The sequence below is a fragment of the Brevibacillus massiliensis genome (assembly GCF_000311785.1).
GTDB classification, from domain to species: domain Bacteria; phylum Bacillota; class Bacilli; order Brevibacillales; family Brevibacillaceae; genus Brevibacillus_C; species Brevibacillus_C massiliensis.
In genome coordinates this window covers 57672-115342 of the sequence record NZ_HE978546.1, presented here as the reverse complement: position 1 = coordinate 115342, position 57671 = coordinate 57672, and the positions used below count along the sequence as shown (strand labels likewise).

Here is a 57671-nt window from a genome sequence, read left to right as displayed (position 1 = left end):
TTCAGGTCGCGTTTGCCCCGATCGGGGTGGTCGTCGCCTTGACCTTTATCGGCATCCCGTTCGTCGTCAGGACTGTCCAACCGGTGCTGTTGGACCTGGAGAAGCAGGTCGAGGAAGTCTCCGCCACGCTTGGTGCCAACCGTTGGCAGACGTTTCGGCGGGTCATCTTTCCGCAGCTGCTGCCGGCGCTGATCACCGGCTTTGCGCTCGCTTTTGCCCGCGGCCTGGGGGAGTACGGCTCGGTGGTCTTCATCTCCGGAAATATGCCGATGAGCACGGAAATCGTGCCGCTTTTGATCATGACCAAGCTGGAACAGTACGACTACGCCGGGGCGACCGCGATCGCGGCGGTCATGCTGATCGCGTCGTTTCTCATGCTGCTGGTGATCAATTTCTTGCAGTGGCGAAGCAATAAATTACACAGGTTGGGCTAAAAGGAGGTGCCTCTTGTCATGTCGGATGATTACGCTGTCGTCCCGATCAGGCGGACTGCTTCCGCCATCGCCGAGCCTGCCGCGGTAAGATGGCTCCTGATCGGCGCTGCCATCGCGTTTCTCGCCCTGTTTTTATTCGTCCCGCTCATCGCCGTCTTCGCCGAAGCCTTCCAAAAAGGCTGGACTGCCTACGTATCCGCCCTGCGGGAGCCGGATGCCTGGGCCGCGATCAAGCTGACGCTGCTCACTGCCGGGATCGCCGTTCCGCTGAATACCGCATTCGGAGTGGCCGCGGCCTGGCTGATCGCAAAGTACCGGTTTCGCGGCAAGAATCTGCTGATTACGCTGATCGACCTGCCGTTTGCCGTCTCTCCGGTGATTTCGGGACTTGTCTTCGTGCTGCTGTTTGGCTCCCAGGGGGTGCTCGGACCCTGGCTTGCGCAGTACGATTTCAAAATCATCTTTGCAGTGCCGGGGATCGTGCTCGCCACCCTGTTCGTGACCTTTCCGTTTGTTGCCCGCGAGCTCATCCCGGTGATGCAGGCGCTGGGCAGCGAGGAGGAAGAAGCGGCCATGTCGCTGGGTGCAAGGGGCTGGCAGACTTTTTTCCGGGTGACCCTGCCGAATGTCAAATGGGGCCTGCTCTACGGGATCATCTTGTGCAACGCCCGGGCGATGGGCGAGTTTGGCGCGGTGTCGGTCGTGTCCGGCCACATTCGCGGGCTGACGAATACGGTGCCGCTGTACGTGGAAATTCTCTACAACGAGTACAATTTTACCGCCGCCTTCGCCGCGGCGTCACTGCTGGCCGTGCTGGCGCTGGTCACCCTGGCCGCGAAAAGCTTGGTGGAGTGGAAAGCAGCCAGAAACGAATCAACATACAATCTGGCGGGAGGAGAGTAACAGACGATGAGTATTCAGGTTTTCAACATCAGCAAGTCGTTCGCCAAAAACGCCATCCTGCACGACCTCACTTTGGAGATTCCGACCGGTGAGCTGGTCGCCCTGCTCGGGCCGTCCGGTTCCGGCAAAACTACGCTGCTGCGGCTGATCGCCGGCCTGGAAGCGGCGGACGCCGGGCGCATTGTGCTGGACGGACAGGATGTGACCGGGCTTGGTGTCCGCGAACGGCAGATCGGTTTTGTGTTTCAACACTACGCGTTGTTTCGCCATATGAACGTCTACAACAACATCGCCTTTGGCCTGCAGGTCCGCCCGCGAAGGCAGCGCCTTGGCAAACGGGAAATCGGGCAAAGAGTAGAGGAGCTGCTCAGCCTTGTGCAGTTGGAGGGGCTGGCGGAGCGGTATCCGGCCCAGCTCTCGGGCGGACAGCGCCAGCGGGTCGCATTGGCGAGGGCGCTGGCGATCCAGCCGAAATTTTTGCTGCTGGACGAACCGTTCGGGGCGCTGGATGCCAAAGTCAGACAGGAGCTGCGCCGCTGGTTGAGGCAGCTGCACCACAACCTGGAGATCACCAGTCTGTTCGTAACCCACGACCAGGAGGAGGCGCTGGAGGTGGCAGACCGGATTGTGATCGTCAATGAGGGGCGGATCGAGCAAATCGGCACGCCCCGCGAAGTCTACCATTCTCCCGCCAATTCGTTTGTCTACCGCTTTCTCGGCCGGGCCAACCGCTTCGATGAACCGCTTGGCGGAGCGGGGCTGATCGATCCCGCAGAGCCAGGGGTCAGCTACATCCGGCCCCATGAACTGGAAGTGTCCCGGCAGCGAATCGGGGTGAACTGCCTGCAGGCGACTGTCCAGCACGTGTACGCAGTGGGGCCGATCGTCCGGCTCGACCTGAAAAAAACGGGTACAGATCTGTTTTTTGAAGTGGAATTGACGGACGAACGCTACCGGGAGCTGCAGGTACAGACGAATGAGACTGTATACGTCCGACCGCGGGAGGCGAAGGGATTCCCTGCGGAAAAAGCGCTGGTCAGCGCTGGTTCCCATATATCGGGATAATAGGTTTCGCGGCAGAGCCCTACGACGCAGAACGGAAATCGGGAGGGCGGCCGCAAAACGGATATTAAATTCAGACTATTGTAAATTATCTCTCCAAAATATACACTTTCATTAGGCAAAGGTCACGGTACCTGGCGAGAGCGGGTTGTTGCTGCCGCTTTAGCCATCGGGCTAAGTTGACAGGTGAAAGTGGGGATAGACTATGGAGATTCAAGCTGGGGACATATCTCTTGGGCTGCAAGGCCGCAGAGCTTTAGTCGTGGGGGCTGGGGGGATCGGCGAGGTTTGTGCCCGGGAATTGCTGCGCCAAGGAGCAAAGCTGGCCATCGCAGATATCAATCAAGACAGGTTGGATTCGCTTCCATTCAAGGAAGAAACATTTGCGTTGCAATGCGATATAACTGATCCCGCTGAATGTCGCCATCTGGTGGAAAAGGCGTACCACAAACTTGGAGGTCTCGATATCCTGATCCATCTGGCAGGCGCAAGCCGATCAGTGAATTTAGCGATGCCGAGTGGCAGGACATTATTGACGTCAATTTGTCCAGCGCATTTGCCCTTGGGCAAGCAGCCGGTGCATGGATGGGGAAACAAGGCTATGGCCGAATCGTTTTCTTTTCATCCGTCTCCGGAAATCTGGCCCACAAGCATCATGGACCATACGCAGCAAGCAAGGGGGGAATCAATCAGTTGATGAGAGTCATGGCGCATGAATGGGCCGACAGGGGGATTACCGTCAATGCCATCGCTCCTGGATATATCGAAACTCCTTTGACAAAGGATTACCTGGATCAGGCAAATACCCGCGAGAAGTTAAGTAAACTGGTTCCTTACGGCAGACTCGGGTCAGTTGAAGAGGTAGTCGGGCCTACCTTGTTCCTTTGTTCAGACTTGGCCAAATTTATTACCGGACATGTCCTTTATGTTGACGGAGGGAGAACGCTGGTATGAAAATCGCCTGCATTCACGCGACGACAACGGCGGTTGCGCCGATTGAGAATGCCTTCCGCGAAGCAGCGGCTGACGTCGAACTGCTTCATTTGATGGACACGGGATTGCTTGCTTTGATGGAGGAAAAGGGAGAGCTTACGCCGGATATCATTCGCCGGTTTTCCTTGCTGCTTAACTTGGCTGCAGAGTCGCGGGTGGATTGCATTCAGCTTACTTGTTCAGCTTTCAACAATGTGACGGCTGTCCTGCAACCACTTTACAGCGCGAAAATATTTCGTTCAGACGAGGCGATGCTCGATGAGGCGCTGTCTTATGAACGGATTGGTTTGGTCTCTACTGTGAGAGAAACTCCAATTGCCTTACTCAGCTACTTAAAAGAAAAGAAACCTGATGTTCAGGTTGAATCGCTGGTGGAGCCGGGGCTGATTTACCTGCTCTTTCAGGGCAAGAAAGAAGAACATGACGAGCGGGTTCGCAAAATGGTTCATCAATTAGACGGGAAAGTGGATGTCATCGTCCTTTCTCAGTACAGTATGGAGCATCTCGCAGAGCAGCTTCAACCTTCTGTTCCCCTCTTAGCGGCACCGAAAGCTTCAGTGAGAAGGTGCATGGCTTACTTGCAGCAACTGTCTAAATGAAATCTTGCATTTTTTAAAGGCAAGAGATATAATAATTTAATTGACTTAGCAAAATCTGTCCTTTTCACATATAAGCAATTCGTTTTTCATAGTTTTTGAGCCCAATTCACACTGGCGCGGTCTTCGGAGCCGCAAGGATGAAAGAGAGGCAGGGCTTTCATTGTTTTCGGTTTTCAAGAGCTTTATCGATTGTTTTAAAAGGCAATTTTGATTTTGTGCTAGATAGGTCATGCCAAAAGCGGGAGGAGCTGATCCTTCTGCTTTTTTAGTTGGTTGAAAAATCCCAATTACGTTCTCCACTTCCGTAGACCCAAGTGATATGATAGATGCATAAATTGAGAAAATTACGAAAACAAACGAGAGAGGTATGCAGACAGATGGGGTACTTATTGGGGATTGACGTCGGAACCTCCGGCGTGAAAACGTGTTTATTTCATCTCGACGGTCTGCTGGCTGCTGCAGCAAGTGCAGATTATCCACTGATGCAGCCGAAGCCGGGATGGGCGGAACAGCATCCGGATGACTGGTGGCAGGCAGTAAAGATTACCATCCAGGAGATCATGGGGAGAACGGGAATCCAGGCGACAGAAATTGCGGGAATCGGCCTCTCTGGTCAAATGCACGGTCTGGTGCTGCTTGATCAAGCGGGAAAAGTGCTGCGCCCTGCCATCATTTGGTGCGATCAGCGGACCCAACCGGAAGCAGAGTGGATGCGAAAAAAGCTGGGGCAAGAAGAGATCATTCGCTTGACAGCAAATCCGCCCCTGCCCAATTTTACGGCAACGAAATTGCTTTGGGTGAGGAAGCATGAGCCCCATCTCTATGAGAAGGTGGCAAAAGTACTGCTGCCCAAGGATTATATCCGCTACAAACTGACCGGAGAATTTGCCACCGAAGTCTCGGACGCTTCGGGAACGCTGTTGTTGGACGTTGCCGCCCGAAGGTGGTCCCGGGAAATGGCTCAATCCTTGGAGATCCGTCTGGAGTGGCTGCCCCGCGTTTACGAGTCGTATGAGATATCGGGCCGTATCAGCGGTATAGCGGCACAGGAGACAGGTTTGGCTGCAGGAATACCGGTTGCCGGCGGGGGCGGAGATCAGGCGGCGGGCGCCGTTGGCAATGGAATTGTCAAGAGCGGTATTGTCTCCGGTTCACTTGGCACATCAGGGGTGGTCTTCGCTTATACGGACGAGATTGTCACTGATGCGCAAGGGAGATTGCACAGTTTCTGCCATGCCGTTCCGGGCAAGTGGCATGTGATGGGGGTAACGCAAGCAGCGGGCGGCTCGCTTCAGTGGTTCCGCAACCAATTTGGCGCTTTGGAAACAAGCGTTGCGCCTTTTCTGCAGAAGGATCCCTACGAGTTCTTCTCCGAAGAGGCAAACCTTGCGCCGGCAGGAAGCGAAGGATTGCTGTTCCTTCCTTATTTAATGGGGGAACGTACGCCGCATTTGGATCCGGCTGCCAAAGGAGCCTTTGTCGGTATTACCGCACGCCATCAAAGGCAGCATTTTATTCGGGCGGTAATGGAAGGCGTAGCCTACAGTTTGCTGGACAGCATGGGATTGATGCGGGAACTCGGCATCGAGATTTCGCATCTGCGGGCGTCCGGGGGCGGTGCGCGCAGCCGGGTATGGCGACAAATTATGGCTGATATCTTTAACTGTGAAGTCCGAACGGTCGAAGCCAATGAAGGCCCCGCGTTCGGAGCGGCTCTGCTTGCAGGGGTCGGAACAGGTGTCTTCAACAGCGTAGAAGAAGCTTGCGCGGCTGCAATCCGCACGGCAGATCAACTGCACCCGGTCCCCGCCCACGTATCGGTCTACCAAAACTACTACCCGGTCTACCGCAAGCTGTACGGCGATTTGAAAGAGAGTTTTGGACTTTTGCACGCACTTGTGGGGAAAGGCGAATAAACAAAACAGGGCCGATGCATTCACCGCATCTGCCCTGTTTTTTGCTGGCAGCTTACTGCTTCTCCCGCACGCTTCCGTCCGGCTCGATGCGGACGTTCGTCGATATCGATTCGATGCGCTGCAGCAGCGCGGCCCCATCCTGCTCGTTCATCGGCACCGCCCGGCCGAGCTCAGCGTAGTAGGGCAGCATCTTCAGCTCGCATGCTCCCGCATTCGTGCACTTCGCTTGCAGCACCATCGTCTCCCACGTCTTTGGCACCGTGGCGCGGGTGAAAATAAAATTGCCCAAACTGTACGCAATCCATTTATTCTTGTAAGATTCAAATCCTTGCAGTACATGCGGGTGTCCGCCGACGATGAGATCGGCGCCGGCATCGATATAGGCGCGGGCCAACTCCTTCTGATAATCGACCGGAAAATCGACCCGTTCCTTGCCCCAGTGCGCGATGACGATGACGAGGTCCGCCTGTTCTTTGGCCCCGCGAATCGCTTGTACGGCGCGCGCCGGGTCGTAAGTGGCAGCAACGCCGGGCTTGTTTTTGCCTGCGTACCAGCTGACCTCCGGAACGATGCGGCTGAACCCGAGGAAAGCCAGCTTGATGCCGCCTCGTTCCACGTATACGGGTGCGTACGCCCGGTCGATATCGGCACCGGCGCCGACGTATTCGATCTCGTTCTCTTGAAGCACGGCAAACGTGTCCAGCAAGCCTTCCACACCTTGGTCCATGGAGTGGTTGTTCGCCAGGTTGACGAGATCGACGCCCGCCGCTTTCAGGGCCGGGATCGCTTCCGGCGGCGATTTGTACACGAAATCCTTGTCTTGGGCGGGCACCCCGCGTTTGGTCACAGGTGTTTCCAGGTTGGCGACCGTATAGTCATCCTGCCCGAGCAGCGAGCTCACATGGGTATATGGATAGTCGTAGCCGTTTTCTTTCAGCATCCGTTCTACATGTCCGGAAAAGATCACGTCCCCGACGAAGGTCAAGTTGACTGCAGGATCTTCGCTGTCCGGTTCAGCTGTATGCTTTGCGGGCTGCCCGCTATCGTCCGGCTGAAATAGACGAGCAATGGCGGTAAACGCATCCTGAGCTTGGAGCAAAAAGCCCGCGGTCAAGAGAACCGCACCCAGCAGCATAATTTGTGGCAGCAGGTACGAACTCCGTATGCGCCGCCTCCGTTTCCGCTCCAGTTTTACCCGTTCCGTTCTGGTCTGATTCATGGCTCTCCCCCATTTTGCTCTTGCTTCCATTTTACCAGAAAAGACGTCTGCCGGTTACCCGTTCATTCGGTTGAGGCGGGTACTATCGTCGGGACACTTGTTCATAAAATGTACGACAGGGCAGATGCCAAACGAGGCACCTGCCCTTTTAAAAGGTCAGCTGGTTGAGAAAAGCCTTTGGCGTGCAGCCGACGATCCGCTTAAAGTGGCGGGAAAAGTGGCTCTGGTCGGCAAACCCTGTCAGGGCCGCGATCTCGCTGAGCGAATGCTTGCCGCGGATCAGGTAATCCTTGGCCCGCTGGACTCTGAGGTGAATCAGATACTGGTGCGGGGAAAAACCCGTTGACCGCTTGAACAAACGAACGAGATGGGGCGGCGATACATTGGCGGCCTGCGCCAGCTCCGAGAGGGAGATATCCCGGTCCAGATGGGCGTTCATGTAGTCGAATACATCGGCAAACTGGAAATGGGTCAGATGCTCCGGCGCCAAAACCTGTTTGGGACTATTCTCCGCATAATGGCGCAGCAAATGAATCGCCAGGATGTTTGCAAGCGAATCTGCGAACTGTGCACCGCCCGGATTTCCGTGAAGTTCGTCTGCCAACCAGGAGCCTATCTGCAGCAGTTTGGGGTCGCGAAACCGGATTTCCTGGGAAAGCTTCTCGGAGCCGGCAGGAAAACTCCCGGATTGAGCGGCTGTCTGTCGCAAAAAATCAGGGGTGAGTTCCAACCACATAAAGGAAAAGGTGTCCTCCGGGCAAAAGGTAAACGCTGTTCCGGCTGGAAGCAGGTAGGTGTCCCCGGACTTGACCCAGCCCGTGCAGCGCTGACTGCCGTCCTGTTCCGTCACTCGCACCGGAGCGGGGCTTTTATGGATCAGAATGCGGTGCTTGCCGGCGGCCGGGCAGCAGAGCTTTTGCGGGGGGACGCCGTTGTATACGGAGAAATCGAGGTGGCTCCAGCCGAGATGTTTGCTGTTCATCACCATTTCTGCCTGACTGACCATCAAATCGCCCATCGTCTCTGCCTCCCTTGCGCTTTTATTTCCCATATCCGGCCAAAAAAGAGGCGCATTTTGTTCAAAAGGAAGCGCCGTTCGTTCAATCGATTGCTCCTCTCTGCATTATATACTCAAACATGAAAGTGATGAAATACAAGAGGTGACCTATGCGATGGCAGAACGAACCATCCGTCAGCTGGGAGACCCGGTTCTCCGAAGGGTTTGCAAACCGATTTCCGAAATCACGCCCAACGTGAATAAATTGCTTGACGATCTGGTCGACACGCTGTATGCGGCACCGGATCGGGCCGGATTGGCAGCGCCGCAGGTGGGCATCCCCAAAAGGATAGCGGTGCTGGACGTGGGAGACGGGCTGATCGAGTTGATCAATCCGGTCATTGTGAAGCAGAAAGGCTCCCAAACCGGAGCGGAGGCCTGTCTCTCGATCCCCGGAGCTGCCGGGATCGTCAAAAGGGCAGAGTACGTTGCGGTCAAAACGCTGAACCGGGCAGGCGAGGAAATCATGATCGAAGGAAAAGGGTCTCTTGCCGTATGCCTGCAGCACGAGATCGACCATCTGGACGGGATTTTGTATATTGACCACGTCAAACCAGGAGATCTCTTCCATCAGCAGACAAGGCAGCCGATCGATGTCTTGAAGATGATCCAAATCTCCAGGTCTGGCCGGAATCCCTGACTCTGGCGAAAATCTGCCGTGCGGAAAAGGATTTTCCCGAAATACGTGGAAGTGTGATGCATGACAGAATTTTCAAAAACGGGGAGGGTGTGGAGCCGTGGAGCAGGCAAGCTTTGGCATCGCGGAAGAAACCTGTCGTGCACATCGAATTGTGGTCAGTGGCGAAGGGGAGGGAGCCGTACTGGCGACCACCGTGCCGCTAAGCTTTTGGGGAGGACTTAACCCGCATACAGGCGAGATCGTCGACGGCCACCACCCGCTATGCGGCTCCCATGTGTCCGGACGAGTGCTGGTCATGCCGTTCGGGCGCGGCTCCAGCAGTGCGAGCGGGGTTTTGCTGGAGGCGATTGTCAATGAGCGGGCTCCCAGTGCCATTCTGCTGTCGAAGGTGGATGAAATCATTGCCCTGGGAGCGATCGCAGCCCAAGAGATTTTTGCCAGGCACATCCCGCTGCTGGTCCTCGATGCCGATACCTTCGAAAAAGCTCTAAGGGCCGTGTATGCCAAGGTAAAAGCCGATGGCAGCGTGATCCTGCAGCAGCAATCCCTGTCTTCAGCGGATATGATGGGCGACTTGCAGCTGTCAGAGCGCGATCGAAGCTTGCTGGCCGGAGCTGAAGGCCCGGCGCGGCAAACAGCAATGCGAATCCTCGTCAGAATGGCCGAACTGCAAGGGGCGCCGTGTTTCCTTGACATCCAAAAGGCACATATCGACGGCTGCATCTACACCGGGGAAGCAAGCCTGCGCTTTGCGGAATTACTGGCCGATCTTGGGGGGCAGGTATGCGTGCCGACGACGATGAATGCGATTTCCATCGATCAAAGGCGCTGGAGAGAGCTTGGCGTCGACCCGGACTGGGCGGCGATGGCCGATCGGCTGGCCCAGGCGTACGTCCGGATGGGGGCAAAACCGACATTTACCTGCGCTCCCTACCAACTGCCAGGCAGCCCCGTTTTTGGCGAACAGATCGCCTGGGCGGAATACAATGCCGTGGTATTCGCCAACAGCGTTTTGGGTGCCAGAACCAATCGCTACGGGGATTTGATGGATATCTGCGCGGCACTGACCGGCCGGGTACCGTACGCCGGATACCATTTGGATGAAAATCGCCGGGGAACCGTCCTGGTAGAACTGCCCGACCTCGGCCCGGTCGATTCATCGTTTTATCCTGTACTCGGCTATCTCATCGGGGGCCGGGTCGATACGGGTGTGCCGGTCATCGCCGGGCTGACCGGCAAGCCTACCCCGGACGATCTGAAAATGCTCGGCGCGGCGGCCGCCACATCCGGGGCCGTCGCTCTGTTTCACGTCGTCGGAGTAACGCCAGAGGCTGCTTCGCTGGAAGAGGCGTTTGGCGGAGCTGAGCCGCAAGAGGTGTGGAAGGTCACCCGTGACGAGCTTGCCGATGCTTGGCGGCGATTATCGACCGCCCGCTCCGGGCAGATTGAGCTGGTCGCCCTGGGCAATCCGCATTTTTCCTCGGACGAGTTTCGCCAGTTGGCCGAACTGACGAAAAACAAGCGAAAACACAGCGATGTCGAAGTCCTGATCACGACGAGCCGACACGTCCATGAGGAAGCGATGAGGTCCGGTGCGGCAGAGGAGATTGAGCGCTTTGGCGCACGGGTGATTACCGACACCTGCTTCTGCATGCTTCAAGCGCCGGTCATTCCTGAACAGGCCCGGACGTTGATGACCAACTCCGCCAAATACGCCCATTATGCGCCGGGACTGGTAGGCCGCGATATTTACTTCGCAAGTTTGGCTGATTGCGTCCAGTCAGCCGTCGCCGGACAAGCTGTCATCTCGCAGCCTTCCTGGCTTGCGTGACATTGACAAACGGCAAAGCTCCCTGTCGCTGGTGACAGGGAGCTTTGCCTGCTTCCTGCTCGGTCCGGTTTCATAGGATCCCCGAATCTGTTTCTTTTTTCGCCAGTGGTGACCGCACTCCGTCAAAATCTTTCTCGCTGCAAATACGGCGATATGCGCATCATCCAATTTGGGAGCTACTTCGACGACATCAAAGCCGATGACCGGAAGTTCAAACAACCCGTAGAGCAAATCCAGCAATTCCCGGCTGTCCAAGCCGCCAAATTGAGGCGTGCCTGTACCCGGGGCGTAAGCGGGGTCGATCGAGTCGATGTCAACCGTAATGTAGATGTGATCAAACTAGTCCATTTTTTCCTTGATGGCAGCCAGGGTTTTGGCGACGCCATTGCGGCGGACGTCCATAGCCCCGATGATGTTATGCTGGCGGATAAACTCCAGCTCTTCCAATTCGTCCGAGCGGATGCCGACAAAAAAGATGCTTTCCGTGTCGCTGACGTGTTTGAGTTCCAGCGCCCTTCTTTCGGTAGAGCCGTGGGAGAGAGGATCGCCGCCCATCTCGTCACACAAATCGAAGCGGGCGTCGATGTGGATAATCCCGAACGGTTTTTCGACAGCCCGGTCGATCCCTTTTATATTTTCCCATCTTTCCGTCGTCGGGTGGATGGTATAGGTTATCTGGCGGATGGCCCGCGGTCCCTGCGCGGCTCCGGAGCGAAAGCTTACGCCTCCATCGTAAGGAATTCCGAATACAGCGACATCGGCATCTTCAAGCGTAATGCCGGGACGATTCAGGCCTGCCCAGATCGAACTCTCGCGGATCATATCTTCTACCCGTTTCACGTAAGCATCCCTCAGGTGAATGAATATTTCCTATTTACAGGCAGCTTCTGTCCGTGCTGCGTAAAACCCTTTTTTTGCGGGAGGATATGCATGCTTGCGGGATCCCGTTTTGCTTATTTTATATTTTTAAATACGCTGCGGATCACCTCAAGGGAGTCTTCAGCCCTGGTAAGCCGATAGGCCTTGCGTATCGCTTGATGGGCGGCTTGCAGCGTTTTTTCGCTTTTGCTTTTGCGATATTCCGTCACATAACCCTTGAAGCGCGGATCCTCGATCACATCTTCTTTCCAATTGTAGAGCCGGGGTTTCAGGAGCTCTGTTCTGACTTCACTGATCAGCGACAGTACATTCTTTTGCAAGAAAGCGATCAGTTCTTTTTCGGCCTTGTCTTTCGCCTGCAAAAATGCCTTGTCGCCAGTGTTAATGGAGGGGGAGTTGACCATTTTATAGTAAGGCTGACCGTTGATGCGCAGGAACCAGTTTACATCGGACTGGCTGTAGTCCGGCTTTTCGTGTAAATCAAACTGATAATATTGCCATCCTTCCCCGGTCCAGCGGCTGGGGAAGAAGAGGTAGAGGAAATCGAAGAGACTTGCTCTCTCCAGATCGGCAAAGTTTTCGCCATCGGATAATACCCTCCCCTTTTCGTCCAACTGATACCCGGGCAGGCCTACCTCGACAGCCCAGCGCAAAGCGATATCATCCGTATTGGCAACCGCCTTTCGCTTCTGGTAAGGAACCTCGTTTTGAAACATGCGATAAAGGACATGAGCGACCAGCGTCTTGGTCAGCTCCGCTTCCGGATCTTCCGCCTCCTCTTTTAAAACAAACCCCTGATCGATGAGTGCCTGGATCCGCGCTTCGGCTTCAATATCGATGCGCTTTCTCATCGCTTCTCTTTTCTTCCCTTCGTCGGCAATCGAAGCGATCTGTTCTTCGAGTCCTTTTGGATCATACCCATCTGGGTAGTGCGGAGAAAGGACGCCGATAAAGTGGAAGAGTGCCAGGAAAAAGGAGCGTTTCGAGTTTTCGTGATAATAGACGACGGCAGGTCTCGTATAGACGCTTTCCCCATAAATATCTTCCAAATTGTATGTCAGCTGATTTTTTTGGAATTCCTCCGCCGGGATTGCATTTTTTGCTTTGATCGTCGCTTTTGTCGCCTGTGCCAGCCCGTACCATTGCAGGTAAACATACTCCTGGTAATCGTATCTGTCCGGTGCCTTGTAGGAAACTTTGCTGTTTACGCTGGCCGTTTTGGCAGAAGCGGGATATCCTTGCAGGACGGTCAAGGTGATCAGCAGGGACAATGCAAGGAGAACCATTTGGTAACCCGTTTTCTTCACCGCATTCCCTCCTCGTCTTTCTCTTATCATGGTAGACGTTGCCATTCGGAAAACGTTGCGGGTCAAAGCGGCCCCAACGTTTTTTTGTGCAGCCTGACTCCCTTAGGCGAGATTTGTATTGAAAAATAAGAATTGACTGAATATAATATAAATTAACATAAAGAAAGGTACATTGTACCGATTATAGGTACAATCTCGGTCTAGAGGTGATACTTCCTGATTTTAAAAACTCTGGACAGCGCTCTTGAATTGCTGAAAAGCTTTACACGGGAAAATCCCGTATGGGGCGTTCGCGAACTTTCCAAAGAATTGGGGATGAGCCACTCTGTCGTTTACCGGATCCTTGCCACATTTGAAAAGCAAGTCTTCCTGGTTAAGGATGAGCAAACCAAGAAATAGCAAATCGTCCAGGGTGTGACGGCCGCTCACGGCGCCGGCTACGAGTTCAAGTACCGAAACGGCTATCGTCCCGTCTACAACGACGAAGAAATAACCCGGAAGCTGGAGGAGGTCGCGCGCGAGGAATTTGGCGACGAGGCCGTGGTCCACCTGAAACCGAGCATGGGCGGCGAGGATTTTTCCGCCTTCCTGCAGAAGGCGCCCGGCTCGTTCTTTAATGTCGGGGCCGGGAATCGGGAAAAAGGCATCGTGTACCCCCACCACCATCCGCGTTTTGACCTGGATGAGGATTCGTTTGAAATTGCCGTCAGGATGTTCGTGAAATCAGCGTTGAAGCTGCTCGATGTTCGCGTGGACAACAGGCGGTAAACGGCAGGTCATGTGCCCTCTCAGATGTGAGAGGGTGCTTCTCTTTTTTCTATGGTTCCGATGGGATTGTGCTATAATAAGTCAATCAATTAAGAATATTCAGCTGCAAGGGAGTAGAGAGACCATGAGATCCCGACGTATCGGAAAATGGTATTTTGGCTGGAATATTGTCGTTGTATCCTCGATTATTACGTTGTTGACGGTGGGGACGCGGCTGGGAATCGGGCCGTTTTTGAAGCCGATGGCAGAGGATTTGCAGATCAGCCGCACCATGCTGTCTGCCATTGTGGCTGTCAGCATGCTGGTATACGGGATCGGCATGCCTGTCGCGGGGCGGCTGCTCGATCGCTTCAGCACCCGCTCTGTTCTGCTGATGGGAGTGGGCATGGTGGCTGTATCGATCGTCTGGACCGTGCTGACCAATGATCCTGTCAACTTCCTGTTGTCTTACGGGATTCTGCTTTCACTGGGGCTTTCCTTTACCAGCCCGGTCGTGTTGACGCCCGTTACCAGCCGTTGGTTTACCCGTCGGCGCGGCCAGGCGCTGTTCTATCTCGCGACCGGCTCGATGGCCGGGATCGCGGTGATGACGCCGCTGTTCACCTTGATGATCCAGATGACAGATTGGCGCCAGACACTTATTTGGCTGGCCGTCCTGTTCGTCGCGATGATCGTGCCTGCGGCGATCTTTGTGATCCGCGATGACCCGCCGGCGGGGACGGATGAAGGGACCGAGCAGGGGAAGCCTGGCCCGAGCCGGCCGCCGATGGCGGAAAGAGCGCTTCACGCCTGGACGGAAGCGTTAAAAACCCGCCCGTTTTGGCAGATTTGCATCGGACTGTTTGCCTGCGGGTTCAGCATGAATTTATTGGCATCGCATGGCGTGCCGATGCTGACAGACCACGGTTTTGCGGAGGTTTCGGCCTCGTTTGGCATCGGGTTGATCGGGATCGTCGCCATGTTCAGCACTGTTATGCTGGGCGTCATCTCCGACCGGATTCCCCGTAAAAACATGCTTTCCTTAATCTATTTGATTCGCGGACTGGGTTTTCTCTCCTTGGTGCTGGTCATGACGAATTGGCAGCTCTTTCTCGTCTCGGCGATTGGGGGGTTCGTCTGGGCGGGCAGCACTGCACTCTCTTCTGCCATCCTGGGAGATTTATACGGCGTCCGCCATCTGGGGGTACTATACGGGTTAGGGTACTTTGGCCACCAGATCGGCGGAGCGCTAGGCTCTTTTCTGGGCGGGTGGGGGTACGAGACGTTTGGGACACATTTGTACTCCTTCGGGATGGCTACGGTCGTACTGGTGCTGGCAAGCCTGGTTTCCTTCCGGCTGCCCCTGAGGATGGAATGGAAGCGGCCTGTGGAAGTTTGATTTGTTTTTCGGAAAAAAGCTTAACGGGCTGTTGACGTCTCTTAGTCAACAGCCTGTTGGCTTGTAACTACCTGTTGCTGCACCATCGGATAAGGTATAATATACGTATACAGGTATGGTCACACAAGAGAGGTGTTGGGAAGTGTACACGGAGGAAGTCAAAAACCGCCTGAAGCGGCTGGAGGGCCAGGTACGAGGGATTCTCCGCATGATGGAGGAAGAAAAACACTGCAAAGAGGTCGTCAGCCAATTGGCTGCGGTCCGCAATGCGGCAGATCGAGCGATCGCGACGATTGTAGCGGCCAACCTGGAGAAATGCATCGTCGAAGAGCGAGATGCAGGCGGAGATACGAGCAAACTGGTAAAAGAAGCGATCGAGCTTTTGGTAAAAAGCAGATAAATACAGTTTATTGCGCAATGGAGGTGGGAACAGGTGGAACCGACAACGGTTGTCTACATGATCGTCTATGTATTTTTAGCCATCCTGCTGTTTCGGATTTTGGCGCCGATCAAGGGCTTGAAAAAACTGACCCCGGTCGAATTTATCCAGCAGACGAAAGCAAGTCCGAACAAAATGGTGATCGACGTCCGCGAGCCGCACGAGTACAAGAGCGGCCATCTTGAGGGAGCGGTCAATATTCCCGTCTCCAAGCTGAAGTCGCAGCTCGGCGGGATTCCCAAGGAGACGCGCATTTTCCTGTACTGCCGCAGCGGCATGCGCAGCAGGACGGCGGGCCGCATCTTTCTCAAGAACGGCTTCGCCGAGGTTGCGCACCTGCACGGCGGGATTCTCGGGTGGGAAGGCAAGATCGTGAAGTGAACGGAGCAGGCGTTAAAACAGGTGGGGCTAAAATCCCCACCTGTTTTCCTTAAACACTCATTTCGCTTTCGCCACATGAAGCTGTTCGTACTGCTGGTGCAAATCCTTCAGCGCCGCGGTCAGGGCGTTCGCCGCCTTTCCGCGGTAATGCACCTGCAGATGTCCAATCAGTTCATCCACCCCGTCTTGCAGGCAGAACCCCTTCAGGATCCTTCCGACGAAATCCCGGCCGTGTTCCGTCGCCAACGTGCATGAAGCATCGACAATAACGCCGTATTTCTTGTCAACTTCAACCGTGATCGTCAGGGAGTCAAAGATGCTTTTCGCCGCCATTCCCTGAGGAAGCCTGGCGTGGCCGGCGATGAAATACGTATTGAGAGACGCCATCGCGCAATCCCCCCTGCCATGGTCTGTTGACAAGAATATATCGAAGAACGGCTGATACGTCAATTCAAAATGTTCACTCTTCAAACGGCCAGGCGGGCAGCATCTTGCGCAGCGGTTTATCCACCCGATAGCCGAGAGCGTATTCTCCTTGCATGATCGTGTGGATCTCCCGGGTGCCCTCGTAGATGACCGGCGCCTTGGCGTTGCGCAGGAAGCGTTCGACCGGGTACTCGTTGGAGTAGCCGTACGCGCCGTGGATTTGGACGGCGTCATTGGCCGCTTCGAAGGCGGCATCACAGGCGTACCACTTCGCCAGAGAGGTTTCCCTGGTGTTGCGCTTGCCCTGATTTTTCAGCCATCCGGCCCGGTAGACCAGCAGTCGGGAGATCTCCAGATTGGCCGTCATTTTGGCGATCATCTGCTGAACCAATTGGTGTTTGCCGATCTCCTTGCCAAATGTCTTCCGCTCGTGGCAGTACTTCAGGCTCGCCTCCAGGCTGGCGTTGATCAGGCCGCAAGCGCCCGCGCCGACGGTGAATCGGCCGTTGTCCAGCGCCGACATGGCGATTTTAAAACCTTCGCCCTCTTCGCCCAGCCGATTTTCTGCCGGTACACGGACGTCTTCGAGAAAGACCTCGCCGGTGTTTCCGGCGCGGATCCCCAGCTTGCCCTTGATCGCTTTGGTCGTAACGCCGGGGAAAGTGCGCTCCACGATAAAGCAGCTAATGCCGTGATGCCCCTTCTCTTTGTCTGTTTTGGCAAAGATCAGGAAGTTGTCGGCCACGTCGCACAGGGAGATCCAAGTCTTGGAGCCGTTCAGAATGTATTCGCTGCCTTCGCGCCTGGCTGTTGTCTGCATGGCGGCCACATCGGAACCGGCGTTCGGCTCGGTCAAGCCAAAAGCGGCCACTTTTTGCCCGCGCGCCTGGGGAACCAGGTACTTTTCCTTTTGAAATTCGTCTCCCCACTGCAGGATCGTCATGCTGTTCAATCCGGTATGAACGGACACCGCTGTGCGAAACGCCGTATCGCCCCTCTCCAGCTCTTCGCAGACGATGGCCAGCGTATTGTAGTCCATGCCGGAGCCGCCGTACTTTTCCGGAATGCATACGCCCATCAGGTCCAGCTCGGCCAGCCGTTTTAAAATCGACGTTTCAAAGTGGCCTTTGGCGTCCCACTCTTGAATATGCGGATTGATTTCCCGGTCTACGAAGGTGCGGACCATCTTCCGGACGGCTTCTTGTTCTTCCGTCAGAGCAAAATTCATCATTGGAACATTCCTCCCTTATATCGCTTTTTCTTGTTTCATCGCTTCGATTTCTTGCCTGGAGTAACCCATCTCAGACAAAATCTCCTCGGTGTGCTCTCCGTAGAGCGGCGGATGCCGCCTCATGTCCACCGGGGTTCTGGACAGCTTGAGCGGGCTTCCGACCAACCTGATCGTGCCGGCGGTAGGATGGGCCATTTCGCGCACCATCTCGCGGGCGTGCACCTGCGGGTCGGCAAATACGGCTTCGAGGTCGTTGATCGGCCCGTTGGGGATGCCGGCCTCTTTGAACCGCTGCTGCCATTCGCTTGCCGGTCTGGTCCGCATCGCCTGGCAGATGATATCCAGAAGCTCTTCCTTGTGTGTCAGGCGGCTCGGGTTGGTGGCGAATTTTTCGTCCGCGGCCAATTCGGGCAATCCCAGCGCTGCCGCGAATTTTTCAAACTGCTTGTCGTTTCCGACGGCCACCACCATCTCCCGGTCCAGCGTGGGGAAGACTTGATAGGGCACGATGTTGGGATGCTGGTTGCCCAACCGCTGCGGGATGCTGCCGGAGACGAGGTAATTGCTGGCGACGTTGACCAGCGCGGAAATCTGGGAGTCAAACAAGGAGATGTCGATTTGCTGCCCCTCGCCGGAGCGGTCGCGTTCGTGCAGGGCGGCCAAAATTCCGATTGCCGTGTACAGACCGGTCAGGACGTCGGCGATGGCCACCCCGACTTTCAGCGGGCCGGACTGCTGATCGCCGGTGATGCTCATGAGCCCGCTCATCGCCTGGACGATGTAGTCGTATCCCGGTTCGTCCTTGTAAGGGCCGCTCAAGCCAAAGCCCGTGATCGAGGCGAGGATGATCCGGGGATTGCGTTCACGGAGCACATCATATCCCAGCCCCAGCTTATCCAGAGTGCCCGTCTTGAAGTTCTGCACGACGACGTCGGCACCGGCGGCCAGTTTTTTAAAAACCTCTTTTCCCTTGCCCGACTTCAGATTGAGCGTGATGGCCCGTTTGTTCCGGTTTGCGCAGAGGTAGTAGGCACTTTCGCCTCCTGCAAACGGAGGCCCCCATGCGCGGGTGTCATCCTTTGCCGCAGTGCTTTCCACTTTGATGACTTCCGCCCCCAGATCAGCCAAAATCATCGTGCAGAAAGGCCCAGCCAGCACCCTCGATACATCCAGGATCGTGATGCCCTGCAAAGCACCGGTCACAATATTCTCCCTCCTTTTTTGCCCGTGAACATAAAGAAGCCAGCCAAACCACAAAAAATCATTGCAGTTCAACTGGCTTTCGTTCGTGGAATGTCTTCCGGTAAGAAGATCAGACGAAGTGAAGGCAGTATCAGTATCAAGCTGTCGAGAAAAGCGGGTTCAGAGTGGCAGAGAGGTTTTGTGCGGCTCTCTGTCCGTGAACCACCTATATTATTTCATTATTCAAAAAAGGTTGTCAATAGGGAGTGAAGGCTGTTTCTCAAGGACGCTTTTCGCCAAAGAAGAACATTTCGATAAAACTATTTTTAGTGAAAAAACAAGCTGTTTTTTTTCTTTACATTTATCTGACTGTTTCTTATACTCTAGTAGTATACAGTACCTAGTATCCTGTATACAGGAAAAAGAGAGGGGGGATATGATGCTTAAAAAGCTGGCCCAGCCTGAGACATTGGCAGACCGAGCGTATAAAGAGATAAAAAAGGCGATCCTGCAGAGTCAGTTCTTGCCTGGGGACTTGCTGCCGGAAGAATCTATCGCTTCCATGCTCGGCATTAGTCGAACGCCGCTGCGCAAAGCGGTTACTCGACTGGCCTATGAGGGATTGGTAGAACTTGAGACCGGGAAGATCGCCAGAGTAGCGAGTTTTACATCCCAAGATATGGAGAATTTTCTCAGGCTGCGAGAACTGCTTGAAGGTTTCTCAGCAGAGCAAGCCGTGCCTTTTGTCACCGCTGAATTTATCGATGCGCTGAAACAGAATGCAGAGGCACAAAAGGTGGCGATTGAAAGCAAGGACTTTTACGCCTATATCGAACTGGATGCCCAGTTTCACGTCATGATCGCCGAAATGACGCAAAACGCAAAATTGAAGGACTTTATTGAGCAGATCAACAACCATCTTCACCGGTACCTCATCCTGTCCGGCACTCTGGAAAACAGTGCTGACAAGGCGCTGCTAGAACACCACGAGATCGTCAAGGCCCTTCAAGACCGCGACGTCAGCTTGGCAGGTGCAGCAATGAGAAAACACATAAGGAACGTCGAAATCAGAACAAAACAAGGTTCAGGGGGGAGTCATCCATGAAAAAGTTGTTAGCGATCTTGTGCGCTGCCACGATGATGCTGGTCACCGCCTGCGGCGGCAAGGGCGGCACGGAGGCAGGGGCATCCTCGGGTGCAGATGCAGGCAAATCAGACGGAAAAGAGTACACGCTGCGGATTGCCTATCTCGTTCCGGAAGAGCAATCCACACATATTGCAGCGGTAAAGTTTAAAGAGACGGTCGAAGAAAAATCCCAAGGAAGAATCAAGGTCCAGCTGTATCCGAACGGTTCGCTGTTCCCTTCCGACCGCGAGGCGATTGAGGCTGTCCAGCTCGGAAACGTCGAGATGACCATTCCTGCGGTCGCTCCGCTCGCCGGCTTCAACAAGCAGTTCATGGTGCTGGATTTGCCGTTTTTGTTCAAGACAAAAGAAGCCGCGTACAAAGCGCTTGACGGCGACGTAGGAAAGCAGCTCCTGACAGGTTTGGAGAAAAACGGTTTCAAAGGACTGGTCTTTGCCGAAAACGGCTTCCGCCACATGTCCAACAACAAAGGGCCGATCAACTCCCCAGCCGATCTGAAAGGGCAAAAATTCAGAACGCTGGAAAGCCCGGTTCACACCGCTGCCTTTAACGCATTTGGCGCAAACGCATCGCCATTCGCTTTTGGCGAGCTCTACACTGCTCTCCAGCAAAAGGTGTATGACGCCATGGAGTGCCCGATCTCGCTCTACTACACCAACAAGTTCTACGAGGTGCAAAAGTATCTGACCTTGAGCGGACACGTTTACCAGGCAACGGCTCTGCTGGCAAACCTCGACTGGTACAATTCGCTTCCGGACGATCTGAAAAAGGTCATCGACGACGCGAGCGTGGAGTACCGCGATTACCAAAGACAATTGGCCACCCAGCAAGACGATGAGTTCCTTGGCAAGCTGAAAGAAGCAGGCATGCAGGTCAACGAACTGACGTCAGAGCAGAAGGATGCGTTCATTGAAGCGTCCAAGAGCGTATACGATCAATTTGCCGGCGATATTGGCCAAGACTTGATCGACGCTGCCAGAAAAGCGAACGAATAGTAGCATAATTACAGCCATTCCTTATGTTCTGCCAGATTGATGGGCAGGACATAAGGAATCGATTTTCTACTGACTGGGAAAAGGAAGTGAAACGCGTGTCACTCAAAAAGCTGCTGGACGAAAGGCTGGAAGAAGTTTTTCTCGTTTTGACGATGGTCGCCATGGTCGTGCTGATTTTTGCGCAGGTCCTCTGTCGTTATGTCTTCGAATCCTCTTTATCCTGGTCAGAAGAATTGGCGAGGTACATTCACATTTGGCAGATCTGGATCGGAGCCAGTTTTGCCGTTCGCAAGCGCGAACACATCAAGGTAGAAGCGTTTAAAAATCTGTTTAACGAAACAGGTAGAAAATGTATCGATTTTATTGCCATTATCCTCTGGTTTTGTCTTGCTGTTTTCCTGGCGGTTGCCGGTACAAGCCTGGTGACGACGATCTTGTCAAAAGGTCAGAGTTCCCCCGCAATGCAGCTTCCGATGTGGTTGGTCTATTCTGCCATTCCGCTAGGCGGATTGCTGATGTCGATCAGGCTGATACAACAATTGTATTTCTTGTTTAAACCAGAAAAACAATAGCGTTTGATGGGAAAGGGGGAACCAAAACGTGACCGTTCTTACATTATTCGGAAGTCTGTTCCTGTTCATTATCTTGAATATTCCGGTTGCCATCGCCCTTGGGCTGGCCGCGCTGATAACGATTTTCTTTACGACTGACCTGCCTTTGGGCATCATCACGCAAAAAGCGTTCACCTCGCTTGACTCTTTTCCGCTCATGGCCATCCCGTTCTTCATGCTGGCCGGCATCCTGATGGGAAAAGGCGGCGTCTCCAAACGCCTGCTTGATCTCGCCACGGTGCTCGTCGGATGGATGGTCGGCGGGCTGGCGATGGTGACGGTCGTCTCCTGCATGTTCTTTGCAGCCATCTCCGGTTCGGGTCCGGCTACAGTAGCTGCGATTGGGTCGTTTATGATCCCGGAAATGCGTGGGAAGAACTACGGCTCCGGATTTGCGGCGGCATTGACGGCCGCGGCCGGTTCGATTGGCGTCATCATTCCGCCGAGCATTCCGTTCGTCCTCTACGGGGTCGTCGCCGGTGTATCCGTCGGCAGCATGTTCCTCGCAGGGGTCATCCCGGGGATCGTCATCGGGATCGGCCTGATGATCGTCTCCTATGCGATCGCCAAGAAGCGCAACTACGTAGCGGCTTCCACGGAAAAGGTTACATTTATGCGCGTTCTCAGAGCCATTTACGACTCCAAATGGGCGCTGATGATCCCCGTGATCATTCTCGGGGGGATCTACGGCGGGATTTTCTCCCCGACCGAAGCGGCGGTCGTCGCTGTTGTCTACGCGATTATCATCGGGGTGTTTGTGCACCGCGAGCTGACCTGGAAAGACATCTACGATAGCATCGTCGAATCCGTCGTGATCAACGCCTCCACGATGATCATCATCGGGCTGTCGATATCGTTTGCCTACATCATGACACTGGAGCAGATTCCGCAAGCGATCGCCGATTTCATCACTTCGCTGTCCGACAGCAAATACGTCATCCTGCTGGTAATCAACATCTTCCTGTTAATCGTCGGGATGTTTATCGATACGATCTCGGCCCTGGTCGTACTGGCCCCGATCCTGCTGCCGATCGTGACCAAAGTAGGGGTCGACCCGGTGCACTTTGGCGTCATTTTGGTGGCAAACCTGGCGATCGGCTTCATTACTCCGCCGCTTGGCGTCAACTTGTTTGTTGCCTCCAGCGTGAGCAGAACGCAGCTGGAAAAAATTGTTATGGCGATTATGCCGTTCCTGTTCATGATGATTTTCACCCTGTTGGTGATCACATACATCCCGGCAATGTCCACCTGGCTGCCTTCAATCCTGCAACAATAGGAGGATAGCAATGATTGTCTCGACTACAGATGAACTTTTGCCAAGACACGTACAAGAGATTGTCGAAAAGACCGGAGAAGAGCCAGCAGTTTTTGCAAGCATTGAAGAGATACCCCAAGAAATAGCGAAACAAACGGAAATTTTGCTTACCTATGGAAACGATTTGACGTGCGACAATATTCGGCTGTTTGAAAATGTGAAGTGGATTCAACTGTTTAGCGCCGGTTTGGAGGATCTGCCGCTTCAAGATCTGCACGAAAGGCAGATTCGCCTGACCAATGCGGCAGGAATCCACGTCAGGCCGATGAGCGAATACGTGATCATGTGCATGCTCCACTTTGAGAAAGACATGCATCGCTACAACGCGCTAAAACGGCAAAAAGTGTACGACCGGACAAAGCTGGTAGGCGAGCTGCCGGGACGCGAGGTGCTGATTTACGGAACAGGCGTCATCGGCCAGGCAGTCGCCCGTTCTCTCAGCGTGTTTGAGACGAAGGTTTACGGCGTCAATACGAGCGGCAGGCCGGTCGAGCCGTTTCTGCAGACCTTCCGCATCGGCGATGAGCTGGACAGGCTGCAAACGGCAGATTATGTCATCTCGATTCTGCCGTCTACTCCGCTGACCAGCGGCCTTTTTTCGCCGGAACGCCTGGATCTGCTCAAACCGGACGCCGTGTTTATCAGCATCGGCCGCGGAGACGTCGTAGATGAACATTACGTGGCGGAAATGCTCGCCACGGGCAGGTTGAAAGGAGCGGCCTTTGACGTATTTCAGCAGGAGCCGCTCCCCGAATCAAGTCCGCTTTGGGAATGCGACAATCTGATCCTGACGCCGCACATGTCGGCCAAGTCGATCTATTACGTCGATCGCTGTGTCGAGATCTTTATCGAGAATTTGCTTTCGTACCGAAAAGATAAGCCGATGAAAAACGTGGTAGAGACGCTGAGAGGATACTAGACAACAATTACAGTCAGGAGGCAATACAGTGTATCTCGAAATAAAGGACTGCTCATTGTTTGAACAGGTGGAGAAGCTGACGACTGCTCTGGTTCAGACACTGAGTATCAACGGCACGAGCGGTGAAGTAGAGATCGCCGATAAAGTTGAAGCCATTTTGCGAACCTTTCCTTACTTTCAAAAACATCCGGATCGCGTCTGGACGCAGTTCCTGCCGGGCGACCAGTTGGGCCGGAAAAACGTGTTTGCCCGGGTAAAAGGCAGAGGAAATGCAAAGAAGACAGTGATTTTCCACAGCCATATCGATACGGTCGGGATCGAAGATTTTGGCCAGCAGGAGGGCATCGCCAATGATCCTGAGGAACTGCTGCGCTTTTTTCAACAGTGGGATGGGAATAAGGAGGTCCGGGAGCACGCTTTATCCGGCGACTGGATGTTTGGCCGCGGCGCCGTCGACATGAAGAGCGGGGTCGCCGTCCATCTGGCCAACGTCCTGTACTTCAGCGAACACTGCGACGAATGGGACGGCGAGATCATCTTTATGGCCAACCCGGTTGAGGAAAATCAGCATACAGGCGTGATTGCCTCTGTGGACGAACTCCTGCGTCTGCGGAAGGAAGAGCAGCTGGAGTACGTCGTGGCGATCAACAATGACTACATTTCTCCGCTCTACCCGGGAGATCCCAAGAAGTACATCTACACCGGGGCAGGCGGCAAGCTGCTGCCGTGCTTTTACGTCTACGGCAGAGAAACGCACGTGGGGCAGACGCTGTTCGGGCTGGATCCGACACTCGTCACCTCTGAGCTCAACAGGCTGATCAACAACAACATGGAGCTTGCGGAGCAGGTGGAGGGGGAGATGATGACGCCCCCATCCGCCTTGTACCAGCGGGATACCAAGGCGTTTTACAACGTGCAGACAGCGGTGACAAGCCATCTCTACTTTAACCTGATGGTCCTGGAGGCTTCTCCGAAAGAGGTCATGAGCAAGCTGAAAAAGGTCGCAACCGCTGCTGCGGAAAATATCAGAAACTACTACGAGGAACAATACCGCACCTTTGCCCGGGTCAATGCCTTTCCGGAGGAGGGACCGGACTGGGAGATGGAGGTGTACACCTACGAGGAGTATTGCCAGAAGCTCGGCAAACAGGGCGTTGACGTCAAGGCCGTTACAGCCCGGGCCGTGGCAGAGCATCAGGGGATGGAGCTTCGCGAGCTCTGCTTCGAGATTGTCGATACGCTGCGGAAGCTGGATCACAGCGGCAAACCGTCCATCGTGATATTCTTTGCCCCGCCGTACTGCCCCCACAACTACCTGAAAGGGGACAGCGCCAGAGACGAGGAAGTGCTTCGCGTCATTTCCGATGTCATCGCCCGGTGGGAAGGCAAGACCGGTGAGATCTTTGCAGTCAAACGCTTCTTCCCGTACCTGACGGACAGCAGTTACCTGTCTTTGCACGATACCGATGAAGAAGTGGCTTCGCTCATCGACAACTTCCCGGAGTGGGACAAAATCTATCCGGTGCCGGTGAAAAAAATCAGGGAATTGAATGTGCCCGCGATCAATGTCGGGGTATTCGGACTGGATGCCCACCGCTGGACGGAGCGGGTCTACAAACCGTATTCGTTTGAGACGGTGCCGCGGATGATCCGGGACATGGCGGGCAGCTGGCTGAAGCCGTAAACCGCCGGAAGCATGGACACATATATAAAAATTTTCAAGGGAGAGGTAACCATGACAGCACAAACCAAATCTTTATTCGAACGGGCCAACGCCGTAATGCCTCCGGTAGCGTCGAGAGCGACCACGCTTGGTGTCGTCAAGGGAGAAGGCTCCTACCTGTGGGGCGAAGACGGCAAGAAATACCTGGACTTTGCCAGCGGCGTAGCCGTGACGAACGTCGGACACAATCATCCGCTGGTCGTGGAGCGGGCCAAGGCGCAGATGGACGCGCTGATCCACGGCGGTCACAACGTCGTGTACTACCCGGTCTACGTCGAGCTGGCCGAAAAACTAAGCGAGCTGAACGGCGGCAACTGCAAGGTGTACTTTTCCAACAGCGGCGCAGAGGTAAATGAAGGGGCCATCAAAATGGCGAAAAAAGTGACCAAGCGTCCCGGCATCATCTCGTTCAAGCGCAGCTTCCACGGACGCACGCTGGCCACCACGACGCTGACGGCTTCCAACTCGCTGTATCGCAAAGATTACGAAGGGCTTTTGCCAAGCGTCTACTACGCGGAATACCCCTATGCCCTGCGCACGGGCCTGTCTGAGGAAGAAGAGGTCAAGCGCTGCCTGCACTCCCTGGAGGAAATCTTCCGCTTCCTGATCGCTCCTGACCAGGTCGCCGCGATCATTATGGAACCGGTCCAGGGCGAAGGCGGATACATCGTGCCGCCAAAAGCGTTCGTCGAAGAAATTCGCCGCATCTGCGACCAGCACGGCATCCTGCTGATCTTCGACGAAATTCAAACCGGCTTCGGACGCACCGGGAAAATGTTTGCCTGGCAGCACTTTGATGTGAAGCCGGATATCCTGTCGCTGGCAAAAGGGATCGCCAACGGCTTCCCGCTGAGTGCACTGGTGGCCCGCGCCGACCTGATGGATCAGTGGACAGCCGGTACGCACGGCGGCACCTACGGCGGCAATCCGGTTGCTTGTGCGGCTTCGCTGGCTGTGATCGAACTGCTCGAAGGCGGTCTGCTTGAAAATGCCGTCAACATGGGGGCGTACTTCATGGAGGAATTGCGGAAGCTTCAGGCGAATGTTCCCACTATCAAGGACATCCGCGGTCTGGGATTGATGATCGGGGTGGAATTCATCGCCGCCGACGGCAAGCCGGATGCCGCTACTGTCAGCGCCCTGCAGAAGAAAGCGCTGGAGAAAGGGCTGATTCTGCTCACCTGCGGTACGGATAAAAACGTGATCCGGTTTATCCCGCCGACGACCGTCACGAAAGCGGAAATCGATGAAGCCATGACCATCATCAAGTCGTCGCTCGCGGAATTAGCCTAAAAAAGGAGGAGACAAGCATGTTGTACATCAATGGAGAGTGGTGCCAGGCCCAGTCCGGCAAGACGTTTGAGGTGACCAATCCGGCGACGGGGGAGACGATCGCGACCGTCGCCAAAGGAGGAGCGGCTGATACCCAGGCCGCGATTGACGCCGCCCAGGCCGCGTTTCCTGCCTGGGCCCGTCTGACCGCCAAGGAGCGCTATACGTACCTGAAAAACACCGCCGACATCCTGCGCGGCAGAGTGGACGAGATCGCCGCCCTGATCACCCGCGAGATGGGCAAACCGCTGGCCGAGTCCAAAGGCGAGATCGGCCTGGCCATCGACTACCTCGATTGGTACGCAGAGGAAGGAAAGCGCATCTACGGCGACACGATTCCCGCCTCCTCGCCGAGCAAGCGGATCATCGTCACCCGCCAGCCCGTAGGGGTCGTCGGAGCGATTACGCCGTGGAACTTCCCGATTGCGATGATCACCCGCAAACTGGCGCCAGCGCTGGCGGCTGGCTGCACGATCATCCTGAAGGCAGCTTCGGCCACGCCGCTTGCCGCAATCGAAGTGTTCAAGGCGCTGCACGAGGCCGGGCTGCCCAAAGGCGTCGCCAACCTGGTGAACGGCTCCGCTGCTGAAGTGGTCGGCGCGATGATGGCAAGCCCAGTCGTCCGGAAAATCACCTTTACCGGCTCTACCGAGGTGGGCAAGGAACTGGTCCGCCAATCGGCCGATACGATGAAAAAGGTATCGATGGAGCTGGGCGGCCACGCTCCGTTTATCGTCTTCGAAGATGCCGACCTGGAGAAGGCGGCGGAGGGAGCGATCGCCAGCAAGTTCCGCAACGCGGGGCAAACCTGCATCTGCACGAACCGCATCTATGTGCAAAAATCGGTAGCGGAGAAATTCGCTGCGATTATGGCGGAAAAAGTAAGCCGGCTCGTCGTGGGCAACGGCCTGGAGGAGGGTGTCAACATCGGACCGATGATCGACCGCCAGGCTGTCGAGAAAGCCCAGGAGCACATCGACGACGCCGTCAGCAAGGGGGCGAAGGTCGTATGCGGCGGCAGCAAGCTGGAGCAGGGCGCGTATGCCAATGGCTGCTTCTTCGAGCCGACCGTGCTGTTGAACGCTACCCATGAGATGAAAATATCCTATGAAGAGACCTTTGGTCCGGTCGCGCCGATTTTTACATTTGAAACAGAGGAAGAAGCGATCCGCCGCGCCAACGATACGGTGTACGGCCTGGCTTCCTACGTCTTCACCAAAGACGGATCCCGCATGTTCCGCGTCGCCGAAGCGCTGGATTACGGCATTGTCGGCATCAACGATCCGGTTCCGACGGTCGCGCAGGCGCCGTTTGGCGGAGTCAAGGAGTCGGGTGTGGGCCGTGAGGGCGGCAAGTACGGCATCGAGGATTACCTGGATTACAAATTCATGTCCTTTCAGTTAGAGATGTAAGGTTGAACGAAGGTGAATGCGGTGAAGTACAAACAGGTTGATGCAGAGATTCTGGGCAGGATCAGGGAGATCGTCCCCGATGCCAAGCGGGTCCTGACGGAGCGGACAGACCTTGCCAGCTACTCCTTTGACGCTTCCTTCGGGACGCACTTTCCGGAGCTGGTGGTGCAGCCCAAAACCACGGCAGAGGTGGCTGCCATCGTCAAACTGGCTTACGAGGAGACGATCCCGATCTACCCGCGGGGACGTTCCACTTCGCTGTCGGGCGGCCCCCTCCCTGTCGAGGGAGGGATCGCGCTCGACATGTCCCATATGAACCAGCGGCTGGAGATCATCCCGGACGACCTGATCGCGATCGTGTCACCCGGTGTGCTTACGGCGAATATCCACCAGGCGGCGGAGCAAGTGGGGCTGATGTATCCGCCTGACCCGAGCAGTTCGGCAGTGGCCACGATCGGCGGCAACCTGGCGGAAAACGCCGGCGGCCCCAGAGGGCTGAAGTACGGGGTGACCAAGGATTACGTGCTCGGCCTGGAGGTGGTTACGCCCCAGGGGGAGGTCATCCGCACCGGAGGACGGACGGTCAAAAACGTGACCGGCTACGATCTGACCAAGCTGATCGTCGGTTCGGAGGGGACGCTCGGGATTATCACCGAGGCGATCCTGCAGCTCATCCCCAAGCCGCCCGCCACGGCTACGCTGATGGCGATCTTCGACGACATCGTCACCTCGGGGGAAGCGATTTCGCGCGTGCTGACGTCGGGAATTCTGCCGGCCAAGATGGAGATCATGGATCAAGCCTGCATCAAGGCGGTAGAAGCCTACCAGCCATGCGGACTCCCTGTGGAGGCAGAGGCGATCATCCTGATCGAGGTGGACGGCCATCCTCGTGCGGTAGAAGAAGAGATCAAGGAAGCGGCGCGGATCTGTGAAAGCATCGGAGCGAGCCGGGTAGAGATTGCCAATACGGAAGCAGAGCGGGAGGCCTTGTGGAAGGCGCGGAAAATGGTGTCCCCGGCGATCGTGCGGATGAAACCGACGAAAATCTCCGAGGATGCGACGGTTCCGCGGAGCAAGATTCCGGAGATGTTCGCCCGCTTGAAGCAAATCCGCGACAAGTACCAGGTGAATCTCGTCGTCTTTGGCCATGCCGGGGACGGCAATCTGCATCCCAACATCATCGCCGACAAACGTGATCAAGAAGAAATGAAGCGTGTCGAGAAGGCTGTAGCGGAAATCTTTGAGGCAGCGATCGCGCTGGGCGGCACCCTTTCCGGGGAACACGGCATCGGCAATATGAAAGCGCCGTTTATGGAGATGGAGCTCGGCGCTGCCGGATTGGACGTGATGAAGCGGATCAAGGAGAGTCTGGATCCGAAAAACATTATGAATCCCGGCAAGATTTTTCCAAAGCCCGGCCAACGGCTCGTTTTGACGGAAGGATAGAGCGCCATGAAAAAACTGCCTTACGATAAAACGATCCAATGCGTACAGTGCGGGTACTGCCTGCCCGCCTGTCCGACCTACATGACGATGGGCAAGGAGACTCACTCTCCCCGCGGGAGAATCAACCTGGTGAAAATGGCGGCAGAAGGGCAGATTTCGCTCGATGAACTGCAGGAGCCGCTCGATCTCTGCCTGGGCTGCCGCGCCTGTGAGCCTGCTTGTCCGTCGGGAGTGCAGTACGGAAAAATTTTGGAGGAAGCGAGAGAGGTGCTGCACGAGCACAAGGGACAAAGCACCTCCAAACCGGTGAAATGGATGCAGGACGTGATGTTTCAAAAAGTCTTTCCGGATCCCAAAAAGCTGCGCACAGCTGCCGACCTGATCTGGCTGTACCAGTCCTCAGGCTTGCAGAAGGTGGCGCAGAAAGGCAGGCTGACGAAAATCCTGCCGGAAAACCTCTCCGCGTTTGAAGAGGTGCTGCCGGAAGTGAGCTCGCCGGCAGCCCGGCGGAAGCGGCCCGCTGCTTTTCAGCCGCCTGCCGGCACGGCCGTGCGGTTTAAAGTGGCCTTTTTCACCGGCTGCATCATGGATGCGATGTTTGAAAAAATCAACCGCTTGTCCATGGAGCTTTTGGCCTTGGCCGGCTGCGAAGTACACGTCGCCAGCGGGCAGACCTGCTGCGGCGCGCTGCACGCCCACGCCGGTCGACGCGACGACACGGTGCTGCTGGCCAAACAAAATATCGAGGCGTTTGAGCAGCTGGATGTCGATTTTATCGTCAATAACGCCGGGGGCTGCGGCGCTCTGCTGGTCGAGTACCATCACCTGTTCCACGGCGACCCCGAATGGGAGGAGCGAGCTCGCCGCTTCGTGGCGAAAACCCGTGATATCAGCCAGGTGCTGGCACAGTGCGAGCTGCCCTTGAAGCACCCGATCGACGAGGTGGTCACCTACCAGCGCTCCTGTCACATGTCCAACGTGCAGAAGGTCGTGCGCGAGCCGCTGGATCTGATCAAGCGGATTCCGGGGATTACGTTCAGGGAAATGGCCAATCCGGGCCAGTGCTGCGGGTCGGCCGGCATCTATAACGTAGTCAATTACGAAGAGTCGATGGAAATCCTCGACGTGAAGATGGAAACGATGAAAGCGACGAAGGCGACGGTCATCGTGACGACCAATCCGGGCTGTCTGCTGCAGATGAAGCTGGGGGTGCAGCGCGAAGGGCTGTCCCACGAGGTCCGAACGCTCCATCTCGTCGAACTGTTGGCAGAGTCTGCCGGTCTGGCTGTGACATCATAAAGGAAGCTTTTATGCCCACTCAGGAGATGAGTGGGCTGTTTTTGTGACGTTTATGCAGCTTGCCCGGCGGCAGCATCCTCTCGTTCGCGTTTATCGACCGAGGGTAGCGGCCATAGCCGCTATAAGGGAGACATAAAAAGCCTGAAATCGAATGTTGACATTGTTCAGTATCCTCTATAAAATTGAATGATGTCGAATACGATATACGGATTTTTGCATAATCTTGCATAGAAAATGGTGAGAAGCATGGAAGTGGTTGTAGGACCAGGGAAATACATCAGAAGAGCCGGAATTTTATCGGAAGTCGGGCAGCATGGCAAACAATACGGGACGAAAGCCCTCCTGGTCGGAGGACATACCGCATTGTCTGTCGCGGCCGAGAAAATCACCGCCAGCTTGGCCGAACAAGGAATCGAGGCAGGTACCCCGTTCTGGTACGGCGGAGAATCGTCCTGGACGAATATCGATCGCCTGGCGGCAGAGGTCGGGCAGCGCAAGCCGGATATGCTGATCGCAGTCGGCGGCGGGAAAGTCATGGACACGGTGAAAGCGGCGGCTTATCGGGTCGGCCTGCCGGTCATCGCGATCCCGACGATTGCGGCCACATGTGCAGCGACTACATCTATCGCCATTATTTATGACGATCACGGTACCTTTACAGAGATCAGCCGCCGGTCGAAAGCCCCGGAATTGGTACTGGTCGATACGACGGTCATCAGCAAGGCGCCTGTCCGCTTTTTGATTGCGGGCATTGGCGATACGCTGGCCAAGTGGTTCGAATCTCGCGCCACTTCACAGAAAGCGGTGCCGAGCGCCAGAGTCAAAAGTGCCGTCGGGTTGGCCAAAGTCGTTTACGAGCTTTTGCTGGAGTCGGGAAAAGAAGCCGTGGCGGCTTTGGAGCAGGGGCAGATCACTCCGGTGCTCGAAGATGTGATCGACGCGATTATTCTGCTCAGCGGCAGTGTCAGCGGCTACGGCGGGGATGACTGCCGGACGGCTGCAGCTCACGCCATCTACTCCGGACTGACGATTTTTCCGGAAATCCATGAAACCTACCACGGAGAAATTGTCGCCTTTGGGATTCTCGCCCAACTGGCGCTGGAGGGCAGGGAAGAGCAGGAGATTCGCGAGCTTATCTCCTACTACCGCGAGGTCAAGCTGCCTGCCAGCTTGCCGGAGATGGGGGTCCGCCCGCTTGCAGCCGAGGACTGGCAGCGCCTGGGCGAAGTGACTGTGACCATCGAAGATATGGCCAACATGCCGTTTGCCGTGTCGCCCCAGATGGTCATCGAGGCGGTGCAGAAGGCGGACGGTTTGGGCAGAGCGCAACAATAACTCCAAGAAACGTGAGGAAGGATACGATGAGACTAGAGCAGATGGTTCGTCGGGTATTTCCCAATTTGACTCCTTACAACTGCGGCCTTCCCGATCTTCCGGTTGAAGAAATCAAGAAGGTTTTGGGCAAGGAAACGGTCATGAAGCTTTCTTTTAACGAAAATCCGCTCGGCCCGTCTCCGAAAGCGCTGGAAGCGATGCGTCGGGAAGTGGAGAAGCTGCAATTTTACCCGGACTCGGACGGGGAACCGCTGCGAGCGCGGATTGCGGAAATCGATGGAATCTCGCCTGAACAGGTGATACTCTCCAACGGCGGGGATGAAGCCATTCAGATGATCGCCCAGACGTTTTTAGAGCCCGGAGATGAAGCGATTATTCCAAAAATTACATTTTCCTCCTATCTCAGCGCTGCTCACCTGATGGGAGCGACACCTGTCATCACGCCGATGAAGCAGGATTTTTCGATTGATCTTGCGGCCATTTTGGACAGCGTAACCGACAAGACGAAAATCATTTTCCTGTGCAATCCGAACAACCCGACGGGAAAAGTCATCCCGCGCGACGAGATGGCAGCCTTCTTGGAGCAGGTACCAAGCAGTGTCCTGGTGGCGATCGACGAGGCGTATCACGACTACGCCGTCTCCCCTGAGTATCGCACCGCAGTAGAGTTTATTGCAGATCACAAGCCCGTTTTGGTCGTCCGGACGTTTTCCAAGATTCATTCTCTTGCGTCGGCCCGGATCGGCTACGCAATGGGTTCGGCCAAGCTGATCGAGGCGCTCAGGCACGTTCGCCTTCCCTTCAACGTAAATGGGATCGCCCAGGCCGGAGCCTTGGCCAGCCTTGACGACGAGGAGCACGCCGCTCGTTCCAAGCAGATAAACGAAGCAGGCAAACAGCTCATGTACGAAGCTTTTCAAGAGCTGGGGCTCACTTACCTCGAAAGCAACGGAAACTTTGTCTACGTAGACACCGGCAGGGATAACCAGGAGATGTTTGACCGGCTGGCGAAAGAATACGGCATAATCGTTCGCCCCTTGACCGGCTACGGACTGACCACCTCGCTCAGAATCTCGGTCGGGAAAGAAGAAGAAGTCAAAACGTTTGTACAGGCGTTAAAGCAAATCTTATAGCGAACATACAACACGGAGGAATGACGATGAAAAAGCTACTGGCAATCATATGTTCACTTGTCTTGTCACTCAGCCTGGCCGCTTGCGGCGGCGCGGGAGACCAGCAGAATCAGCAGACGGCGGCCGATCAGCCCAAGGAAGCCGGGAATGCTGAACCGCTCCGGGTAACACTGCCCACCTGGACCGGGTATGGACCGCTGTTCCTGGCCCAAGAAAAAGGCCTCTTCGAGAAACACGGCGTCAAGGTAGAGCTGTCGATCATCGAAGGGCTGGCGGAGCGCAAACAGGCGATGGCCGGCGGCAAAGTGGACGGCATGGCTACCGCTTTGGACGTACTGGCTACGCTAGCCGCATCCGACGTGCCGAATCAGGTGGTCTGGGTGCTGGACGATTCTTACGGCGGCGACGGCATTCTGGCAAAAAAAGAGTTTCAATCCATTGCAGACTTGAAAGGCAAGAAGGTGGCGTTTGAAATTGGCACGACCAGCCACCTGCTGGTGCTCACGGCGTTGAAGCAGGCCGGACTGACAGAGAAGGACATCGAAGCGATCAATATGACGGCCGGGGATGCCGGTGCAGCGTTCACTGCCGGGAAGGTAGACGCTGCGGTCACCTGGGAACCGTGGCTGTCGAAAGGGTCCGCCGCTGACGGCAAAGTGCTTCTGTCGACAAAAGACCTGCCGGGGATTATCGTCGATGCGGTCGGCTTCCGGAAAGATGTCGTGGACAAGCGGCCGGAAGATGTGAAGGCGTTCGTCGCCGCCATGGCGGAAGCGATGGACTATTGGAAAGAGCATGAAGACGAATCCCATGAAATTATGGCAAAAGGCTTGAAAATTGACGTAAATGAGTTTGTCGATACGGCCAAAGGCTTGAAATTCCACGATAAAGAGGAGAACAAACAGATATTGGGAACCAGCAGCAGCCCTGGGCCGCTCTATCAATCAGCCAAAAACGCCATAGACTTCTACCTCGAACAAAAACAGATTGATAAGGCCCCTGCTCCGGAAGAGATGATTAACCCGTCTTTTGTAGAAGGTTTGTAAGCATAGCTTCTAGTCAAAACGCGGTCAGAGGGAGTGCCCGAAGGGGCCTCCCTCATTTGCAAATAGGGAGGAAAAATCGTGAGGAACCATTTGTTTGCTCCTAAAAAAGAGATCCCCCGGAAAGTGTACGTCCTTGCCGGGGTAGTCGTCTTCCTCGTCTTTTTGGCGATCTGGTCAGCGCTGACCTACGGCGGGGTGGTCAATCCGCTGTTCCTGCCGCCTCCTGACAAGATCGTCAGAACGGCGATCGCGCTGTTTAGCGACGGCGAGATCTTCTCCGATATCGGAATCAGCTTTACCCGGGTGTTCCTCGGCTTTGTCGCCGCGGCTGTGATCGCCGTCCCGCTCGGCACCCTGATGGGTACGCTGCGGATCGCCGAAGGCGCCTTTGAACCGTTTATCGGCTTTATCCGCTACATGCCGGCTTCCGCTTTTATTCCGCTGTTTATCCTGTGGCTGGGTCTGGACGAAACGGAAAAAATGGCCGTCATCTTCTTCGGTACGTTTTTTCAGATGACCCTGATGGTCATGGACGTGACGAAAAACGTACAGAACGACTTGATTGAAGTCTCTTATACGCTGGGGGCGCGCCGTTCGCAGATTTTTTACAAAGTGATCCTGCCCGCCTCCCTGCCTGGGATTGTCGATACGCTGCGGATTACGTTCGGCTGGGCCTGGACCTACCTGGTCGTCGCCGAGATCGTCGGGGCAGCCAACGGGCTCGGCTACATGATTATGCAGTCTTCCCGCTTTCTGAAGCCGGACAAGATCATCGTCGGGATCCTGATCATCGGCCTGCTGGGGCTGATCACGGACATCATTTTCAAAGCGATTTACCGGGCGTCGTTCACCTGGATGAGAAGGGAAGGTGCCTAAGATGGAAACGGCAAAACTCGTCATCGATCAGGTCGGAAAAGTATTCTCTACGAAGTCAGGGGAGACGGTTGCACTGGACAAGACCTCCTTTGAGATCAAGGAGGGCGAATTTATCACCATCCTCGGCCCCTCAGGCTGCGGCAAGTCCACCCTGCTGCGGATCGTCGCCGGTCTGGAAGAACCTTCTTCCGGCAGAGTCCGCCTGGATGGCAGGGAAATCCACGGACCTGGCCCGGACCGGGGGATGGTGTTTCAGTCCTATACGCTTTACCCGTGGCTGACTGTCGAGGACAACATCGCGTTTGGTCTGCAGTTAAAAGGCGTCTCCAAAGCCGAGCGGCTGGAAGTGGCCAGGCATTACCTGGAACTGATCGGCCTGGCCGGCTTTGAGAAGCACTACCCGATACAGCTGTCCGGGGGAATGAAGCAGCGCGTCGCGATCGCGCGGGCGCTCGCCAACGACCCGGAAATTCTCCTGATGGACGAGCCGTTCGGAGCGCTCGATGCCCAGACGAGGGCGATCATGCAGGAGATCCTGCTGAAGGTCTGGGAAGAGTCCAAGAAGACGATCCTTTTTATCACGCACGACGTCGAGGAAGCGGTCTTTTTGGGCGACACGGTCTACGTGATGACTGCCCGTCCGGGGCGTTTGAAGAAGAGCATCCCGGTCACCCTGCCGCGCCCCCGGGAATACAGTGTCAAAAACAGCGCTGCCTTCTTTGAGTTGAAGATGGAACTGTTGGAGTTGATCAGGGAAGAAAGCTTGAAGGTTGTAAAGCCGTAATTTTGTTTAAACAAGTTTGGAAGCTGGCGGTTTGGTGATCGCCGGCTTTTTCTATTTTCGTGCACCTGCAATCCCGGCCATCTAACACCATTCCCTAAATTTTCCGATAAACAACAGTAGGGAGGAATTGCAGGTGAACAAAGCCCAATTTCTGCAGGAAAAAGCTACCTTTTTGTTAACCTATCCCGATCATGATGATCTGGTTTTTCATCTATCTTTCGTGAAACAACATCCTGAAGAGACTGTGGGCTGGCTGTTTCTTGGCCGTGAATGGGAAAAACGGGGGAAAGAAAAGGAAGCACTCGAAGCCTATCGCAAAGCGCTGCATACCAAACCTGGCGAATTTAGCGAGGAAGCGCGGGAAGCTTACCAAAACCTGCTGCGCAAACAAAAAAAGCGGTTGATTCCCGGTCTGTTTCGCTCGATTAGCGGACTATTAGCCGTTGTTGCTACGATCCTTTGTTTCCCGGTTTCCGTTGGCGAACACGTTCAGCAGCTGCCGCAAAATGCAAAGACGGCAGAAATGCGGCCGCCTGCGACAGAAAAACCTTCGCAAAGCAAACACGTAGAGGTGATAGCCGTCCCCGATCAAATGCCTGACACACAGGTAAAAGAGCAGGTGCTGCAGTATTTGCGTTCCCGCCGTCCGGCTTTGCACAAACCGTATTCCGTGATTCTCGTACCGGAAACGGAGGGCGTACCGCTCTATACGCCTTTGTTGTTTTATCAACCGACACGGATCAAAGGCATTATGGAGTACAACCCGGACAATCACAGCATATTGGGGCAGAAATGGTATCCTCGGAATTGTCCGACATGCGATAAAGAGCCGCTCATACAGACGGCGAAAAAGGCGCTCGCCACAGAGCAGCGCACTTTGGAACAAGTTCTCACGCTGCGAAACGCGCTATACCGCACCTACCAGCGCAAAGGCCGCCTGCCGCTCCAATTGCAGGACTTGGCAGCCGGATACCCAGACAACATATTGTCAGCCATCCCTCAGCCATCCATCGTTGAGGAAAACGGCAGCAGCCCGGCTTGGACCTATCGTCCTGAAGCGTTTCGCCCCGAGCAAGCGTGGGCAAGCATGAGCGAGGTTTTGCCGTTACCCGCTTATCCCGAACCGGCTGTGCCGCTTCAACCGCTGCAAATATACATTCACCAAGGCTCGTACAGCTTGTCGCTGGTGAGCGGCTCCCATCCGGTGCGGCGATTTGCGATCGGCATCGGCAAAGAGAATGCCACACCGGAGGGCTATTTTACCATCCTGCAAAAGATCAACCGGCCCCGCGGACACGATCATATCTATGGCTCGCGCGGATTCATTTTTGACAATGAGGGATATGCCATACACGGAACCAACAATCCGAAAAGCATTGGGCAATCAGTGTCGCTCGGATGCATTCGCCTGTCCAACGAGGATGTGGAGGAATTGTACTCTTTTGTCTCACTGGGTACCGAGGTGATCATTTCCGATAAATCCGTCCCGATCCGTTCATGGTCCAATCCTGGCCGTTTTCTGCTGCCTGCCGGTCCAAAGGAAGAAACGCCAGAAGTGATGTATCATTGGCTTCATTAGGATGAACCGTTTTCTTTTTCCTTCAAGTGAAGATTGGAGGCTCAGATGATTGCTAATAGCTGCTGCAGATATGGAAGAATACGTTTGCGACAGCGATGGGGAGGCAGCACGAAGATGATGAAAATTCGTGAAGGAATTGCCAATCATTTGAAAATAACAGTCTCCACCGGTTCCAAAAGTGTTCCGGCGTAAAATTTATATCGCAAGAATGGTTTTATTGAGGTTACGGAGGTGGAAGTGGCGCCCGGGGTATCCCTCACGCAGTTAGAAAAGCCGTTGGCCTGAAATAATCGTCTTGCAAGCTTGAGGCTCTGCCCATCTTTTGGCGGAGCCTTATTGATTCCGGTTGTTTACTGGCGATAAGCACATGACCTGTCGCCAAGTCTTCCAGCTTAAGAATGTCCAGGCAAAATTGCAGGAAAATGTCTAGAAGTCCGGTGAATTAGTGCAGTTGTAGCCGTCTGATCGACATGCAAAACGAGTAAAACAACTCAGCCAGCGCTGAAATGAGTAGGCGTGACAACGCCTCTGTCATCACGGATTTCGTTTTTTGGCATGCCGACATACCAGTTTGAGGTCGCTTTTTTCCAAACCGGCATAGTCTTTTCAGATTTTGAACGATCGCCGTCAGTAGCGCCTGTTCTTGCATGCAGTCGAGTCCGCGGCTCCGTGCACGATCCATGCCATGCGCCACTTTGCTTTCAGCAAACACATGCTCACAGCGGGTTCGTAACTTTTGCAGATGACGGTAAGAACCCGTTAGCTGAATCCGTTTGGCTCTGTTTCGGATGTGTACTTCCTGGATTTTCGCCAACCGCTTGCGTTGTCGTTCCGGATCGTTCGTTTGACGTTTCCAGGCAGGTGTATCTTCCAGTATCAGATTGCGGAGCGACACCAAGGGAACAATCCCTTGCTCGCACAGTGCTTGCAGATAATCGGTCGTTCCATAGGCTTTATCGGCAGAGAGCGTACGAATCCGGATTTGTGGATGGGCAAAGCGAATCGCGGCCAGTTGCTGCAAACTCGTCTCGCGCTCAGCCGTCCCGGACGCGATGCTCGCTTGCGTAGACAAAATGACGCCGGACTGGACATCCGTTACATGGTGCACCAAATACCGCAAATGCGCTTCCTAACCATTGCTCTTTTTGTACAAGCGGGCATCCGGGTCCGTCACGCTGCGGTGGGTCTTGTTGGAGAAGGTTTTGCCATGAAAATCTTCATGCGTCGCTTCGTCTTCCAGCCGCCGCTCTTTTCGCGCGGGCGGTGCGGGCGGCTGTCTGTCATCATCGGAATCATGGGCGGCGCAATCAGTCTCTTCATCTTGCCGGGCCATGCGGGTCAGGTAATCCTCAATCGACTCCACCGGGGCCAGGGTGATTTCTTTCAAGCTGTGGATGGACGCGTTAGCCCGTACCTGGGTGCCGTCGACGCCTACGTGCACATCGGACTGAACCAATCCGGCAGCAATGCACTGGTCGACGACATGTTTCATGAGCCTGTCGAAAATGCCGTGTTTTCGCCATAATTTCCGGGTCTTCACCAAGGTCGTCCGATCCGGCAGGGACGGCCGCGATGGATCCGGGCGCAGGACGGATTCGAAGTCCAATCCGCAAAACCACAAATAGCCCGCATGCATGGGCAGCAGCTGATACAATTCGCGTTCGGAGTGGTTGAACAGATACGAAAGCAGCATCAGTCGAACCATTCGCTCCGGGTCAGCGGCCGGGCGGCCGGTACGTTCCGTATATAGCGGCGCCACCCAATCATGGACGATGGAAAAATCAAGCGCTTCGTTGATTTGACGCAGGATATGCTTTTTTGGCACAAGTTCATCCATGTCCACAAATTGAAACATCTGAGGCTGGATGGCCGATGACTTATGAGCTTTCATATTCCATCACTCTTTCAATTCATTGTTACCGTATAATTCGGCAACACCGTGGGAAAAGCCTGCTTAGGCGGACTTTTTCACCGGACTTCTAGAGATAATAACGATGGAAAAAGGACATCCCGAATCACCCATGAAGGCACGCGGGATGGTTTTTCGCAAACGGACCACCTGTAAAAACCTGTAAATTCACGATCAACACCGGACAGCTTGCCAACTGGGAAACCTTATGGCTGACGCTGCCGAGCATCATTTCCTTGATGCCGCTAAGCCCCCGGCTGCCGACGACAATCAGCCCAAAGCCGCCAGCTTTGGACGAGTATTTTGTTGAACATCTCTTCTCTTCCTTTCTATTTTAGGATGTCCGAAAATCGCAAACCTGCCAGGATAACTGTATGCACTCCCTCGTCATACCAATTTGCGATGGTTTTTTCTTCAACTTACATAGCGATTTCTGCCTGCGCCAAGGCCGAAGATGAAGAGGAGGATCGCCACTGCGCCGAGCATATGCAGCGGCACCGTCCAACCGTGTGTGGCATCGTGCAGGTAGCCAAACAGCGTCGGTCCCACGGCAGCCAGGAGGTATCCGAATGATTGCGCCATGCCTGACAGCTCTGCCGATTGGTGCGCCGTCCTGGTGCGAAGGCCGAAAAACATCATCGACAGACTAAAGGCGGATCCCGCGCCAATTCCCATCATGATCACCCACAGCGGCATCAGCGCCGTACTGCCGTAGAGCACGCCCAGTACCCCGAAGAAAAAACAGCGCCGCGGTAAACGCAGCCAATAACTGCTGATTGGCCAGACGGCCGGCGACGATCGGGACGAGGAATGTAAACGGCAGTACGGAAAACTGCATCAGCGACAGCATCCATCCGGAATAATCGGCGGCGAGTCCCTGCTGTTTCATAATTTCCGGGAGCCAGGCGATTACCGTGTAAAAGAGCAGGGATTGCAGGCCCATAAAGAGCGTTACCTGCCAAGCCAACCCCGACCGCCAGAGATTGACTGTCTCCGTCCCTTTCGCGCTCACGGCCGCGGCCGTCGGTTGGCGGCGGGAACGCATCTGCGGCAGCCAGAAGAGGAGAGAGACGATGGACAGGATTCCCCAGAACCCAAGTGCTCCGTGCCAGCCGAGGCCCAGTTCCAAGGCAATGGGAACGCTGATGCCGGAAGCGATGGCGCCGCAGAGATTCATCGATACCGAATAGACGCCTGTCATCATTCCGATTTTGTCCGAAAACTCTCTTTTGATCAAGCCGGGCAAAAGGACATTGCAGACGGCGATGGCCAGGCCAAGCAGGATGGTGCCGAGAAACAAGGTTCCGATTCCGGCCAGGGACCGAAGGCCGATCCCGACGGTCAGTAAGGCTAAAGCGGCGAACAGCACCGGCTCCATCCCAAAGCGGCGGGACAGTTTGGGAGCAAACGGCGAAAGCAGCGCAAAAGCAAGCAAGGGCAAAGTCGTCAGGATCCCGGCCATCGCATTGGAGATCCCCAGGCTATCGCGAATCGATCCTGCCAATGGCCCGACAGATGTGAGCGGCGCCCGCAGGACTGCTCCGATAAATAAAATGCCAAGGACCAGCAGCCATCGTTTTTCGCAGGCGTCAGTCCTGGCGGCAGATTGCATTTTTGCTGGAGCACTCATGATTCTTCCTCCAACTCCAGTTGTATTTCTCCCTTGACTTTTTCGATGTACTCATGTACAGCTTCCATTGCTTCGGCTGCATTTTTTTCAACGATCGCTTCCACCAGTTTTTGGTGGATGTTTTGATGGGTTTCAAGATGCAGCGTACATTCCGACTGACTGTTGATCGACAGGTGCAAAGCCTCTGTCATGTGCTCGTACAGTTCGATCAGTACGCTGTTGTGCGCGGCCTGTACAATCGCTTGGTGCAGCCTGATGTCCGATTCCGTATAAGCCTGGAGATCCCCGCTTTTCATGGCGGTATCGCAGACGAGCAAATGGGAACGCATCGCTTCGATGTCTTCCTCCGTGCGTCTTGCCGCGGCCAGACATGCCGCTTCCCGTTCCAGCGCATACCGGACTTCCAGCGTCTCCAGGATATTTGACTGTCTAATTCGTCGCTTGAGTACGGCTCCCAGAGCGCTTGCGGAACAGACGTACGTGCCATCGCCCTGTTTTGTCGCAAGCAGCCCGGCATGAACCAGGGCCCTGATCGCTTCGCGCAATGTGTTGCGGCTGACGCCCAGCTCGGCGACCAGCTCCGGTTCAGCCGGAATGCGCATGCCTACATACCACTGTCCCGATTCAATCAGGGATTCCAGTTGTGCTGCCACTTGTTCAACCAGGGACAATCGATTTGGTTTTTGCAGTGCCAAAAACATATACCTCCAAACATAGGATGATTGGTTATTAGTATAATAGCACATATGTATCATGCTGAACACCATGACTGCTGCAGGCATATTTTTGGGACGTGCCTCCATATACATAGTACAAATCGAGGAGAAAAGACGGGGAGGGGAAGGCCGGGAATGCTTTTGCAAACCATTGCAAGCGGATTGACCATTGGCTGCATCTACGGTTTGGCGGCACTGGGGCTGGTGCTGATCTACAAAACGACAGACGTCGTGAATTTTGCCCAAGGAGAAATGGCGATGTTGACGACGTTCGTCAGCTACATCTTGCTTCAACGATATGGACTTCCTTACTACGCTGCCTTCCTGCTCGCCCTGTTGTTTGCGGCTGTGCTCGGCACCGTGATCCAGCGGTTCATCATGAAGCCCGTGCAGCGGGCGCCGCTGTTGAATCAACTGGTGCTGACGCTGGCGCTCTACATGGTGATCCGCGGGGTGGCGGGAATCATCTGGGGATATGTTCCCGTCGGCTATCCGGAGGCGATATCGGGGGAGCCGCTGCAACTGGGACAGGTGTACATCAAGCCTAACGAGATATTCGTCTTGTGTGTCTCTCTGCTATTAATGGGTGTTTTTTACGTACTGTTCCAGTACACGCGGACGGGACTGGCGATGCGGGCGGCGGCCCAGGACATGCAGACATCCGAATTGATGGGCATCAAGGTGACGGGGATCTTTACCTGGACCTGGGCCATTGGCGCTGTTTTGGGCGGAGTAGCCGGCATGCTGATCGCGCCGATCACCTTCCTCGATCCCAATATGATGCAGGAAATTGCGATTTTGGCGTTTGCCGCTGCCGTACTGGGCGGATTTGTCAGCCTGCCCGGGGCAGTCGCCGGAGGCTTGTGCATCGGCGTGCTGGAAAATCTGATCGCTACCTATGTATCTGCGGAACTGAAAGCTCCGTTTGTCTTTCTGCTGATCGTCCTGATTCTCTACGTTCGCCCCAATGGCTTATTTGGCGTCAGCCAGGCAAGAAAGGTGTGAAGCGCGTGAAAATGCTCCTGCAGCATAAATGGCTCTGGCTGCCGGCGATCCTGATTCTTCTCTATCCGGTGATCGTCGGCGGCTCCAACTACTACATCATCCTGATCAACATGGTGGGCATCAACGCCATATCGGCGATGGCGCTTAACCTCCTGACCGGGTACGGGGGCCAAATCTCCGTCGGCCACTCCGGGTTTTTGGCTATCGGAGCATATGCCGCGGCCATTTTTTCCACCAAGCTGGGGGTCGCATTCTGGCTTGCCCTGCCGCTCGGCGGCGTGGTGACAGGGGTGATCGGGCTGCTCATCGGGATTCCGGCTGTCAGACTAAAAGGACACTTTCTCGCCGTCGCCACGCTGGGATTTGCCGTGTCGATTCCGCTGATCGCGATGAAATGGGACTCCTTGACCGGCGGGTTTGCCGGGATATCGGTCAAAAAGCCGGGTTTATTTGCCGGCAGCACGCCGTTTTACTATCTGGTCGTCTTCGTCACCGCATTTTTGGCCTGGATCATCTACAACCTGATCCACAGCCGTTTGGGCAGAGCGTTTATCGCGATCCGTGAAAGCGAGATCGCAGCCGAGGTCATGGGCATCAACGTTCCCTTGTACAAGGCGTTCATGTTTGCCCTCAGCGCTTTCTTCACCGGCTTGGCCGGCGGACTCTACGTCTTCATGGTCGGCTTTATCAGTCCGAACGACTTCACCCTGACGACGTCGTTTTTGATCCTGGCGATGATTGTCGTCGGCGGCCTTGCTTCTTTGCCGGGATCGATCCTCGGTGCGGCGCTGCTGACGCTTTTGCCGTACATGACCGATAGGTGGATCGGTGTCACCAATGCAGTCATTGGCCTTGCGATGGGGGCGATCATCCTGTTTTTGCCGCATGGGCTGGCCTCGCTGTGGAAGCGGCGGAGAAGGCAGGCACAAGCGGCGCAAACCGGAGAGGAAGGCGAGGTGAGCCCATTTGTTAACATTTGAGAACGTGACCCTTGCCTTCGGCGGCTTGACGGCGATCAACCAGCTTTCATTTACGGTGCGGGAAGGGCAGATTTACTCGCTGATCGGCCCCAACGGAGCGGGCAAAACGACCACGTTTAACTGCATCAATCGACTGTACACTCCCCATTTTGGGCACATCCGTTTTCAAGGGGAGGACATCGGCGGATACAAGCCGTACCAGATCATTTCCCTGGGAATCGCCCGCAGCTTTCAAAACGTCGAACTGTTCTCGAAAATGTCCGTGATCGACAACCTGTTGACCGGCCTGCATCCCGCGATCAAGCAAAATCCGTTTGCGATCGCGTTTCGCCTGCCGTCGTTTCGCAAATCGGAAAGAGCGGCCCGGAACCGGGCGGAGGAAGTCTTGGAGCTGCTCGGCCTGTCGCAGATGGCCGGTGAAGAGGTGAGGAATCTTCCTTTTGGCTATCAAAAAATGGTGGATATCGGCAGGGCGCTGATGACCAAGCCCAAACTGCTGCTGCTGGATGAGCCGGTTGCCGGGATGAATCCGACAGAAACGGAACACCTGGGTGGGCTGATCAGGCGGCTTAGGGAGGAGATGGGGATTACCGTTCTCTTGATCGAACACGATATGTCGCTGGTGATGAATATATCCGACTACATTACGGTGATGAACTTCGGGAGAAAGATTGCCGAGGGCTTGCCCCATGAGGTCCAGCAGAACCAGGAAGTGATCGAGGCGTACTTGGGGGAGGTGGAGACTGGTGCTGGCCATTGAAAACCTGTCTGTCCATTATGGATATGTGCATGCCCTGCGCGGCGTTTCGCTCCGGGTAAAGCCGGGGAGCATCGTGGCTCTCCTGGGGGCAAACGGGGCGGGGAAATCGACGACCTTGCGAGCGATATCAAGACAGGTGCAGCCGAAGGAAGGGGCGATTCAGTTTGCCGGGGAATCGCTCTTGCAGCAAAGCGCCAGCGATGTCGTGAAAAAGGGGATCATCCACTGCCCGGAGAACAGGCGGATTTTCCCCAAGTTCACCGTCGAGGAAAACCTGCAGATTGGCGCTTACACCCGCCGCGACGAGATGGTCAAAGCAGATTTTGAAAAGGTGTTCCGCTATTTTCCCCGGCTGAAAGAGCGGCGGAGCCAAATAGCGGGAACGTTGAGCGGCGGAGAACAGCAGATGCTCGCCATCGGCCGTTCGCTGATGGCAAAACCGCAGCTGCTGCTGCTGGACGAACCCTCGCTCGGCCTCGCTCCCAATATTGTGCGGGACATCTTCGGCATCATCAAGCAGATCAACGACGAGGGCACTGCCATCCTCCTGGTGGAGCAGAACGCCCATAAAGCGTTGGAAATATCCGATTACGCCTACGTGCTGGAAAACGGGCGAATCGAGCTGGAAGGGAGCAGTGATCAACTGAAGCAGAGCGAACAGATCAAGCGGCTTTATCTGGGAGGGTGATGATCGGGATTTCCCCATTCAGCAACGGTCCAATATGAGGAGGGTTCTCATGAAAAAAAGCAGAATGTTTCGGTTTCGAACGATGCTGGCCGCTTCCCTGTTGGCAATCGGATTGGCCGGGTGCGGCACGAGCGGAACATCGCCGACTTCCGGCGATGGCAAGTATGCCCAAGGGGTGACAGACAGCGAGATTCTGATCGGCCACTTTGGTCCGCAGACCGGGTTTGCCGCCAACTACGACACCATCCGGCAGGGGATTCAGTCATACGTCAACCTGGTGAATGCGCAGGGCGGTGTAAACGGCCGGAAGTTGAAGCTGATCGCCTACGACAACGAATACCAGCCGAGCAAAACCGTGCCGGTGGCGACCAAACTGGTGCAGGAAGACAAAGTGTTTGCCATCGTGGCGACGACCTGCACGCCCTGCCACCAGGCGGCGGAATCGCTGTTCTCGGAAATCCCGATGGTCGGGCCGTCTCCGGCATCCACCAGCGCCTTTCTTGAGCCGATCCGCAAGAACTGGTTCGGCGCGCAGATGAACTACAAGATCGAAGGGCAGTTCTTCGTCGACTACGCCGTCAGGAAAATGGGCGCCAAGCGAATCGCGATCATCTACGAGAATGACGACTACGGAAAAGAAGGACTGAACGGGGCCAGAGAGTATGCGCAGGCGCTGGGCGGAGTAGAAATCGCCGGGGAGCTTCCCTACAACGTGCAGGATGTCGACTTCAGCTCGCACGCCCAGAAGCTCAAGCAGCTAAGTCCCGATGTCATCATCATGACAGGCGTGCAGAAGCCGGCCGCCGCGCTGCGAACCCAGCTGGCCAAAATCGACGCCACCAATATTCCGCTGATGGTCACCTACGCCATCGGGATGGACCAGAAGGTGATGTTCGACCTGGCGGGGGAAAGCTGGAACGGTGTCTATTCGACGCTGTCCATGCCCACCATCGACGAGACAGACAATCCCAAGCTGAAGGAATTCCTCGATCAGTTTACAAAGGATTTCCCGAACTCCAGCCCGAACGGCAGCGCCCAGGCGGGATGGGCGGCGGCGCAAATTCTCGTGGAAGGGATCAAACGCAGCGGCGACAACCTCACCTGGGACAACTTCATCGCCCAGATGGAGACGTTGAAGGATTGGGACGGTTCTCTGTACCACGACGTGTTCTACACGCCCGATACACGCTACGGACAGACGACGCTGTTCTTGACCCAGGCAAAAGACGGGAAGCTGGAGAAGGTAGAAGGGCCCGTCAAGTACGATCCCGGTACCAAGACCTTTATTTACGGGAAGTGAGGAGGGAAGGCTGTGGCCGAGCCGGTGTGGTTTCCATCAGCGGAGACCCTGCAAAGATCGCGGTTGTATCGCTGGATGACGCAGCAGGGGTTCCAGGATTACGATCAATTGTACCAGGCGTCGATTGGCGACATCGCCTGGTTTTGGGGAGAAGCGGAGAAAGCGGTCGGGACGGAATGGTTTGAGCCGTACACGCAGACGCTCGACCTCTCCCGCGGGATGAAGTGGCCCGAGTGGTTTGCCGGCGGCAAGCTGAACGCCGTCCACAACGCGCTGGACAAATGGCTGCGCGATCCCGCGTCCGCCGGGCGGCTGGCGCTCGTCTGGGAGCGGGAAGACGGGGCGGTGGAGAAGTACACCTACCGGGAGTTGGCCGCGCGGGTAAACCGCGTGGCCGACGGACTAAAGCGCCAGGGAGTCCGGCGGGGAGACCGGATCGGCATCTACCTGCCGATGATTCCCGAAACGGTCGTGGCCGTACTTGCCATCGCCAAGATCGGCGCCGTATTTACCGCGGCATATTCGGGGTTCGGCGCCGATCCCATCGCCAAGCGGCTGGCCAGCGCTCAGGCGAAGATGCTAATCACGGCAGACGGGCAGCTTCGCCGCGGCAAGTTCATTCCAATGAAAGAAGCGGCAGACCAGGCGGCAGAGCTGGCCGGCTGTGTGGAAAAGGTCGTGGTGGTTCGCCGCCACGACAGGAAAACATCCTGGCGCCCGGACAGGGACGTAGACTGGGCCGAATTGGAGACAGGCGCCGGGGAGGCGCCGACAGAGCGGATGGGCAGCATGGACCCGTTCGTGATCATCTACACATCGGGCACTACCGGGCGGCCCAAGGGAACCGTCCACACGCACGGCAGCTTCGCCATCCGGGCGGCTTTTGAGATCGGGTACAATCTCGACCTGCATCCCGGCGAAACGCTCTTTTGGCTCACGGACATGGGCTGGGTGATGGGGCCGATCGTCGTATTCGGTGCGCTGGCAAATGGCGGGGCCGTCATGCTCTATGAAGGCGCTCCGGACTATCCCCGCCCCGACCGGCTGTGGGCGGCGTTGGAGAAGCATCGGGTCTCGCTTTTGGGCATTGCCCCCACGCTGATCCGCTCCATCATGCAGTACGGGGAGGAGTTGCCCGGCCGTTTCGACCTGTCCAGCTTGCAGGGGATCGCTTCGACGGGCGAGCCGTGGGATCCGCGGGCCTGGATGTGGCTGTTCGAAAAAGTGGGCCGCAGCAAGGTGCCCATCCTGAACATCTCCGGCGGCACGGAGATTGGCGGAGGCATTGTGAGCAACACTCTCTTGAAGCCAATCGCCCCCGGCGGGTTTAACTCCGCTCTGCTCGGCATGGATGCCGATGTCTACGACCCGCAGAAGCGTCCGGTCAGGGGAGCTGCCGGTGAACTGGTCATCAGGCAGCCCTGGCTGGGCATGACGCACGGGTTTTGGCAGGAGCCCGAACGCTACGAAAACACTTACTGGACGGTGTGGGACGACACGTGGATTCACGGCGATGCCGTGCTGCGGGACGCCGATGATTTTTGGACCATCATCGGACGCTCCGATGATACGCTGAATGTGGCGGGCAAGCGGATGGGGCCTGCAGAGATCGAATTGATTCTGGTGGACCACCCCGCCGTGATGGAAGCGGGCGTCATCGGCGTCCCGGATGAGCTGAAAGGCGAAGTGCCCGTCTGTTTTGTCGTCTTGAACGAAGGGCAGGATCCCGGCGGAAAGCTGCACAACGAGCTGATGCAGATGGTGACAGACCGGCTGGGGAAATCGCTTCGGCCCAAAGAGCTGCACTTTGTCACAGAACTGCCGAAGACGCGCAGCGCCAAAATCATGCGCCGGGCCATCCGCGCCGCTTACCTGAATCAGGACCCCGGTGATCTGAGCTCTCTGGACAATCCGGAGTCGATCGGGAATATTCGGGCAAAGTAGCGGCAGAGAGAGGAAGTAAACGATAAGTATTTAGCACACAAATTATTTGTGCACAAATAATTTGTGTGCTATTATTTTTAGCGAAATCATTTTTCCAAAATACAGGAGGTATTCATGGAAAAAATTGAGGATTGTTTGTGTTTTTTGTTAGGCAAGTCCTTTCATAAAGTTTCCCATCTCGGAAAAGAGAAATTAAGCCATTTTGGAGTTACCCCTGTACAGTTTACCTTGTTGCATTTGCTGTGGGAGAAAGACGGACAAAAAGGGACTGAGCTGGCGAAACGCCTGCAATTGGACGGCGCGACGATGACGGGAGTGCTGGATCGATTGGTACAAAATGGGCTGGTAGAACGGCGTCCTGACCCCGGGGATCGACGAATTAACTTGATTTACCTGACTTCAAAAGGGAGGGAATTGCAAATTCCGTTAAATCAGATCATGGATGAGGTAAATGCAGCGGCCATGTCTGATTTTAACGAAGAAGAGGTAAGGTTGTTTAAAAAAATGCTGACAAAATTGGGCTTGAACCAAGAAGGATATGGTGGACAGTCAACATGAAAAGAAACATTCACTACGCTTGGGTGATCTTGGTTGTCATATTTTTCACGTTAGTAGCGGTGCAGGGAGTCCGCCTGTCATTTGGCGCCTTTATTGAGCCGTGGGAAAAGGAGTTTGCAGCAGACCGAGGGACCATTTCGCTTATTTCTACCGTAAGCTTCATCGTCTATGGACTCTCTCAGCCGTTTATCGGCAGACTCATCGACAGATTTGGGGTTCGAATGATTTTGTCGGTCAGCGCGCTGCTGGTGGGCGTGAGTCTCCTCTTAAGCTACCCGGCAACCGCTCTGTGGCAAATGTTTGTATTATACGGAATCGTCATCTCTTTTGGCGTTGGCGGAGCATCAAACGTAGCGGCAACTGTCGCGGTAACAAACTGGTTTCACGAAAAACGGGGCCTGGCTTTTGGCATTATGGAGGCCGGCTTTGGGGCAGGGCAGTTGATCCTGGTTCCCGCTTCCCTGTTTTTCATTCATTCGTTTGATTGGCAATGGACGGTTATTGTCTTGGGGTTGTTTTTACTGATTGCGGTGTTTCCCACTGCGTGGCTGCTTTTGCGAAATCGTCCCGCTGAAAAGAATTTACAGCCGATTGGCGGTTACCGAGAGGAGGAGCAGCCCCAAGAAAAACACCAGCAGCCGCAAAAGCCGTCTGATTGGAGTGTTGTCCGGACACGGCAGTTTTGGTTTCTCGTATTGCCGTTTTTTATCTGCGGATACACAACGACCGGATTAATGGATACCCACCTGATTCCCTTTGCCCAGTTGTGCGGATTTCCCACTGCCGTAACAGGTACAGCGGTTAGCCTCTTGGCTGCCTTTAACATTTTGGGCACTTTGCTGTCAGGCTATGTCGCAGACCGCTGGAGCAGCAGAAAATTTCTCGCTTGTTTGTACGCCTGCCGGGCAGCGACAATTATCGTCCTGGCGGTATGTGTAAGCAATGTCGACTTTCTGGGCTTTTTCGTAAACCATCCATCTCTGCTGCTGATCTTTGCCATTTCGTTCGGCATGGTTGACTTTGCTACGGTAGCCCCGACACAAATGTTGGCAACCCAGTATTTCAAACAGGGGTCAGTCGGTTTGATTTTGGGGTGGCTGTTTTTCAGCCACCAGATCGGCTCCGCATTGGGAGCTTACTTTCCGGGACTGCTGTACAACGCGACGGGCGACTACAATCTGGCTTTTTACTCTGCGTTTCTCTTGCTGGCAGGAGCGTCTGTACTCAATCTCTTCCTTCCCGAACCCCGCAAAGTTGCCCAAACCAGGCCGTCGGTTTCACCCAGTGAAGCGTGATTCCACCAAAAAAATGCCGGTAGCGGGTTGCAATTGCTTCTCTTCACATACTAAACTATATCTTCGGACACAGCTTGGTTTTTGACGCGAGTGTTTTCAAAGGAGGGGTGTGAATGTCAACTGCTGCGGCCGGCTACCTGATCTTTTGCGTGTTTGGTGCTGTGCTTCTTTTCATTGCGTGGTTTCTCAACAAGAGGTTTCCCCTCGACAGCGTCGACGAATTGGTGGCGGCGGGGAGACGGGTTCCATTTGGGATTATATCGGCGAGCGTATTTACTGCCTGGGTCTGGACAGGAACGATCATGGGCGCGTCCGAGGCGGGCATCTGGTTCGGCGTCAGCGGCGGATTCAACTACGGCTGGGGGGCAATCGTTCCGTTTGTCATCTTTATTCCCGTCGCGCTTCGCTTAAGGAAAGTGATGCCGCGGACGACCACTTTTATCGAATTTATCCGCGAGCGTTTTGGAGAGCGGCTGGCCAATCTGTTTTTTGCCTTTGGCGTTGCCCTCGTCCTGTACGTCTGTGTCATGCAGTCGGTGGGCATCGCTTACGCCTTTCAATACGCCTTCGGGATGAACTACAAGCTGGTCGCGTTCGTCTCGGCGGTCCTGTTTGCCGGCTATATCGCTGTTGCCGGCCTTCGCGGCTCGATTTTTAATTCCGTCTTTCAATTCCTCGTCATTATGCTTGTGGTATTTATCACTGTTCCGCTGTTGATCAGGGAAATCGGCCTGGAGAACATGTACAACGGGCTGCTTGATGCACAGAGCAACCCGGCCAATCCCAACTACAACCCGGAGGCGCTGAACTTCTTTGGCGCCGCCGGATTGCGCTACGGGTTTTCCGCCGTGGTCGTGGCGATGGGGCAGGTGCTGCTGAGCCAGGGGTACTACTCGACAGCAGCCTCAGCGGCCAATTCCCGCAGCTTGATGTGGGCGTATCTGGTCGGCACGATCCTGGCCTGGCTGCCCATCCCGATCATCTTCGGAAATGTTGTGGGCGGCGGCGTGTTCGCCCTTCGCGTGACACCCGAAGAACTGGCTGTCTCGACTGGTGCGGCGCCGTATATTTTCAGCCACTTCCTCGGCAGCTACGGAGCGGCTGCGTTTGTCATCCTGATCTTCATGGCGGGCTTGACTACGGGCGGCAACGGCCTGGCCGGCGTCCAGGCGATGTTTACGATCGATTTTTACAAAAAATATATCAACCGGCAGGCGGAAGAGAAGGAGCAGACGAGGTTCGGCAAAAGGGTTACCCTGCTGGCGGGCATCATCATCGGGCTGTGTGCCATGCTGCTCGACGGGGTCTCCTTGTTAAAGCTCGATATCTTCAGCGGGATCTTGTTCGCCGCTCCGACCGCAGCCCTGATCATCGGCCTTTGGTCGCCAAGGCTGCACACCCGGGCAGCGTTTGCGTCCATTTTTCTCGGATTGGCGGCTGGTTTGGCTGCTTACTTTGCCATTTCCGATGACGACATCAACTGGTTTGTCGGCAATATGCTGTCGCTGGGCGTGCCGTTTCTGCTGATCCTGCTGTCGCTGCCGTTTTCCACGAGCAGATTCGACTTTGGGAAGCTGAAGCGCTATCAGCCTGAGCACCGGGTCAAGATGTAGGGGGGAGAAGCATGTCGCTGTCGATGTATGTGTTTTACAACTGGCTGGTCTTTCTCTGGGGCGGTGCCGGCATGCTGTTCATTGCGGTGGTATCCATTCGGGAAATCATCGGGCAGCTTGGCATGCGCAGGAACAGGACGGGTCAAGAGGAGTAACAGGGCAGGCATAAAGGATGTCCCGAACGGATCGGTCAATCCGCTTGGGACGTCCTTTTTTGTCGAAATCAACCGTTTACAAAATAATCGTAATATTGTAATATCGAAACACGGAACGTTGTCTACAATTAACAATCTAACAACTTACACCGCAACAACAATTTTTGTTTCGTCAGGAAAGAGTGATGGATTTGAAACATAGCATTGCCAAATCCTCCATGAGGTACCGTATCGCCAATGAGATTCGGAGGTTGATTTTTCAGGGGAATTTGCGTCCAGGCGACAAACTCACGGAAACCCAGCTTGCAAGCGATCTGGGGGTGAGCCGGGGGCCGATCCGGGAGGCCATTCAACAGCTTGAAATGGAAGGCTACGTCATATCGACCCCGTACAAGGAGACAAAAGTGGCCGCCATATCGGAGGAAGAAGTCGTCGAACTGCTGATTCCGATGCGAAGGAACATGGAGACGCATGCGCTGAAAAAGGGGCTTCATTTATGGAATGAGCAAACGTTTGACACACTCGCCAGCATCATCCAGGAGATGAAAAAGGGGGTTATCCTGCAGGAACTGTATATGATCGTTGAACTGGATCTTCAATTCCACCAGGTGATGATTGAGTCATCAGGGATGGAGAGCATCACCACGGTCTGGGAGACGATCATGAATCGCATCCGTCTGCACTACGCCTACCAGCACTTGGAGCAGAAAAATCCCGACCAGTACTTGGCCGAGTTCGTCGAGCCGCATGAGAAGCTGCTGCAAGTCTGCCGAACGGGTGATCTGAACAAAGCGATCCAAGCGCTTAAGGAGCATATTGATTTAATGATATGTCCATGACGGTTTACGACTGAAATGTTGCAAACGATTTCAAACATCCGATAAAAAAAACAGGCTGCACCAATGACGAGGGACTGGGGTCGAGGACAATGGTTTACGTGTTGATGGGTCTCATTCAAATTACGTACGTTTCGCTTAATTCCTTTCGGGTAGTACTGATGATCAAGGGCCGGAAGCTACTGGCTGCCATGATCGGCACGATTGAAATTCTGGTGTACATCTACGGGCTTGCCCTTGTGCTGAACAACCTCGAATCGTTTTGGGGCATTATTATCTACAGCGCATCTTACGGGATCGGAATTTTGCTGGGAACCTATATTGAACAAAAAATCGCCTTGGGGTACATCGGACTGCAGATCATCACTGACAACGAGCTTGAATTGGAGCAAAAGCTGCGGGACAGAGGATACGGAGTGACCACCTGGATGGGGCAAGGCGCAAGCGGTTACAGGAAGGTCTACCTGGTCATCGCAAAGCGCAAAGAATACGCCGATCTGCTGTCGTCGATCAAACAGACAGATGCCAAGGCCTTCATTATCTCTTATGACATCACACATTCTGTCGGGGGCTTCTGGCGGGGCAGGATTAATCGTGCTTGAGGCGAATGCCGTGCATCCCAGTGCCTCCATGACCTCGGATACGATTGCGGCCCACCATGACGGCGTCATCCCGTATTACGAAAAACTGGCGGCGGCTGTTCATCCTTATGGGACCAAGATGTTCGAACCCTATAAGCAAAGGCGGGATGGGACGACCCTGATGTAGAAAGGGCCGTCTTCTTTTTTGCGGGGAGGAATCCAAAGGAATTTGGCGAATGATGGAATGCGGAAATGAATCACACATATATTTAGATCATTCCAGGCAGTTCATAGGAATCAGGGGGGATTTTCGTGAAAAAGGGATTCCGTACGTCAGCAAGGAAATGGCTGGGCGCCATCAGTGCCAGCTGTCTGTTGGTCATCATGACCGCCTGCGGAGCGGGACAGGAGGCGAAGCCGGCTGATGGCAGCGCTCCGGCACCGCAGAACGAACAGCCGAAGACAGAAGCGCCAAAGCCGCCCGAGAAGCAAAAGCTGGTCATTTACACGGCACGGGACAAGAATATTTTTGAAATTGTTCAGCCCTCGTTTCAAGAGAAGTATCCCGATATCGAAGTCGAGTTTTACACCATGGGGGCGCAGCAGATCCTGGAGCGGATCCGCGCCGAGAAGGCCAACCCGCAGGCCGATTTTTGGTGGGGCGGGACGCAATCGGCGTTCAGCGCAGCAGTAAATGAGGGCTTGCTGGAGAGTTATAAACCCAGTTTCGCCGACAAGGTGCCGGATGAGTACAAGGACCCGGGCGACTTTTGGTACGGTGAAATGCTTCTGCCGGAGGTCATCATGTACAATCCGCAGGCGATCAAGAAAGAGGATGCGCCAAAAGATTGGGACGACCTGCTCGATCCCAAATACAAGGACAAGATCGTGATTCGCGGCGTCCTGGTCTCTGGGACGATGCGGACGATCTATTCCGCGATGATCTACCGCCAAGGGGCGGACACGCCGGAAAAAGGCTATGAATGGCTGAAAAAACTGGACGCCAACACCAAGGAATACACCCAGGACCCGACCAACCTGTACCTGAAGCTGGATCGCCAGGAAGGCGCGATATCCCTGTGGAATCTGCAGGACGTGCTGCTGCAGAGCAAGCAGAACAACCATCCCTTTGACTTCATCTATCCGGCCAGCGGCGCTCCGATCCTCGTCGACGGCGTCGGCATCGTCAAAGGCGCCAAAAACATGGATGCGGCCAAGAAGTTTTACGAGCATCTGTTCAGCGAAGAGGTGGCGTTAAAGCTGGCGAATGAGCGCTACCAGATCCCGACACGCACGGACATCAATAAAGACAGCTTGCCGGACTGGATGAAGGATATGGAGCTGAAGCCGCTCGACCTCGACTGGGACGTGATGGCGGAGAAAGAAAAAGACTGGATGCAGTACTGGGACGAAAACATTAAGGGAAAAGGGAAAAAATAACGTGTTCGGCCGGAGACACTGCCATTCTCCGGCCAATTTTCGTCTCTCTGATTCCAGGCGGAAATCTTTACAAGCTGGTAAATCATATGAGAGAATACATTCAAGACTAAATATTCGGAATTTTGAAATTTATAAAGAATACATGAGGAAAAAAGGAGGTGGCGTAGATGATGATTCTTGGGTTTTTTCTCCTGCTTCTCGTCTTGGCGGCAGCCGTTGCAATCGGTTACAAGGCGAACCAATCCGTGCGAAATTTTGATGAGCGCAGCCATGAGAGCTTTATCGGTCACAAGGCGAAGAAGTGAACCATGCCATAGGGGGGGAAGATCATGGACCATCAAAACAAGCAAAGACAACTGCAGGAAGATAAAAAGTACCTGAACCAATTTGGCTACGCCCAGGAACTGCTGCGCGACATGGGCGGGTTTTCAAACTTTGCGATCTCGTTTTCGATTATATCCATTTTAACGGGCGCTGTTTCGCTTTACACCCACGGTCTGTACTACGGCGGACCGGGCATGATGGGGCTGGGGTGGCCAATCGTTTCGTTTTTTGTCCTGCTGATCGCGGCTTCGATGGCGGAGTTGACGTCGGCGATCCCCACGGCAGGAGCGCTGTACCACTGGGCGGCGATTCTCGCCAACAAGCGCTGGGGCTGGTACACGGCGTGGATCAACCTGATCGGACAGGTCGGGATCGTGGCGGGGATCGATTATTCGTTTGCGCTGTTCGCCGATCCGCTGCTGGCCGGGTCGTTCGGGTACACCTCGACCGAGACGACCACTCTGATCGTATTTGCCGTCACCCTGCTGCTGCACGGCATCCTCAATCACATCGGGATTCGCGTGGTCGCCCGGCTCAACGATTTCTCCGCCTGGTATCACATCGGCGTGGTTGTGATCCTCGTGGTCAGCCTGGCCTTCTTTACCAAGGACAGCCTGCAGCCGGTGGAGTACCTGTTCCAGGTCGGGCAGACGTTCTCCGACAAACCGTACATGATTGCGTTTCTGATCGGACTCTTGCAGGCGCAGTGGACGTACACCGGATACGACGCTTCGGCCCACACGATCGAAGAGACTGTCCATCCGCGGGTGCGGGCACCCTGGGGGATTTTCAGTTCCGTGGCCTTTTCGTTCATCTTCGGGTTCCTCATGCTGTCCGTGGTGACGCTGTCGATCAAGGACGCAGCCGCTGCCGCCACGTCTGACAACGCCTACATCTACATCATCACCCAGGCGCTGGGCGGGACGTTTGGCGGGGTCGTGCTCTGGCTGGTGACGTTTGCCATGTGGTTTTGCGGGCTGTCCTCCATCACTTCGTTTTCCCGGATGATGTACGCGTTCTCCCGCGACAAAGGCATGCCCTGGAGCCGTCAGTGGGCGGAAATCTCGAAAAAATACCGCACCCCGGCAAAAGCGATCTGGCTGGTTGTGATCCTTTCTTTTGCCCTGGCATTGGTCGACTACATCATCAAGACGGTCAATCCGAACACCGCCTATACCACGATCGCCTTCCTGACGGCGGTCAGCGTGGTCGGACTGTATGTCGCCTACGGCATCCCGATTTACTTGAAGCTGCGGGCCGAAGCGAAGGGAACTTTCCAGGCCAAACACCTCGGGCCGTGGAATTTGGGCAGGTGGAGCAAGCCGATCAATGTGCTCAGCCTGATCTGGATCGGCTTTATCTCGATCATGATGATCATTCCGCCAAACGAAAACGCAGCGTACGCTTTGGCCGCCATGTTCGCGATCCTGCTGATCATGGATTTCGCCTACTACAAAAACAACTTTGAAGGCCCGGAAGCAGCGCTGAACACTTCTTTGGAAGATATCCTGAAAAAGGAGGAAAGGTATTCCGCACAGGACAATACGCACTCAGTCTAACAGCCCGGTTCGCTGACTGAACCGGCCTGGCAGCGGCGGCCTGGATCGGCTCTCGCAGATCGAGAGCGGCTCAGGCGCCTTCTTTTCCAATAAGCTGGACAAGGCCAAGGAGGGATCCCCAAGTGAAGTTGTCGTGTATGGTGAGAGGGCAGCACTACGCCTTTTCCTCGATCAAAGAGGTGATGGCGAAAGCGAGCGAGGAAAAGTCCGGCGACCGGTTGAATAAAATCGCCGCCGCCTCCGCGCTCGAACGGATGGCGGCCAAGGTGGTTTTGAGCGAGCTGCAGTTAAAGGACATCTACGAAAACCCGCTGATTCCGTATGAGACAGACGAGGTGACACGGATCATTTACGACGACTTGAACCTGTTTATCTACAACGAAATCAAGGGGTGGACAGTAGGGGAGCTCAGGGAGTACATCCTCTCCCACAAGACGGGACTTTCCCAGCTGTCCCGCATCAGCCGTGGATTGACCAGCGAGATGATCTCCGCGGTCGCGAAGTTGATGTCCAGTCTCGATCTCGTCATCGCCTCCCAAAAAATCCGCAACCAGGCGTATTGCAACACCCTCATCGGGGAGCCGGGCAGGCTGGCGTTCCGGATTCAGCCCAACCACCCCACCGATGATCCCGAAGGCATTCTGGCTTCGATCAAGGAAGGGCTGTCCTACGGATCAGGGGATGCCGTGATCGGGATCAACCCCAACAACGATTCGGTGGAGAGCGTATCCCGGCTGCTCCACATGAGCCACGACTTCATCAGCAAGTGGAACATCCCGAC

At 55.2% G+C, this 57671-nt stretch carries 51 protein-coding genes and 6 pseudogenes (2 of these 57 cut by a window edge); 46 read left to right on the top strand and 11 right to left on the bottom strand.

The annotated features are described in order from the left end of the window. From cysT to xylB, 6 genes and pseudogenes are all read left to right on the top strand, one after another. On the top strand, positions 1-434 hold the 3' portion of the coding sequence (gene cysT / locus HGBM_RS20955) for a sulfate ABC transporter permease subunit CysT (RefSeq protein WP_019123049.1). 403 nt of this gene lie to the left of the window's left edge; 434 of the gene's 837 nt are visible here — the last part of the coding sequence; the start codon falls outside the window, past its left edge; its stop codon occupies positions 432-434. Between the two features lie 18 nt (positions 435-452). Then, positions 453-1337: a sulfate ABC transporter permease subunit CysW gene (gene cysW, locus HGBM_RS20950; protein WP_019123048.1), complete on the top strand. Its 885-nt coding sequence runs from the start codon at positions 453-455 to the stop codon at positions 1335-1337. A 6-nt stretch (positions 1338-1343) separates the two neighbouring features. Further along, positions 1344-2402, top strand: coding sequence for a sulfate/molybdate ABC transporter ATP-binding protein (locus tag HGBM_RS20945; protein ID WP_019123047.1), 1059 nt, complete (start codon positions 1344-1346; stop codon positions 2400-2402). A gap of 202 nt (positions 2403-2604) precedes the next feature. Continuing rightward, positions 2605-3353: pseudogene (locus HGBM_RS28180) on the top strand (SDR family NAD(P)-dependent oxidoreductase). Further along, on the top strand, positions 3350-3991 hold the full coding sequence (locus HGBM_RS20930; RefSeq protein ID WP_019123045.1) for an aspartate/glutamate racemase family protein: 642 nt from the start codon (positions 3350-3352) through the stop codon (positions 3989-3991). Before HGBM_RS28180 ends, HGBM_RS20930 begins: the two are co-directional and overlap by 4 nt. A 377-nt stretch (positions 3992-4368) precedes the next feature. Beyond that, complete coding sequence (gene xylB, locus HGBM_RS20925; RefSeq protein ID WP_019123044.1) at positions 4369-5907, top strand: xylulokinase; 1539 nt, start codon at positions 4369-4371, stop codon at positions 5905-5907. Positions 5908-5959: 52 nt separating this feature from the next. Here xylB and HGBM_RS20920 read toward each other — a convergent pair whose 3' ends face one another. Beyond that, complete coding sequence (locus HGBM_RS20920) at positions 5960-7126, bottom strand: CapA family protein (protein WP_019123043.1); 1167 nt, start codon at positions 7124-7126, stop codon at positions 5960-5962. A gap of 148 nt (positions 7127-7274) precedes the next feature. Next, entirely contained in the window at positions 7275-8144 is an 870-nt protein-coding gene (locus HGBM_RS20915) for a helix-turn-helix domain-containing protein (RefSeq protein ID WP_019123042.1), read from the bottom strand. A gap of 154 nt (positions 8145-8298) precedes the next feature. Between HGBM_RS20915 and def the strand changes: the two genes are divergently transcribed. Together def and lhpI are read left to right on the top strand one after the other, a co-directional pair. Continuing rightward, positions 8299-8823 (top strand): peptide deformylase, encoded by a 525-nt coding sequence (gene def / locus HGBM_RS20910; protein ID WP_019123041.1) that lies wholly within the window; start codon positions 8299-8301, stop codon positions 8821-8823. A gap of 97 nt (positions 8824-8920) precedes the next feature. After that, complete coding sequence (gene lhpI / locus HGBM_RS20905; RefSeq protein WP_019123040.1) at positions 8921-10654, top strand: cis-3-hydroxy-L-proline dehydratase; 1734 nt, start codon at positions 8921-8923, stop codon at positions 10652-10654. On the opposite strand, the pseudogene HGBM_RS31900 reads toward lhpI, so the two are convergent. Then, positions 10604-11476 (bottom strand): annotated as a pseudogene (locus HGBM_RS31900) (arginase family protein). The gene lhpI and the pseudogene HGBM_RS31900 overlap by 51 nt on opposite strands. 131 nt (positions 11477-11607) lie before the next feature. Next, entirely contained in the window at positions 11608-12840 is a 1233-nt protein-coding gene (locus tag HGBM_RS20895; protein ID WP_019123038.1) for a hypothetical protein, read from the bottom strand. Between the two features lie 216 nt (positions 12841-13056). On the opposite strand from HGBM_RS20895, the gene HGBM_RS32160 reads away from it, so the two are divergent. From HGBM_RS32160 to HGBM_RS20870, 5 genes and pseudogenes are all read left to right on the top strand, one after another. After that, on the top strand, positions 13057-13239 hold the full coding sequence (locus HGBM_RS32160; protein ID WP_081590266.1) for a helix-turn-helix domain-containing protein: 183 nt from the start codon (positions 13057-13059) through the stop codon (positions 13237-13239). Beyond that, positions 13240-13608, top strand: a pseudogene (locus HGBM_RS20885) (M20/M25/M40 family metallo-hydrolase); the annotation flags it as partial. Positions 13609-13732: 124 nt separating this feature from the next. Beyond that, complete coding sequence (locus HGBM_RS20880) at positions 13733-14986, top strand: MFS transporter (protein WP_019123035.1); 1254 nt, start codon at positions 13733-13735, stop codon at positions 14984-14986. Positions 14987-15128: 142 nt separating this feature from the next. Next, positions 15129-15386, top strand: a complete 258-nt coding sequence (locus tag HGBM_RS20875; protein ID WP_019123034.1) for a metal-sensitive transcriptional regulator — start codon at positions 15129-15131, stop codon at positions 15384-15386. 33 nt (positions 15387-15419) lie between these two features. Next, complete coding sequence (locus HGBM_RS20870) at positions 15420-15806, top strand: rhodanese-like domain-containing protein (RefSeq protein WP_019123033.1); 387 nt, start codon at positions 15420-15422, stop codon at positions 15804-15806. A 57-nt stretch (positions 15807-15863) separates the two neighbouring features. On the opposite strand, the gene HGBM_RS20865 is transcribed toward HGBM_RS20870, so the two are convergent. The 3 genes from HGBM_RS20865 to HGBM_RS20855 form a co-directional block, all read right to left on the bottom strand. Next, entirely contained in the window at positions 15864-16193 is a 330-nt protein-coding gene (locus HGBM_RS20865) for a DUF3870 domain-containing protein (RefSeq protein WP_019123032.1), read from the bottom strand. Between the two features lie 73 nt (positions 16194-16266). Next, positions 16267-17460, bottom strand: a complete 1194-nt coding sequence (locus HGBM_RS20860; RefSeq protein WP_026074567.1) for an acyl-CoA dehydrogenase family protein — start codon at positions 17458-17460, stop codon at positions 16267-16269. Between the two features lie 18 nt (positions 17461-17478). Then, entirely contained in the window at positions 17479-18666 is a 1188-nt protein-coding gene (locus HGBM_RS20855) for a CaiB/BaiF CoA transferase family protein (RefSeq protein ID WP_019123030.1), read from the bottom strand. A gap of 418 nt (positions 18667-19084) precedes the next feature. Here HGBM_RS20855 and HGBM_RS20850 point away from each other — a divergent pair, with 418 nt between their 5' ends. The 16 genes from HGBM_RS20850 (at position 19085) to HGBM_RS20775 (ending at position 37597) form a co-directional block, all read left to right on the top strand. Next, positions 19085-19750: a GntR family transcriptional regulator gene (locus HGBM_RS20850; RefSeq protein WP_019123029.1), complete on the top strand. Its 666-nt coding sequence runs from the start codon at positions 19085-19087 to the stop codon at positions 19748-19750. Continuing rightward, on the top strand, positions 19747-20787 hold the full coding sequence (locus tag HGBM_RS20845; protein WP_019123028.1) for a DctP family TRAP transporter solute-binding subunit: 1041 nt from the start codon (positions 19747-19749) through the stop codon (positions 20785-20787). The genes HGBM_RS20850 and HGBM_RS20845 overlap by 4 nt, the downstream gene beginning before the upstream one ends. A 95-nt stretch (positions 20788-20882) precedes the next feature. Next, positions 20883-21359, top strand: a complete 477-nt coding sequence (locus tag HGBM_RS20840; RefSeq protein ID WP_019123027.1) for a TRAP transporter small permease — start codon at positions 20883-20885, stop codon at positions 21357-21359. A gap of 28 nt (positions 21360-21387) precedes the next feature. Next, the gene (locus tag HGBM_RS20835; protein ID WP_019123026.1) at positions 21388-22674 is read left to right on the top strand and encodes a TRAP transporter large permease; all 1287 of its coding nucleotides are present in this window, start codon (positions 21388-21390) and stop codon (positions 22672-22674) included. A 10-nt stretch (positions 22675-22684) separates the two neighbouring features. Beyond that, positions 22685-23632 (top strand): D-2-hydroxyacid dehydrogenase, encoded by a 948-nt coding sequence (locus HGBM_RS28170; RefSeq protein WP_019123025.1) that lies wholly within the window; start codon positions 22685-22687, stop codon positions 23630-23632. Positions 23633-23660: 28 nt separating this feature from the next. After that, complete coding sequence (locus HGBM_RS20825; protein ID WP_019123024.1) at positions 23661-25316, top strand: M20/M25/M40 family metallo-hydrolase; 1656 nt, start codon at positions 23661-23663, stop codon at positions 25314-25316. A gap of 51 nt (positions 25317-25367) precedes the next feature. Next, positions 25368-26648 carry an aspartate aminotransferase family protein gene (locus HGBM_RS20820; protein ID WP_019123023.1) on the top strand — a complete coding sequence of 427 codons (1281 nt, stop codon included), beginning with the start codon at positions 25368-25370 and terminating at the stop codon, positions 26646-26648. Positions 26649-26665: 17 nt separating this feature from the next. Continuing rightward, positions 26666-28099, top strand: a complete 1434-nt coding sequence (locus HGBM_RS20815) for an NAD-dependent succinate-semialdehyde dehydrogenase (RefSeq protein WP_019123022.1) — start codon at positions 26666-26668, stop codon at positions 28097-28099. A gap of 21 nt (positions 28100-28120) precedes the next feature. Further along, a complete protein-coding gene (locus HGBM_RS20810) occupies positions 28121-29545 on the top strand; it encodes an FAD-binding oxidoreductase (protein WP_019123021.1) in 1425 nt (474 codons plus the stop codon). Between the two features lie 6 nt (positions 29546-29551). Then, on the top strand, positions 29552-30844 hold the full coding sequence (locus HGBM_RS20805) for a (Fe-S)-binding protein (protein ID WP_019123020.1): 1293 nt from the start codon (positions 29552-29554) through the stop codon (positions 30842-30844). A 246-nt stretch (positions 30845-31090) separates the two neighbouring features. Continuing rightward, positions 31091-32179, top strand: coding sequence for an iron-containing alcohol dehydrogenase family protein (locus HGBM_RS20800; RefSeq protein WP_019123019.1), 1089 nt, complete (start codon positions 31091-31093; stop codon positions 32177-32179). A 26-nt stretch (positions 32180-32205) separates the two neighbouring features. Next, a complete protein-coding gene (hisC, locus tag HGBM_RS20795) occupies positions 32206-33312 on the top strand; it encodes a histidinol-phosphate transaminase (RefSeq protein WP_019123018.1) in 1107 nt (368 codons plus the stop codon). Between the two features lie 26 nt (positions 33313-33338). Continuing rightward, positions 33339-34358, top strand: a complete 1020-nt coding sequence (locus tag HGBM_RS20790) for an ABC transporter substrate-binding protein (RefSeq protein WP_019123017.1) — start codon at positions 33339-33341, stop codon at positions 34356-34358. A gap of 78 nt (positions 34359-34436) precedes the next feature. Then, positions 34437-35234: an ABC transporter permease gene (locus HGBM_RS20785; RefSeq protein WP_019123016.1), complete on the top strand. Its 798-nt coding sequence runs from the start codon at positions 34437-34439 to the stop codon at positions 35232-35234. 1 nt (position 35235) lies between these two features. Then, positions 35236-36018 (top strand): ABC transporter ATP-binding protein, encoded by a 783-nt coding sequence (locus HGBM_RS20780; RefSeq protein WP_019123015.1) that lies wholly within the window; start codon positions 35236-35238, stop codon positions 36016-36018. A 133-nt stretch (positions 36019-36151) separates the two neighbouring features. After that, positions 36152-37597, top strand: a complete 1446-nt coding sequence (locus HGBM_RS20775; protein WP_019123014.1) for a L,D-transpeptidase family protein — start codon at positions 36152-36154, stop codon at positions 37595-37597. Positions 37598-38039: 442 nt separating this feature from the next. Here HGBM_RS20775 and HGBM_RS29845 read toward each other — a convergent pair. From HGBM_RS29845 to HGBM_RS20755, 4 genes and pseudogenes are all read right to left on the bottom strand, one after another. Beyond that, a pseudogene (locus tag HGBM_RS29845) lies at positions 38040-39488 on the bottom strand (transposase). Between the two features lie 187 nt (positions 39489-39675). Then, positions 39676-39789 (bottom strand): annotated as a pseudogene (locus HGBM_RS31890) (universal stress protein); the annotation flags it as partial. Positions 39790-39920: 131 nt separating this feature from the next. Continuing rightward, a pseudogene (locus HGBM_RS28155) lies at positions 39921-41136 on the bottom strand (CynX/NimT family MFS transporter). Further along, positions 41133-41837 carry a FadR/GntR family transcriptional regulator gene (locus HGBM_RS20755; protein ID WP_019123010.1) on the bottom strand — a complete coding sequence of 235 codons (705 nt, stop codon included), beginning with the start codon at positions 41835-41837 and terminating at the stop codon, positions 41133-41135. The pseudogene HGBM_RS28155 and the gene HGBM_RS20755 overlap by 4 nt, the downstream one beginning before the upstream one ends. A 150-nt stretch (positions 41838-41987) precedes the next feature. Between HGBM_RS20755 and HGBM_RS20750 the strand changes: the two genes are divergently transcribed. From HGBM_RS20750 to HGBM_RS20670, 17 genes are all read left to right on the top strand, one after another. Continuing rightward, positions 41988-42857 (top strand): branched-chain amino acid ABC transporter permease, encoded by an 870-nt coding sequence (locus HGBM_RS20750; RefSeq protein WP_019123009.1) that lies wholly within the window; start codon positions 41988-41990, stop codon positions 42855-42857. Positions 42858-42868: 11 nt separating this feature from the next. Next, positions 42869-43837, top strand: a complete 969-nt coding sequence (locus tag HGBM_RS20745) for a branched-chain amino acid ABC transporter permease (RefSeq protein ID WP_245553031.1) — start codon at positions 42869-42871, stop codon at positions 43835-43837. Further along, positions 43824-44597 carry an ABC transporter ATP-binding protein gene (locus HGBM_RS20740; RefSeq protein WP_019123007.1) on the top strand — a complete coding sequence of 258 codons (774 nt, stop codon included), beginning with the start codon at positions 43824-43826 and terminating at the stop codon, positions 44595-44597. The genes HGBM_RS20745 and HGBM_RS20740 overlap by 14 nt, the downstream gene beginning before the upstream one ends. Then, positions 44584-45285 (top strand): ABC transporter ATP-binding protein, encoded by a 702-nt coding sequence (locus HGBM_RS20735; protein WP_019123006.1) that lies wholly within the window; start codon positions 44584-44586, stop codon positions 45283-45285. The genes HGBM_RS20740 and HGBM_RS20735 overlap by 14 nt, the downstream gene beginning before the upstream one ends. Positions 45286-45334: 49 nt before the next feature. Then, complete coding sequence (locus tag HGBM_RS28150; RefSeq protein WP_019123005.1) at positions 45335-46585, top strand: ABC transporter substrate-binding protein; 1251 nt, start codon at positions 45335-45337, stop codon at positions 46583-46585. A 12-nt stretch (positions 46586-46597) separates the two neighbouring features. Then, positions 46598-48529 carry an AMP-binding protein gene (locus tag HGBM_RS20725; protein ID WP_019123004.1) on the top strand — a complete coding sequence of 644 codons (1932 nt, stop codon included), beginning with the start codon at positions 46598-46600 and terminating at the stop codon, positions 48527-48529. A gap of 114 nt (positions 48530-48643) precedes the next feature. Beyond that, the gene (locus HGBM_RS20720; protein ID WP_019123003.1) at positions 48644-49087 is read left to right on the top strand and encodes a MarR family winged helix-turn-helix transcriptional regulator; all 444 of its coding nucleotides are present in this window, start codon (positions 48644-48646) and stop codon (positions 49085-49087) included. Next, positions 49084-50382, top strand: coding sequence for an MFS transporter (locus tag HGBM_RS20715; RefSeq protein ID WP_019123002.1), 1299 nt, complete (start codon positions 49084-49086; stop codon positions 50380-50382). Before HGBM_RS20720 ends, HGBM_RS20715 begins: the two co-directional genes overlap by 4 nt. A 113-nt stretch (positions 50383-50495) precedes the next feature. Next, on the top strand, positions 50496-51995 hold the full coding sequence (locus HGBM_RS20710; protein WP_019123001.1) for a sodium:solute symporter family transporter: 1500 nt from the start codon (positions 50496-50498) through the stop codon (positions 51993-51995). A gap of 11 nt (positions 51996-52006) precedes the next feature. Next, complete coding sequence (locus tag HGBM_RS30505) at positions 52007-52150, top strand: hypothetical protein (RefSeq protein ID WP_019123000.1); 144 nt, start codon at positions 52007-52009, stop codon at positions 52148-52150. A 185-nt stretch (positions 52151-52335) separates the two neighbouring features. Continuing rightward, positions 52336-52989 (top strand): GntR family transcriptional regulator, encoded by a 654-nt coding sequence (locus HGBM_RS20700; RefSeq protein ID WP_019122999.1) that lies wholly within the window; start codon positions 52336-52338, stop codon positions 52987-52989. 89 nt (positions 52990-53078) lie between these two features. Beyond that, positions 53079-53588 (top strand): DUF2179 domain-containing protein, encoded by a 510-nt coding sequence (locus tag HGBM_RS20695; protein ID WP_019122998.1) that lies wholly within the window; start codon positions 53079-53081, stop codon positions 53586-53588. Continuing rightward, positions 53581-53754 (top strand): hypothetical protein, encoded by a 174-nt coding sequence (locus HGBM_RS29835; RefSeq protein ID WP_019122997.1) that lies wholly within the window; start codon positions 53581-53583, stop codon positions 53752-53754. The genes HGBM_RS20695 and HGBM_RS29835 overlap by 8 nt, the downstream gene beginning before the upstream one ends. A gap of 197 nt (positions 53755-53951) precedes the next feature. Continuing rightward, positions 53952-55007 carry an extracellular solute-binding protein gene (locus tag HGBM_RS20685; RefSeq protein WP_081590270.1) on the top strand — a complete coding sequence of 352 codons (1056 nt, stop codon included), beginning with the start codon at positions 53952-53954 and terminating at the stop codon, positions 55005-55007. Between the two features lie 167 nt (positions 55008-55174). Further along, positions 55175-55312, top strand: a complete 138-nt coding sequence (locus HGBM_RS31135; RefSeq protein ID WP_019122995.1) for a hypothetical protein — start codon at positions 55175-55177, stop codon at positions 55310-55312. Positions 55313-55336: 24 nt separating this feature from the next. After that, a complete protein-coding gene (locus tag HGBM_RS20675) occupies positions 55337-56890 on the top strand; it encodes an amino acid permease (RefSeq protein ID WP_019122994.1) in 1554 nt (517 codons plus the stop codon). A gap of 122 nt (positions 56891-57012) precedes the next feature. Then, positions 57013-57671 carry the 5' portion of an ethanolamine ammonia-lyase subunit EutB gene (locus HGBM_RS20670; protein WP_026074561.1) on the top strand. Its footprint extends 703 nt past the window's final position, so 659 of the gene's 1362 nt are visible here — the first part of the coding sequence; the start codon lies at positions 57013-57015; its stop codon lies beyond the right edge, outside the window.

What these genes read in the sequence shown, in the direction of transcription:
- cysW (WP_019123048.1), top strand. Translation starts at nt 453, where the DNA reads ATGTCGGATGATTACGCTGTCGTCCCGATCAGGCGGACTGCTTCCGCC.
- HGBM_RS20945 (WP_019123047.1), top strand. Translation starts at nt 1,344, where the DNA reads ATGAGTATTCAGGTTTTCAACATCAGCAAGTCGTTCGCCAAAAACGCC.
- HGBM_RS20930 (WP_019123045.1), top strand. Translation starts at nt 3,350, where the DNA reads ATGAAAATCGCCTGCATTCACGCGACGACAACGGCGGTTGCGCCGATT.
- xylB (WP_019123044.1), top strand. Translation starts at nt 4,369, where the DNA reads ATGGGGTACTTATTGGGGATTGACGTCGGAACCTCCGGCGTGAAAACG.
- HGBM_RS20920 (WP_019123043.1), bottom strand. Translation starts at nt 7,126, where the DNA reads ATGAATCAGACCAGAACGGAACGGGTAAAACTGGAGCGGAAACGGAGG.
- HGBM_RS20915 (WP_019123042.1), bottom strand. Translation starts at nt 8,144, where the DNA reads ATGGGCGATTTGATGGTCAGTCAGGCAGAAATGGTGATGAACAGCAAA.
- def (WP_019123041.1), top strand. Translation starts at nt 8,299, where the DNA reads ATGGCAGAACGAACCATCCGTCAGCTGGGAGACCCGGTTCTCCGAAGG.
- HGBM_RS20880 (WP_019123035.1), top strand. Translation starts at nt 13,733, where the DNA reads ATGAGATCCCGACGTATCGGAAAATGGTATTTTGGCTGGAATATTGTC.
- HGBM_RS20865 (WP_019123032.1), bottom strand. Translation starts at nt 16,193, where the DNA reads ATGGCGTCTCTCAATACGTATTTCATCGCCGGCCACGCCAGGCTTCCT.
- HGBM_RS20860 (WP_026074567.1), bottom strand. Translation starts at nt 17,460, where the DNA reads ATGAATTTTGCTCTGACGGAAGAACAAGAAGCCGTCCGGAAGATGGTC.
- HGBM_RS20850 (WP_019123029.1), top strand. Translation starts at nt 19,085, where the DNA reads ATGCTTAAAAAGCTGGCCCAGCCTGAGACATTGGCAGACCGAGCGTAT.
- HGBM_RS20845 (WP_019123028.1), top strand. Translation starts at nt 19,747, where the DNA reads ATGAAAAAGTTGTTAGCGATCTTGTGCGCTGCCACGATGATGCTGGTC.
- HGBM_RS28170 (WP_019123025.1), top strand. Translation starts at nt 22,685, where the DNA reads ATGATTGTCTCGACTACAGATGAACTTTTGCCAAGACACGTACAAGAG.
- HGBM_RS20820 (WP_019123023.1), top strand. Translation starts at nt 25,368, where the DNA reads ATGACAGCACAAACCAAATCTTTATTCGAACGGGCCAACGCCGTAATG.
- HGBM_RS20815 (WP_019123022.1), top strand. Translation starts at nt 26,666, where the DNA reads ATGTTGTACATCAATGGAGAGTGGTGCCAGGCCCAGTCCGGCAAGACG.
- HGBM_RS20805 (WP_019123020.1), top strand. Translation starts at nt 29,552, where the DNA reads ATGAAAAAACTGCCTTACGATAAAACGATCCAATGCGTACAGTGCGGG.
- HGBM_RS20800 (WP_019123019.1), top strand. Translation starts at nt 31,091, where the DNA reads ATGGAAGTGGTTGTAGGACCAGGGAAATACATCAGAAGAGCCGGAATT.
- hisC (WP_019123018.1), top strand. Translation starts at nt 32,206, where the DNA reads ATGAGACTAGAGCAGATGGTTCGTCGGGTATTTCCCAATTTGACTCCT.
- HGBM_RS20790 (WP_019123017.1), top strand. Translation starts at nt 33,339, where the DNA reads ATGAAAAAGCTACTGGCAATCATATGTTCACTTGTCTTGTCACTCAGC.
- HGBM_RS20780 (WP_019123015.1), top strand. Translation starts at nt 35,236, where the DNA reads ATGGAAACGGCAAAACTCGTCATCGATCAGGTCGGAAAAGTATTCTCT.
- HGBM_RS20755 (WP_019123010.1), bottom strand. Translation starts at nt 41,837, where the DNA reads ATGTTTTTGGCACTGCAAAAACCAAATCGATTGTCCCTGGTTGAACAA.
- HGBM_RS20750 (WP_019123009.1), top strand. Translation starts at nt 41,988, where the DNA reads ATGCTTTTGCAAACCATTGCAAGCGGATTGACCATTGGCTGCATCTAC.
- HGBM_RS20745 (WP_245553031.1), top strand. Translation starts at nt 42,869, where the DNA reads ATGCTCCTGCAGCATAAATGGCTCTGGCTGCCGGCGATCCTGATTCTT.
- HGBM_RS28150 (WP_019123005.1), top strand. Translation starts at nt 45,335, where the DNA reads ATGAAAAAAAGCAGAATGTTTCGGTTTCGAACGATGCTGGCCGCTTCC.
- HGBM_RS20720 (WP_019123003.1), top strand. Translation starts at nt 48,644, where the DNA reads ATGGAAAAAATTGAGGATTGTTTGTGTTTTTTGTTAGGCAAGTCCTTT.
- HGBM_RS20715 (WP_019123002.1), top strand. Translation starts at nt 49,084, where the DNA reads ATGAAAAGAAACATTCACTACGCTTGGGTGATCTTGGTTGTCATATTT.
- HGBM_RS20710 (WP_019123001.1), top strand. Translation starts at nt 50,496, where the DNA reads ATGTCAACTGCTGCGGCCGGCTACCTGATCTTTTGCGTGTTTGGTGCT.
- HGBM_RS30505 (WP_019123000.1), top strand. Translation starts at nt 52,007, where the DNA reads ATGTCGCTGTCGATGTATGTGTTTTACAACTGGCTGGTCTTTCTCTGG.
- HGBM_RS20700 (WP_019122999.1), top strand. Translation starts at nt 52,336, where the DNA reads ATGGATTTGAAACATAGCATTGCCAAATCCTCCATGAGGTACCGTATC.
- HGBM_RS20695 (WP_019122998.1), top strand. Translation starts at nt 53,079, where the DNA reads ATGGTTTACGTGTTGATGGGTCTCATTCAAATTACGTACGTTTCGCTT.
- HGBM_RS20685 (WP_081590270.1), top strand. Translation starts at nt 53,952, where the DNA reads ATGACCGCCTGCGGAGCGGGACAGGAGGCGAAGCCGGCTGATGGCAGC.
- HGBM_RS31135 (WP_019122995.1), top strand. Translation starts at nt 55,175, where the DNA reads ATGATGATTCTTGGGTTTTTTCTCCTGCTTCTCGTCTTGGCGGCAGCC.
- HGBM_RS20675 (WP_019122994.1), top strand. Translation starts at nt 55,337, where the DNA reads ATGGACCATCAAAACAAGCAAAGACAACTGCAGGAAGATAAAAAGTAC.